52 protein-coding genes and 6 pseudogenes (1 of these 58 running past the window's edge) are annotated in these 55814 nt (G+C 69.6%); 30 read left to right on the plus strand and 28 right to left on the minus strand.

The genetic code is table 11. The features are described 5' to 3' along the window. The first annotated feature begins 1026 nt into the window (after positions 1–1026). Complete coding sequence (locus ACFYYH_RS14825; RefSeq protein WP_388550477.1) at positions 1027–1806, plus strand: SDR family NAD(P)-dependent oxidoreductase; 780 nt, start codon at positions 1027–1029, stop codon at positions 1804–1806. A 244-nt stretch (positions 1807–2050) separates the two neighbouring features. Here ACFYYH_RS14825 and ACFYYH_RS14830 read toward each other — a convergent pair whose 3' ends face one another. From ACFYYH_RS14830 to ACFYYH_RS14840, 3 genes are read right to left on the minus strand one after another with little or no spacing between them, the layout of a single operon-like run. Beyond that, the gene (locus tag ACFYYH_RS14830; RefSeq protein ID WP_388550480.1) at positions 2051–2362 is read right to left on the minus strand and encodes a hypothetical protein; all 312 of its coding nucleotides are present in this window, start codon (positions 2360–2362) and stop codon (positions 2051–2053) included. 6 nt (positions 2363–2368) lie between these two features. Then, the gene (locus tag ACFYYH_RS14835; protein ID WP_388550482.1) at positions 2369–2938 is read right to left on the minus strand and encodes a hypothetical protein; all 570 of its coding nucleotides are present in this window, start codon (positions 2936–2938) and stop codon (positions 2369–2371) included. Next, positions 2922–3473 (minus strand): RNA polymerase sigma factor, encoded by a 552-nt coding sequence (locus tag ACFYYH_RS14840; protein WP_388551176.1) that lies wholly within the window; start codon positions 3471–3473, stop codon positions 2922–2924. Before ACFYYH_RS14840 ends, ACFYYH_RS14835 begins: the two co-directional genes overlap by 17 nt. A gap of 610 nt (positions 3474–4083) precedes the next feature. Here ACFYYH_RS14840 and ACFYYH_RS14845 point away from each other — a divergent pair. Together ACFYYH_RS14845 and ACFYYH_RS14850 are read left to right on the plus strand one after the other, a co-directional pair. Further along, on the plus strand, positions 4084–5280 hold the full coding sequence (locus ACFYYH_RS14845) for a pentapeptide repeat-containing protein (RefSeq protein ID WP_388550484.1): 1197 nt from the start codon (positions 4084–4086) through the stop codon (positions 5278–5280). A 20-nt stretch (positions 5281–5300) separates the two neighbouring features. Further along, on the plus strand, positions 5301–5825 hold the full coding sequence (locus tag ACFYYH_RS14850) for a hypothetical protein (protein ID WP_388550486.1): 525 nt from the start codon (positions 5301–5303) through the stop codon (positions 5823–5825). Between the two features lie 138 nt (positions 5826–5963). Here the strand turns inward: ACFYYH_RS14850 and ACFYYH_RS14855 are convergent, their stop codons facing one another. The 3 genes from ACFYYH_RS14855 to ACFYYH_RS14865 are packed head-to-tail and all read right to left on the minus strand — an operon-like array spanning position 5964 to position 8060. Further along, positions 5964–7589, minus strand: coding sequence for a trypsin-like peptidase domain-containing protein (locus ACFYYH_RS14855; protein ID WP_388550489.1), 1626 nt, complete (start codon positions 7587–7589; stop codon positions 5964–5966). Further along, positions 7576–7809 carry a hypothetical protein gene (locus ACFYYH_RS14860; protein WP_388550492.1) on the minus strand — a complete coding sequence of 78 codons (234 nt, stop codon included), beginning with the start codon at positions 7807–7809 and terminating at the stop codon, positions 7576–7578. The genes ACFYYH_RS14855 and ACFYYH_RS14860 overlap by 14 nt, the downstream gene beginning before the upstream one ends. Then, positions 7806–8060, minus strand: a complete 255-nt coding sequence (locus tag ACFYYH_RS14865; RefSeq protein WP_388550495.1) for a CU044_2847 family protein — start codon at positions 8058–8060, stop codon at positions 7806–7808. The genes ACFYYH_RS14860 and ACFYYH_RS14865 overlap by 4 nt, the downstream gene beginning before the upstream one ends. 765 nt (positions 8061–8825) lie before the next feature. Between ACFYYH_RS14865 and ACFYYH_RS14870 the strand changes: the two genes are divergently transcribed. Together ACFYYH_RS14870 and ACFYYH_RS14875 are read left to right on the plus strand one after the other, a co-directional pair. Continuing rightward, on the plus strand, positions 8826–9383 hold the full coding sequence (locus tag ACFYYH_RS14870; protein ID WP_388550498.1) for a TetR/AcrR family transcriptional regulator: 558 nt from the start codon (positions 8826–8828) through the stop codon (positions 9381–9383). Between the two features lie 175 nt (positions 9384–9558). After that, the gene (locus tag ACFYYH_RS14875; protein WP_388550501.1) at positions 9559–9948 is read left to right on the plus strand and encodes a PPOX class F420-dependent oxidoreductase; all 390 of its coding nucleotides are present in this window, start codon (positions 9559–9561) and stop codon (positions 9946–9948) included. Here the strand turns inward: ACFYYH_RS14875 and ACFYYH_RS14880 are convergent. From ACFYYH_RS14880 to ACFYYH_RS14895, 4 genes are all read right to left on the minus strand, one after another. Next, positions 9935–10981 (minus strand): LacI family DNA-binding transcriptional regulator, encoded by a 1047-nt coding sequence (locus ACFYYH_RS14880; RefSeq protein ID WP_388550503.1) that lies wholly within the window; start codon positions 10979–10981, stop codon positions 9935–9937. The two genes, ACFYYH_RS14875 and ACFYYH_RS14880, sit on opposite strands and share 14 nt — an antisense overlap. 26 nt (positions 10982–11007) lie before the next feature. Further along, the gene (locus ACFYYH_RS14885; protein ID WP_388550506.1) at positions 11008–11991 is read right to left on the minus strand and encodes an ROK family protein; all 984 of its coding nucleotides are present in this window, start codon (positions 11989–11991) and stop codon (positions 11008–11010) included. After that, complete coding sequence (locus tag ACFYYH_RS14890) at positions 11988–13682, minus strand: class I mannose-6-phosphate isomerase (protein ID WP_388550508.1); 1695 nt, start codon at positions 13680–13682, stop codon at positions 11988–11990. Before ACFYYH_RS14890 ends, ACFYYH_RS14885 begins: the two co-directional genes overlap by 4 nt. A 403-nt stretch (positions 13683–14085) precedes the next feature. Beyond that, positions 14086–15648 (minus strand): GMC family oxidoreductase, encoded by a 1563-nt coding sequence (locus tag ACFYYH_RS14895; RefSeq protein ID WP_388550511.1) that lies wholly within the window; start codon positions 15646–15648, stop codon positions 14086–14088. A gap of 517 nt (positions 15649–16165) precedes the next feature. Here ACFYYH_RS14895 and ACFYYH_RS14900 point away from each other — a divergent pair. The 5 genes from ACFYYH_RS14900 (at position 16166) to ACFYYH_RS14920 (ending at position 20803) form a co-directional block, all read left to right on the plus strand. Beyond that, complete coding sequence (locus tag ACFYYH_RS14900) at positions 16166–16549, plus strand: hypothetical protein (RefSeq protein WP_388550514.1); 384 nt, start codon at positions 16166–16168, stop codon at positions 16547–16549. A 136-nt stretch (positions 16550–16685) separates the two neighbouring features. Continuing rightward, positions 16686–17492, plus strand: coding sequence for a catechol 1,2-dioxygenase (locus tag ACFYYH_RS14905; RefSeq protein ID WP_388550517.1), 807 nt, complete (start codon positions 16686–16688; stop codon positions 17490–17492). Positions 17493–17731: 239 nt separating this feature from the next. Further along, positions 17732–18127, plus strand: a complete 396-nt coding sequence (locus ACFYYH_RS14910) for a cupin domain-containing protein (protein WP_388550520.1) — start codon at positions 17732–17734, stop codon at positions 18125–18127. Between the two features lie 359 nt (positions 18128–18486). Continuing rightward, the gene (locus tag ACFYYH_RS14915) at positions 18487–19530 is read left to right on the plus strand and encodes a zinc-binding dehydrogenase (protein WP_388550523.1); all 1044 of its coding nucleotides are present in this window, start codon (positions 18487–18489) and stop codon (positions 19528–19530) included. Between the two features lie 310 nt (positions 19531–19840). After that, positions 19841–20803, plus strand: a complete 963-nt coding sequence (locus ACFYYH_RS14920; protein WP_388550525.1) for an alpha/beta hydrolase — start codon at positions 19841–19843, stop codon at positions 20801–20803. Positions 20804–21403: 600 nt separating this feature from the next. Here ACFYYH_RS14920 and ACFYYH_RS14925 read toward each other — a convergent pair. From ACFYYH_RS14925 to ACFYYH_RS14940, 4 genes and pseudogenes are all read right to left on the minus strand, one after another. Beyond that, positions 21404–21508 carry a hypothetical protein gene (locus tag ACFYYH_RS14925; protein WP_388550527.1) on the minus strand — a complete coding sequence of 35 codons (105 nt, stop codon included), beginning with the start codon at positions 21506–21508 and terminating at the stop codon, positions 21404–21406. 72 nt (positions 21509–21580) lie between these two features. Then, positions 21581–21688, minus strand: a pseudogene (locus ACFYYH_RS14930) (hypothetical protein); the annotation flags it as partial. Positions 21689–21693: 5 nt separating this feature from the next. Beyond that, positions 21694–23031: pseudogene (locus ACFYYH_RS14935) on the minus strand (WD40 repeat domain-containing protein); the annotation flags it as partial. Between the two features lie 58 nt (positions 23032–23089). Continuing rightward, a pseudogene (locus tag ACFYYH_RS14940) lies at positions 23090–24058 on the minus strand (helix-turn-helix domain-containing protein); the annotation flags it as partial. A gap of 370 nt (positions 24059–24428) precedes the next feature. Between ACFYYH_RS14940 and ACFYYH_RS14945 the strand changes: the two are divergent. After that, positions 24429–25103: a transposase gene (locus ACFYYH_RS14945; RefSeq protein WP_388551178.1), complete on the plus strand. Its 675-nt coding sequence runs from the start codon at positions 24429–24431 to the stop codon at positions 25101–25103. Between the two features lie 54 nt (positions 25104–25157). Next, positions 25158–25840, plus strand: a pseudogene (locus ACFYYH_RS14950) (transposase); the annotation flags it as partial. 54 nt (positions 25841–25894) lie between these two features. Here ACFYYH_RS14950 and ACFYYH_RS14955 read toward each other — a convergent pair. Next, positions 25895–26611 (minus strand): TetR/AcrR family transcriptional regulator, encoded by a 717-nt coding sequence (locus ACFYYH_RS14955; protein ID WP_388550530.1) that lies wholly within the window; start codon positions 26609–26611, stop codon positions 25895–25897. Here ACFYYH_RS14955 and ACFYYH_RS14960 point away from each other — a divergent pair. Next, complete coding sequence (locus ACFYYH_RS14960; RefSeq protein ID WP_388550532.1) at positions 26610–27449, plus strand: SDR family NAD(P)-dependent oxidoreductase; 840 nt, start codon at positions 26610–26612, stop codon at positions 27447–27449. The two genes, ACFYYH_RS14955 and ACFYYH_RS14960, sit on opposite strands and share 2 nt — an antisense overlap. Before the next feature lie 35 nt (positions 27450–27484). On the opposite strand, the gene ACFYYH_RS14965 is transcribed toward ACFYYH_RS14960, so the two are convergent. Continuing rightward, positions 27485–27640, minus strand: a complete 156-nt coding sequence (locus ACFYYH_RS14965) for a hypothetical protein (RefSeq protein WP_388550534.1) — start codon at positions 27638–27640, stop codon at positions 27485–27487. A gap of 191 nt (positions 27641–27831) precedes the next feature. Here ACFYYH_RS14965 and ACFYYH_RS14970 point away from each other — a divergent pair. Both ACFYYH_RS14970 and ACFYYH_RS14975 read left to right on the plus strand, forming a co-directional pair. Continuing rightward, positions 27832–28777, plus strand: a pseudogene (locus ACFYYH_RS14970) (IS701 family transposase). A gap of 174 nt (positions 28778–28951) precedes the next feature. Beyond that, the gene (locus ACFYYH_RS14975) at positions 28952–29398 is read left to right on the plus strand and encodes a hypothetical protein (protein WP_388551179.1); all 447 of its coding nucleotides are present in this window, start codon (positions 28952–28954) and stop codon (positions 29396–29398) included. 404 nt (positions 29399–29802) lie between these two features. On the opposite strand, the pseudogene ACFYYH_RS14980 reads toward ACFYYH_RS14975, so the two are convergent. From ACFYYH_RS14980 to ACFYYH_RS14990, 3 genes and pseudogenes are all read right to left on the minus strand, one after another. Next, positions 29803–30026: pseudogene (locus ACFYYH_RS14980) on the minus strand (hypothetical protein); the annotation flags it as partial. Between the two features lie 15 nt (positions 30027–30041). Beyond that, positions 30042–30770, minus strand: coding sequence for a hypothetical protein (locus ACFYYH_RS14985; RefSeq protein WP_388550537.1), 729 nt, complete (start codon positions 30768–30770; stop codon positions 30042–30044). 55 nt (positions 30771–30825) lie between these two features. Continuing rightward, entirely contained in the window at positions 30826–32013 is a 1188-nt protein-coding gene (locus tag ACFYYH_RS14990; protein WP_388550540.1) for a hypothetical protein, read from the minus strand. 218 nt (positions 32014–32231) lie between these two features. Between ACFYYH_RS14990 and ACFYYH_RS14995 the strand changes: the two genes are divergently transcribed. Further along, on the plus strand, positions 32232–32663 hold the full coding sequence (locus ACFYYH_RS14995; protein WP_388550543.1) for a DUF5959 family protein: 432 nt from the start codon (positions 32232–32234) through the stop codon (positions 32661–32663). Here the strand turns inward: ACFYYH_RS14995 and ACFYYH_RS15000 are convergent. Beyond that, positions 32652–33421, minus strand: a protein-coding gene (locus tag ACFYYH_RS15000) for an IS5 family transposase (protein ID WP_388551181.1) whose coding sequence is annotated in 2 segments (ribosomal slippage) — positions 32652–33137 and positions 33140–33421 — 768 coding nt in all. Because the reading frame shifts where the segments join, the coding sequence is not laid out codon by codon here. The genes ACFYYH_RS14995 and ACFYYH_RS15000 overlap by 12 nt on opposite strands. A gap of 247 nt (positions 33422–33668) precedes the next feature. Here ACFYYH_RS15000 and ACFYYH_RS15005 point away from each other — a divergent pair. Further along, a complete protein-coding gene (locus ACFYYH_RS15005; protein ID WP_388550546.1) occupies positions 33669–35069 on the plus strand; it encodes an MFS transporter in 1401 nt (466 codons plus the stop codon). Between the two features lie 30 nt (positions 35070–35099). Here ACFYYH_RS15005 and ACFYYH_RS15010 read toward each other — a convergent pair whose 3' ends face one another. The 4 genes from ACFYYH_RS15010 to lnt form a co-directional block, all read right to left on the minus strand. Further along, positions 35100–37172, minus strand: a complete 2073-nt coding sequence (locus ACFYYH_RS15010; protein WP_388550548.1) for a helix-turn-helix domain-containing protein — start codon at positions 37170–37172, stop codon at positions 35100–35102. Positions 37173–37258: 86 nt separating this feature from the next. Next, positions 37259–38194 carry a 3-hydroxybutyrate dehydrogenase gene (locus tag ACFYYH_RS15015; RefSeq protein ID WP_388550551.1) on the minus strand — a complete coding sequence of 312 codons (936 nt, stop codon included), beginning with the start codon at positions 38192–38194 and terminating at the stop codon, positions 37259–37261. A gap of 55 nt (positions 38195–38249) precedes the next feature. After that, positions 38250–38729, minus strand: a complete 480-nt coding sequence (locus tag ACFYYH_RS15020) for an NUDIX domain-containing protein (protein ID WP_388550554.1) — start codon at positions 38727–38729, stop codon at positions 38250–38252. A 94-nt stretch (positions 38730–38823) separates the two neighbouring features. After that, positions 38824–40428, minus strand: coding sequence for an apolipoprotein N-acyltransferase (gene lnt, locus ACFYYH_RS15025; protein ID WP_388550557.1), 1605 nt, complete (start codon positions 40426–40428; stop codon positions 38824–38826). Between the two features lie 575 nt (positions 40429–41003). Between lnt and ACFYYH_RS15030 the strand changes: the two genes are divergently transcribed. Beyond that, on the plus strand, positions 41004–42089 hold the full coding sequence (locus tag ACFYYH_RS15030; RefSeq protein ID WP_388550560.1) for an O-antigen ligase family protein: 1086 nt from the start codon (positions 41004–41006) through the stop codon (positions 42087–42089). A 166-nt stretch (positions 42090–42255) separates the two neighbouring features. On the opposite strand, the gene ACFYYH_RS15035 is transcribed toward ACFYYH_RS15030, so the two are convergent. Together ACFYYH_RS15035 and ACFYYH_RS15040 are read right to left on the minus strand one after the other, a co-directional pair. Next, on the minus strand, positions 42256–42816 hold the full coding sequence (locus ACFYYH_RS15035; RefSeq protein WP_388550563.1) for a hypothetical protein: 561 nt from the start codon (positions 42814–42816) through the stop codon (positions 42256–42258). Between the two features lie 207 nt (positions 42817–43023). Then, the gene (locus ACFYYH_RS15040; protein WP_388550565.1) at positions 43024–44106 is read right to left on the minus strand and encodes a glutamate racemase; all 1083 of its coding nucleotides are present in this window, start codon (positions 44104–44106) and stop codon (positions 43024–43026) included. Here ACFYYH_RS15040 and ACFYYH_RS15045 point away from each other — a divergent pair. Next, positions 44066–45256 carry a glycosyltransferase gene (locus ACFYYH_RS15045; protein WP_388550568.1) on the plus strand — a complete coding sequence of 397 codons (1191 nt, stop codon included), beginning with the start codon at positions 44066–44068 and terminating at the stop codon, positions 45254–45256. The genes ACFYYH_RS15040 and ACFYYH_RS15045 overlap by 41 nt on opposite strands. A 145-nt stretch (positions 45257–45401) precedes the next feature. On the opposite strand, the gene ACFYYH_RS15050 is transcribed toward ACFYYH_RS15045, so the two are convergent. Both ACFYYH_RS15050 and ACFYYH_RS15055 read right to left on the minus strand, forming a co-directional pair. Then, complete coding sequence (locus ACFYYH_RS15050) at positions 45402–46709, minus strand: TerD family protein (RefSeq protein WP_388550571.1); 1308 nt, start codon at positions 46707–46709, stop codon at positions 45402–45404. Between the two features lie 145 nt (positions 46710–46854). Then, positions 46855–47556 carry a TetR/AcrR family transcriptional regulator gene (locus ACFYYH_RS15055; protein WP_388550574.1) on the minus strand — a complete coding sequence of 234 codons (702 nt, stop codon included), beginning with the start codon at positions 47554–47556 and terminating at the stop codon, positions 46855–46857. Between the two features lie 65 nt (positions 47557–47621). Here ACFYYH_RS15055 and ACFYYH_RS15060 point away from each other — a divergent pair, with 65 nt between their 5' ends. From ACFYYH_RS15060 to ACFYYH_RS15110, 11 genes are all read left to right on the plus strand, one after another. Continuing rightward, positions 47622–48521, plus strand: coding sequence for an aldo/keto reductase (locus ACFYYH_RS15060; RefSeq protein WP_388550576.1), 900 nt, complete (start codon positions 47622–47624; stop codon positions 48519–48521). A 103-nt stretch (positions 48522–48624) separates the two neighbouring features. Continuing rightward, a protein-coding gene (locus tag ACFYYH_RS15065; RefSeq protein WP_388550579.1) for an IS5 family transposase occupies positions 48625–49514 on the plus strand; the annotation gives its coding sequence in 2 pieces (ribosomal slippage) (positions 48625–48973 and positions 48973–49514; 891 coding nt in all). A gap of 172 nt (positions 49515–49686) precedes the next feature. Continuing rightward, positions 49687–50286 carry a hypothetical protein gene (locus tag ACFYYH_RS15070; RefSeq protein ID WP_388550582.1) on the plus strand — a complete coding sequence of 200 codons (600 nt, stop codon included), beginning with the start codon at positions 49687–49689 and terminating at the stop codon, positions 50284–50286. Further along, a complete protein-coding gene (locus ACFYYH_RS15075) occupies positions 50283–50489 on the plus strand; it encodes a hypothetical protein (RefSeq protein WP_388550585.1) in 207 nt (68 codons plus the stop codon). Before ACFYYH_RS15070 ends, ACFYYH_RS15075 begins: the two co-directional genes overlap by 4 nt. After that, entirely contained in the window at positions 50486–50680 is a 195-nt protein-coding gene (locus tag ACFYYH_RS15080; protein WP_388550588.1) for a hypothetical protein, read from the plus strand. Before ACFYYH_RS15075 ends, ACFYYH_RS15080 begins: the two co-directional genes overlap by 4 nt. A gap of 152 nt (positions 50681–50832) precedes the next feature. Next, complete coding sequence (locus tag ACFYYH_RS15085; RefSeq protein ID WP_388550591.1) at positions 50833–51585, plus strand: WhiB family transcriptional regulator; 753 nt, start codon at positions 50833–50835, stop codon at positions 51583–51585. Between the two features lie 225 nt (positions 51586–51810). Beyond that, positions 51811–51933, plus strand: a complete 123-nt coding sequence (locus ACFYYH_RS15090; RefSeq protein WP_388550594.1) for a hypothetical protein — start codon at positions 51811–51813, stop codon at positions 51931–51933. Positions 51934–52309: 376 nt separating this feature from the next. Then, positions 52310–52486 carry a hypothetical protein gene (locus ACFYYH_RS15095; RefSeq protein WP_388550596.1) on the plus strand — a complete coding sequence of 59 codons (177 nt, stop codon included), beginning with the start codon at positions 52310–52312 and terminating at the stop codon, positions 52484–52486. A gap of 68 nt (positions 52487–52554) precedes the next feature. Further along, on the plus strand, positions 52555–54561 hold the full coding sequence (locus ACFYYH_RS15100) for a recombinase family protein (RefSeq protein ID WP_388550599.1): 2007 nt from the start codon (positions 52555–52557) through the stop codon (positions 54559–54561). Continuing rightward, on the plus strand, positions 54558–55019 hold the full coding sequence (locus tag ACFYYH_RS15105) for a DUF6643 family protein (protein ID WP_388550602.1): 462 nt from the start codon (positions 54558–54560) through the stop codon (positions 55017–55019). Before ACFYYH_RS15100 ends, ACFYYH_RS15105 begins: the two co-directional genes overlap by 4 nt. 142 nt (positions 55020–55161) lie before the next feature. Further along, a protein-coding gene (locus ACFYYH_RS15110) for an MOSC domain-containing protein (RefSeq protein ID WP_388550605.1) crosses the window boundary here: on the plus strand, positions 55162–55814 show its 5' portion. Its footprint extends 298 nt past the window's final position; only the first 653 of its 951 coding nucleotides appear in the window; the start codon lies at positions 55162–55164; its stop codon lies off the right edge, out of view.

The raw sequence follows: 55814 nt of genomic DNA on the forward strand, positions 1-55814 counted from the left end.
CCCGATACGACAAGCGCGGCTACATCTTCCTCGGCACCGCAACAGCGGCAGCCCTCACCATCTGGCTCCGAACATGATCGGCCGGACAAGTCCTAAGCGCCGGCGGAGGGCCAGGCCGACCCCGCTGGCCGGAACGGTCAAGGTGCCAGGCGGCTGACCGGCTCGCAGTGCTGAACGAGCTCGGCGTGGTGATGACATCCACATCGCGACGGCCCCGCACCCGAACGACCAGGTGCGGGGCCGTCGGTATTGCTTGACCCCGACCACCGCGCTGCTGCTCTACGCCGCCGCCCTCACCGTATCTGCGGGGTTCACGGTACGGCCGTCACGGGAGCGTCGCTGCGGCCGTCCTGATGGTGCACGGCGCAGACGCGTTCGGGGTGGCGGAGGACTTCGAGTTCGTGTGCTGGCGGTGCTGAGGACGGACTCCATCCAGGGCCGCCCAAGAGGTTCCGGACGACGGCGCATTCGGCACCAGCCGTCCTCGCCCGGCGCGAAGACCGGCATCCCTGTGTATCCCGAACGCCTCAGCCGTACCTCCCAGTCACCGATGATCAACGAAAGTGATCTCCTGGCCGGATCCTTCAAGCCCCGAGAGCGGTTCGCTCGCAATGAGCTGGATCGACCGTCGGCTCCGGCCGGCCCGATGGTTCGCGCCGCGCTCCGTCGGTTCGCCCGTCATGCGATCCTCGGTCCACGCGTCACCCCAGCACCAATTGCATTAATTATGGACAATCAAGCATTATCGCTATTAATCTATGTTCTGTGATGTTTCCTGTAGTGAGCAGTCGGAAGCTGCCCGCGGCGACCTTATAACCGGTGAATCGGCGACAGCGCGAAAACACGTGGCACCGGCCGCGATTTTGGCGCTGGCGCTGGATGGAGTGACCGAAGGCCGGCCGTGGGTTAGCTGTTGTTGGACATGAGCGCTTCTCCTACGTCGCGAATGTCCTGCCGCGGTCTCGGCCGACGGGTTGTTGGCGCTCCTGCCCGGTGCTCACCATCCGACCGACCATGGAAGTGAATGTGTCCGCACGTTTCGCAGAGAAGGTCATCCTGATCACCGGAGCCACCTCCGGTGTGGGCCGTGCGAGTGCCGAGCGAATTGCGAGCGAAGGCGCAAAGGTGATCCTGGCGGCCCGCGGCCAGGAGGCCGGCCACGCACTGGAGGCGGAGATCCGCACCGCCGGAGGCGAGGCCACCTTCGTAGCCGCCGACGTGAGAATGGAATCCGAGGCGGCGAAACTGGTCCGGCAGGCGGTGAGCCGCTACGGCAGACTCGACGGCGCATTCAATAACGTCGGAGCCCCCACTACCATGGGCCCCATCACCGACATAGACAGCAAGGCGTGGCATGCCGAACTGGAACTCAACCTCAGCAGCGTCTTTTATGCCCTGAAGTACCAGATTCCCGCGATCCGCGAATACGGTGGCGGGGCGATCCTGAACAACGCTTCAACCTGCGCCGTCGGCGCGTACCCCCACACGGCCGCCTACGACGCCGCCAAACACGCGGTTCTTGGGCTCACTCGGTCCGCGGCGCTGGACATGGCCGAGGCTGGCATACGGGTCAACGCGCTGCTCACCGGCGGCGTCGACACCCCCTTGACACGGCGGCTGGCGACGATGCACCCGACCCTGACACCAGAGGAGTCCTGGCACGAGCAAGTGGCGTACCAGCCGGTCGGGCGAATGGGCCGGCCGGAAGAGATCGCCGCGTTCGCGGCGTTCCTGCTGAGCGATGAAACCATGTTCATCACCGGAGCCGCACTCGCGATCGACGGTGGTATGACCGCCCGCCTGTAGCGCACGCCTCCGCCGACGTCCAGGCTTGATCCAAGCTTCGACGAAGCGCTGGCGCTTCCCGGAGGGTCCGGTTACTCGGCGAGCCACGCGTGAGGCCAGCGCATCCACATGCCAGCGGCGGTCTCGTCGTCGCTTTCGGCAGGTGGAGACCAGACGATGTCCTCGTTTGTGCGTACGGCCGTACGGCGTTCCGCGCGACCGGTCCGGCGTTGACATGGGGCATGCTGGGCTTCCCGGAAGTCTTCTATCTGTGCTTCGGCTGCCGGTGTGCCTTGGTGATCACAGGGACGGAGCCCCGGGAGCGCGCAGGCAGGGTGCCATGGGGACCGCCGGCCAGTCTCCTGCGGGTGCTGGCGGTCAGGGTGCGGATGTGGTCGGTGAAGTCGGGGCCGGGCAGGGGCAGGTCGAGGTCCGCGTCGACGTAGCCGACCGCGGCCGGAACATATTCGAGGACAGCGTCTACCGCGGCGGGCACGTACGTGCCCGCCGCAGACATCTCGGCTTTGAGAGCGCCCAGAATGCGCAGTGTGGTGGGCAGGAGGATGGCGTCCGTCATTGATGCCTAGTGCAGAAGGGTGCTCACGACGTCGGGCAGGTCAGCGGTGGGGGGCGGTGGCGGCTGACCCGTCTGACTGTCCGGCTGCTCCTCAGCCCGGGTGCCGGAAGGCGGCTGCGGCGCGGTCTGGACGTGGCGAGTCTGGGTGTGCCACCAGCGGGCTTCTCCTCGTTCACCGAGCGAGAGGTGGTGGAGATAGAGGCAGTAGGAGGCGGCGGGATCGCCCGCGCCGGCGGCGTACTGCCACCAGAATCGGGCGGATTCCTCGGAGTCCTTCAGCTGCAGGATGCAGCCCAGGACGCGGGCTCCGGGCGGTTCGGGCAGGGCTTTGGTGATGAACGCGCCGAGGGAGTCCATGGCCGTTCGGGCGACGACGGTCTCGGACAGCGTGCGCAGGTCCCGTGCCGCTTCCGCCTCGTCGGGCGGGGACTCCCCCGGAGCTGTGGGCGCTGGCTCGTCGAGTGCCGCGCTCATCCGGGCGATCAGCCGCTGTTCGGCCGTCTCGGTCTCCTGCGGAGTGTAGGGATCCGAGTGGAGCAGGGCCCGGGCCAGGAGTTCATCAACGGGTGAGGTCATCGGCGCGTCCTTCCATGGTGCGGTCCGGCCCGACGATCTCGCGCAGACGACGCCGGGCGTGACGGGCGGTCGAGCGGACGGTCGGTGCTGTGATGCCGAGCGCGGCGCCGACTTCCTCCGGAGTCAGACCGTGGAGGTAGACCATCACCATGACGTCCATCTGCCGGTCGGTGAGCGTGCGCAGGGCCCGGAAGAGAGCCAGGGACTCGGTGATCTGGCCGATCGGGTCGACGGCGTGGCGCAGTGCGGCGGTGTCGAAGGCGGCCTCGTCCAGCAGGGGCCGGCGGTTGCGGGCCTTGGCGTGGTCGGAGATCTTGTTGCGGAGGATTCCCCAGGCGTAGGCGGCTGGGTTCTCGCTGCCCAGGACCTGGTCCCATTTGGTCCAGAGCTGCAGAAGGTGTCGTCGGCGACATCTTCCGCGTCGTCCCGGTTGCGCAGGAAGGTCTCCGCGTACTTGATGTATCGGGGACGGTGCATCTGGTGGAAAGCCGAGAGGTCCAGGGGCAGTCGTCGGGTCATCGGGGTGACACCGTATGTGTGAGGGGTGGGGTCCGTGGTCACCGGCCGCTCCTCCCGTCGCGGGGGCGGCTCAGTTCTGTCACCCCGGCGCGGACTCCGGCGGCCGCGAGTCGGCGTAGCAGGACGACGGCATCCCGGCCGAACACGCGGATCGCTAGGGCGATCAAGAACACGTCCCCGGCAAGTTCGATGGTCAAAGCGGTTGCATCCCCTCCGGGTTATACACGGCGGGTCTGTCCCCAGCAGACCCGGGAGTGCGCTGTGATGCGCCTCCACTACCTATGACTGCCGCCAACCTCTGCGCACGCAGCGCAACGTCGTGGTCACGGATCTGCGTTCCCGATTGCTCACGCAGCCCTCCCGCCTTCTCCGTTCGCCTGTCTCCACCTGCACGGAGGTAGGTAAGTTGATGGCTCCAACATGTTTATGAGCGAACGCAGCAAACGACTCATCCGCCCACTTGTGGTGCGGCTCACACCTGCGCGGTACGGGACAGGCCGTCGGACTTCACGGAAAACTCCACCAGCGCACGATGGTCTCCGGACGCCCCTCAGCCACTGGGCACTTTCCCGGCACCCTGGAACAAGACCGGCAACTATCCAGCTGCGCTCAGTCGTCCATCGGGTATGGCACACCCCCGCACCCCACCACATTTCCCGGCTCCGGATGAATGGCCGCACTGCGGCCACGGCACCATCCCGGAGGACCTGGTCGGCTGCCGCGGCATCCATGTCCCCGGCCATACGTCATGCCTTGCCCATCTGGCCGACACCGACCGTGACACCTACCTGGCCGGCCTGACCCCCGGCACGGACATCGACCACCGCGGCACCCCCTTCACCGCACTCCTTCTCAATACCTTGCTCGACGCCCTGCGCGACCCCGCCACCGGACACCCCCGCCTCGGTACCGCCAGGTTCCATTCGGCAACCTTCCAGGGCAACGCCGGGTTCGGCTCGGCGACCTTCCAAGGTATCGCGGGGTTTCACTCGGCAACCTTCCAGGGCCTCGGGGGGTTCTACTCGGTGAACTTCGAGAACCACGCAAATTTCGCCTCGGCGACTTTCGAAAGCGTCACGAGCTTCGGGTCGGCAGCCTTCGAGGGCGAGGCCTGGTTCTACTCGGCGACCTTCAAGGACGACACCGGGTTCGGTTTGGCGACCTTCCGGGGCGAGGCCGGATTTAACTGGGCGAGCTTTCAACACAATGTCGGATTCGAGTCGGTGACCTTCGAGTGCGACGCCTCGTTCGAGCAGGCGGTTTTCGAGCGGGCGGCGAGGCTTGGGCCACTGGTGTGCGCCGGGTGGGTAGGGCTGTCCGGTGTGGTATTCGGTGGCCCAGTGACCCTCTCGTTCGCCGCGCGCGGCGTGGAGTGCCGGCGAACCCGCTGGTCGGCAACGGCCGAGCTGCGTCTGCGCTACGCCACGGTGGACTTCTCCCACGCGGTCTTCGAATACCCCCTCAGGATCGCTGCGGAAGCCGACGCCTTCGTTCTCCCCAACGGACAGCAGACAGAGGAGCGAGCTTTTGTCGGCACGCCCGACGCTGCGGTGCGATTAACCTCGCTGCGCGGGGTGGATGCGGCCCATCTGGTCCTTGCCGACGTCGACCTGTCGGGCTGTCTGCTCACCGGAACCGTGCACCTGGACCAGCTACGGCTGGAGGGCGCCTGTTCCTTCGACAACGTCCCGCCCGGCACGTACTGGCGGCACTGGCGCCCGGTTCGGTTCACCCAGCGCCGCACTCTCGCCGAAGAACACCACTGGCGCGCCAGGCAGCGGTCCCGGGCTGGAACGTGGCCGTGTTCGGCGCCGGACGGATAGGGCCGGCGCAGCTGGCGCCGGTGTACCGGGCTCTGCGAAAGGCGTTCGAAGACAGTAAGGACGAGCCGGGGGCGGCGGATTTCTACTACGGCGAGATGGAGATGCGCCGCCGCGGCCGCGCCGGCACCACCCGCGCGGAACGCGGACTGCTGCACGGCTACTGGCTGCTGTCCGGCTACGGCCTGCGCGCCTCCCGGGCCCTGGGCTGGCTCGCCTCCACCATGCTCATCACCGTCGTGCTGCTCATGGGCGTCGGGCTCCCGAAGGACAATCCGAAGCAGGAGGCGACCGGAACCGTGCCGCCCGGCGGAGGCAAGGTCACCTTCGAGATCGACAAGGCTGATCCCCAGAACCCCACAGGGCCGAAATTCACGGGCAAGCGCTTCGAGAAGTCGTTGAACGTCACCCTCAACTCGGTGGTCTTCCACTCCAGCGGACAGGACTTGACCACCGTCGGCACCAATGTCGAAATGACCTCCCGCCTTACCGAGCCCGTCCTCCTGGGCCTGGCGGTCCTGGCCGTCCGTAACCGCGTCAAACGCTGAGCCAGTGGGCAGCGGTCGGGTCCGTCATACGTCCTTCAGACACCGATCCGGACAGCTGGTACTGCGGCGATCCGGGGAACATGAGACAGGAGAACCACGACGAGTCGCGCGGCCATGAGGAACCCCGGTGCGGTGCGGTCAGGCGCGGAACTCGGCGCCCTCGCGCAGACAGTCGCCGAGCCACTGCCATTCGCGCAGCAGGGCCTCGTGCGCGATCCGCAGCAACTCGCCAGACTCCTCCGCGTTCCGCGGGCGGGTCCACACGAGCAGCTTCTCGCGCACCATGCGCCGCGCCAGCCGTGTCTGGCCCTCGTCGAGTTCGGCGGCCGGTATGTCGTCGGGCACGAACCTGCCGACCCCGTCCGGGCGGGCCAGCCGCTGGAACAGCCGCCGTGCCGCGTGCTCGTCGGCTGCGCCGTCCGCGACAGCCCGGTCCAAAGTGGCCTGCGCGTGCCCCGCCAGAGCCCCGGACAGCCCGCCCAGTTCCTCGTACGCGGCCGTGGTGAGACGTCCACCTGTACGGTGCCGCCACAGCTCGGCGAGGGTGAACTCCAGCAGCGGCAGGCAGTTCGCCTCCCCGTGCGCCTCCTGGGCCTCGTGCGCGTCCCGCAGCAGCAGTTGCAGGAGCCCCGGCTGGAGCGTGACCCCGGGAATGGTCCGCAGAGGTTCCGAGACGACCCGGGCCAGCGCCGCCTCGGAGAGCGGGTCGGCGTACACGAGCGCGGCCTGCCGTTCGGCGGCGGGCAGCGCGGGGGCCAGCACGTCGAGCGTGGCGTGCCGGGCCGACAGCACCGCCCGTAGCCCGCGGCCCGGCACGGTGTCGGCGACATCGGTGAGTTCGCGCAGCCACGTCACGACCTGCCGGGCCGCCCGGGGCGCCGCCGCGTACTCCTCGAACTGGTCGAGCAGCAGCACGCACAGCCGGTCCCCGGCCGCGGCGCGCAGCCGCTCCCGCAGCCGCGGCAGCAGCCCCGCGCGCAGCAGCGACGACTTCCCCGTGCCCGACTGACCGGTCAGCAGAGTCAGCGGACGGACCCGGACGGCCTCCGTGAGGTCCTCCGTCTCCTTTTCCCGGCCGTGGAAGAGGTGCGAGTCCTCCTCCTCGAAACGCAGCAGGCCCTTGAAGGGGCCCGAGCCGTCGGCGGCTTCCTGGAGGGCGAGGCGCCGTTCGGGGACGAGATACGCCGTCCCCTCCAGGCCCGCGCGCCCGCGCGTCGCGAGCATGCCGACCACCGCGCGTGCCTGGACGTCCCAGACCGGACTGCCGCTGAAACCGCCGGCGAGCGGCACGCTGCCCTGCCCGGCATCGAGCTGGAAGCGGCCCCTTCCCTCGCCGCCGCGTAGGACTCCATGGGCGTTCACGCCGGTGCGGGTGGTCTCCGGGAAACCGTAGACGCGGGCCTCGATCCCCCAGGGCGGCACATCGAGGCCGGCCAGCGGCAGGGGCGTGGTGCCCGGCACCTCATCGGCGAGGCGCAAAACCAGGACGTCGTCCGCCGGGCGCCACTTGGCGACGGTGGTCGCGACCGGCGCCGACGGGTCCGCGAGCAGCGGGAAGTCCGCCCGCAACGGCACATCCGGAGCCGCCGAGTCCGCCTGCGGCTGTCCGACCAGCAGGTGGGCACAAGTGCAGACGAGGTCGGGAGCGAGCAGGAAGCCGGCGCCGCGAGGCTCGCCGTCCGGGCCGAGGATCCGGGCGAGCCCCCACTCAAAAACCGCGCCGGAGGAGGAAGAGAGCGGCGGCGTTATGTCAGAGGCCGCCATCGCGCCCGCCCGTGCCGGCAGCGGTGATGTCCGGCGGGCCGGTGTCCTGCGCGTCGGTGTCCGGCGCGCCAAGGTCCTCGGCGCGGACGGCGGCCCCGTCCGCCAGCTCCGTGTCACGGCCCCGTCCGCCCGGCTGCCGCTCCCACTCCAGCAGGACCTTGAAATGCCCCTCGGAGGCGGCACGCGCCAGGACGACGCCCGCCTCCGCACTCAGCTTCACCCGAACTCCAGGGACACCCGGTCAGGGGCCTGAGGCATCGCGCGCAGCGAGTCCAGTACGTCCTGTGCGGCAGGCCGGACCCGGTCCACCGCCTGCCGCAGGGTGTCGGCGGTGTCCACCGTGCGGGCCGCCCGCTGCCGGGCGATCGGCTCGTACGGGTCACCGTCGTACGGCGCTGACGAGGACGCGTCGTCGACCTCCGCCCGCACCACCGTGCCGTCACTCGTCTGGAACTCGGTCGTGTCCGTCATCGCGTCCGCCGGCCCGTCGCGTCCGTCACACCACTGCGCCACATGGGGGAACGAGCTTAGGAAATGCGCGCACGACAGGCAACGGCTTCAACAGCCAAAGGGAGCAAGCGAGTTACGGCCTCCGCCGGATGGTCTGCCGTACAGGGCACCAGCATTCCTGACCGCCGTCGTCGCCGCCGCCGCCGACACGGCACCGAAGTGGTCCGCCAGTCCGCACCACCCAGCACGCGACAGGGAACCGATCTCCCTGACCGTCCCAGAGATCCGCCATCTGCTCACCGTCATCCTCGGCTCACCGACCATGACCGCGGCCAGGCTGCTGCGCTGGTCAATCTGGCGCAGAGCCACCCGGCACAGCCCGACACAGCCACTATCGACGACGATCACCAACGATCCTGCTGGATCGGTCACGAAACCGCACTGGAGTACTAGGACACCTCTTCGGCGTCGCCGGAAGCACACTCACGCGGGCCGTCCAAGAGGTGCGGCCCCTCCTGGCCGTGCACGCGATCCCGCCCTCAACCGCCAGATTCCGCACCCCGACGGACGTGGCCGCCCACCTCGACACATACGGCAGCCAGGCCCCGAGGAAGACCAAACCCGCATGTTGATTCTCTGCGAGCCCTGAGGCACCGAGATCCGGGCGGCAGCCCGACCTTCGAAGCCTCCGAGCCCCGCCCGGTTCTCCGCACGCCGCCGGTAACAGTACGCGTGAAATCGTTCGGCACGGACACTTTCGTACTGAACGCTTAGTATGCTAGGTCCATGACTCCTCACCAGCGCCGCGACATGCGGGCGGACATCCTCGACGAAGCACGGAAGCTGTTCGGGACCAAGGGCTACACCGTGACCTCGATCGCCGACCTGGCCGAGGCCCTCGGCGTCACCAAGGGCGCGCTCTACTACCACTTCAAGTCCAAGGAGGCGATCCTTTCCGCCCTGGTCGCCGAGCCGGCCGCCGAGATCGCGGTCATCGCGAAGGACGCGGCGGGCCGGCCGGCGCGGGAGTTGCTCGGCGCGCTGATCGACCTACAGGCCCAGCATCCGGCCGCGTACATGGCACTGCAGTCCGGGGACGTCTCCGTCCTGCAGGAGCACTCCCAGCGCCACGACTTCGCTGGGAAGACGGAACTGATCATCATGGCGATCGCCGGCCCGCACCCCTCGCCCATCCGCCTCATCCGCGCCCGCATGGCCGTCGCCGCGGTCAAGGAGGGCGCCATGGCCGCGCTCGTGGCAGGCCACGGCAAGCTGACCGACCCGACGCGGCTGGCCCTGCTGGAGGCCGCGATGGCCACGCTCGACGCGGGCGGCGAGTCCTGAGGTTCGCAGTGGCGAGCATACTAAACGACTGGTATGTTTAGTGCTCGACGACCGGCCCGCATCCCCGCGCCCGGCTTCCCCGACATTCCTGGGACCACGGTGAACAGAACGACTTCCGAACTCACCCCGAAGACCGCCCCCGGCACATCCCTTCCATCGCGCGGGGCGTGACGTCGTGACCACCGATCCAGCGGCACTCGAACGGCTCGCATCGGGCAAGTACCTGCTGGTCACCACCTTCCGTGGGGACGGCAGGCAAGTACCGACGCCGGTGTGGGTGATCCGCGACGGCGACGCCCTCGGCATTTGGACGGTCGCCGACTCCGGCAAGGCCAAGCGGATTCGCAAACGGTCCGACGTCCTGGTCGGCGCGTGCGACATACGCGGCAACCCCTCGGGCGAGCAGCTCCCGGGCCGGGCCGTCTTCCTCGACGCCCCGCAGACCAAGCGCTATCGCGGTCTCGTGGGACGCAAGTACGGCCTGCCCGGGCGGCTCACCGTGCTCGGCAGCCGACTGCGGCGCGGGAGCGACGGGAGTGTCGGCATCCGGATCACTCTCGACTGAGGGGCTCCGGTGAGCCGTAGTGCACGAGTGTGGTCGGCACGACGGTGCGCCGGTACGGAAAGCCGCCACCGGTACGTGGCGCTCCCTCGGCCATACGTGTGATGAGCAACCGGCCCGCCTCACGGCCCAGTTCGTCGCTGTCGTACGCGACCACGGTCAACGGCAGGCCGAGTGTGTCCGCTAGTTCGAAATCGTCGAAGCCGGCCAGCGTGGTGGTGGTTTCGGCACGGCGGACGGCGCGGAAGGCCCCGATGGTGTTGCGGTTGTTGGAACAGAACAAGGCGGTGGGGGGTTCCGGCAGGCCGAGCAGTTCCGCGGCGGCGCTCGCCGCCTCGCCGGTCTGCTGCTGTCCCTGCCTCACGTAGGCGGGGTCGGTGGGCAGGCCCGCGGCGGCCAGGGCGTCGGAGAAGCCGCGCAACCGCTCGGTGCTGGTATAGACGGCGCGCGGCGAACCGAGGAATCCGATCCTGCGGTGTCCGGCGCCGAGCAGCCCCTCGGTGGCCGCGCGAGCGCCGCCGTAGTCGTCGACCAGTACAGAATCCGCAGCGAATCCCTCGGGCGGACGGCTGGCGACCACGACGGGCACACCCTTGGCCGCGGCCGCGGCCAAGTGCCGCTGGTCCGCGCCGGCGGGCACGGCGATGATGCCGTCGACCCTCCGGCCCACCAGGTCCTCGACGAGGGCGCGCTCGGTGTCCAGGTCCTGGCCGGTGTTGCCGATGACGGCCTTCAGGCCGTGCCGGACGACAACGGAGTCGACACCCAGCGCCAGTCGTGAGTAGAAGGGGTTGGCCAGGTTGGTGACCACCAGGCCCACCAGGCCGGTACCGCTTCCCAGACGCAGGCTGCGGGCCGTCTCGTTACGGCGATAACCCAGTTCCGCGACCGCCGCACGCACGCGAGCGGCGGTCGCGGGAAGCACCTTCGGATCGTCACGCAGAACGCGGGAGACGGTCATGGCGCTGACCTTCGCCTTCTCGGCCACGTCACGCACCGTCGGCTGGGCGTCCTTCGACCCGGGTGTGTCCGGCATGCCCGCCGTGCTCCCTTCGTCCGTTCTCACGCGGTGGCAGCCGCGCGTGCCGCGCCGATCAGTGCCGCGTCCTCGGCGGAGCCAGTGGGCTTCACCGCACGAGTATGCCGTGCGGTGCCGACCGGGACGCGGCCCGGACCGGTGGTGGTCCCCGCAGGACTCCGAGGGGTGTCAGTGCGCCGCGAGCCGTCGCCCGGGTCCGCATTGCCCGGGTTCACTTCGTCCGGCACCCAGCCGCCCGAGGCGAGTCCGCCGCGCAGCGCGGAGCCGACGAGATCCCAGGAGCGCGCCATGGAACCTCCGACGACCAAGGCGGTCGCGCCGAAGTCCACCAGACGCGGGCCGAGCGCGTTACCCAGCACGGTCATGGCGTCGGCCAGCACCCGGCAGGCCCGCTCCTCCCCCGCCTTGGCACGCTCGGCGATGTCGCGGACGTCGGCCGCTGGATCGCCGTACCGGGCGAGGATCGCACGGCGCGAAACGGTGTCCTCCAACGGCCTGCCGCCGACCTCGGTCAAGTCCATGCGCCCCTCGGGCGGCACCCCGGGGCCGTCCTCGCGGATCAGGCCCTCGGCAAGGAACGCCGAGCCGACGCCCGTACCGAGCGTGATGCCGACAGCACGAACGTGACCGCGGGCCGCCCCCGCGAACCACTCACCGGCCAGGAAAGCCTGTGCGTCGTTGAGGAACACGACATCGCCGCGACGCTGCCACAGCCCGCCGAGGAGTGCCGCGCCCACATCGACCCCGTACAGGGCCTCGAACTTCCCGACACCGGCGAAGAGCGCGACCCCCTTCGCGTAGTCGAACGGCCCTGGCACCGCCACGCCCCACCGTGCCCCGGCAGGCACCGGCAGCCCGGCGGCGCAGCGGCGTACGTCACCCACGATGTCGCCGGCGGCGCCGTGCGGGTCGAGCGGCTTCCTGGTCCGTTGGACGACCCGTCCCCCTGGCAGGTCGACGAGGGCGGCGGTGACGTGGGTGCCGCCGATCTCCAGGACGGGGATCAACGGACGAGCGCCTTCACGACCCGTACCGGCCCACCGCCGACGGCGCGCAGGGTGTAGCGGCCGACCGCGGCCGGTACGGTCAGCGTTTCCGCGTAGGCCAGTTCGTGCTCGTCCCCGGCCTCCGTGCGCACGACGACGCCCTCGCCCTCCACTACGTTCAGTAGGTGGAAGCGGTCGTGCGTGTGGTCGTCCGCCTCGGCGTCGGCGTCGATCACGCATCTCCTGACCTCGTAGAACATCTCGTCCAGCGCGCCGATGACCTCTTCCCGCCAGCCGGCGCCCGCGCGCAGGGTGCGCGGCTCCTGCACCAGGTCGCGGGCGACGCTCCCGCCGCGCCGCCCGTTCTCCAGGTTGGCGAATCCGTGTTCGTACGGCAGGGGGCGCGGGGTGCCGTCGGCGGCGGGCCGGAGCCAGTCGTAGAACCTGAGGCTGTACAGGTACGGGGTGGCGCTGATCTCCAGCACCAGATTGCCGGCCCCGCTGGCGTGCGGGGTGCCCGCCGGGATCATGTACAACTGCCCCTGCTCGGAGGGGAAGGAGAGGACGTGGTCCTCGGGGTCCAGGGGCACTCCCCCGGCGATGGACTCCTGTACCTCCTTGCGGAAGACGTCGACGTCGGCGTCCTCACGCAGGCCGAGGAAGACCTTGGCACCGGGGCCGCCGAGGGTCAGGTAGTACGTCTCGTGCTGGGTGTACGGCCAGCCGAAGCGCTCGCGCATGTACGGCTCCTTCGGGTGGCAGTGCACCGAGAGGTTGCCTCCGCCGACGGTGTCGAGATAGTCGAAGCGGATCGGGAAGGAGGTGCCGAAGCGGGCCTGCACGTCGCCACCCATCACGCTCTCGGGTTCCAGCACGCACATCAGCTGGAACGGCACCTCGACCTGAGCCCCCGGCCCGGTGCCGATGAGGATGCCGGCCTCGGGCGCGATCAGTTCGTAGCCGAGCGCGGTGTTCTCCGCGTCGGGGTTGAACCCGAGCTCACGCTGGGCCCAATGGCCGCCCCAGGGCGTGGAGTTGAAGTACGGGCGAGTGCGGACGGGTCTGCGTGCCAACATCGCGTAGGTGGCACGCAGACCCTCGCCGTCGATCGACACCGGGCGGTCGGGCTCCTGCATGTCGAGCCAGGCGTCGAGGCCGTGCGCCAACGCGTCGCGGTGGCGGTCGAGCATCGGCCAGTCGACGTAGAACAGCCGCCTGAAGTCGGGCTTCCCGTCCGGTAGTCCGAGGTTCGCCCCGCGCGTGCCTGCGGCCACGTCTGCCTCCGCGTACCGCTTGGGCACGTCGGCGTACCACAGCAGGTCGTGCTCCACGAGCGCTGCGCCGGGACCGTATACGACCAGAACCCCTTCCCGCGGGGGAGCCGGTCGCGGAAGGGCGTCGAAGAGGTCGTCGAGGGGGTTCTCGGCGAGCTTGCGGAAGTAGGGGTCGCCCGCGTCCTCCGGTCCCTCGGTACGGCGCTCGACGTGGGCCGGTGGCGCGTAATTGGTACGGACGTCGAGGAGGGCGACCGGGGTGCCGCGCGCCGTCAGCCCGCGTTCGAAGCCGTCGCGGAGTCGCTCCCAGTCGACGGACGGGGGCCCGTCGACGGCCACCACGGCGGGACCGGCCGGAAGGTGCCCGGACACCGCCCGCCAACCGGTGGTGAGCACGGCCTGGGGTACGGGGGTGTAGCGCGGGTCGAGACGGTACATGCGGTCTCCTTCTGGCGAGGTGAGGGGCGGCGCAGGGAAAGCCGCGCATGAGCTTTCGGCTGTGCGCATCCCGAAGGCGGATCCCGAGGAGTGTTATCGTTAACACGCCGCACGACGAGGTTGCCCGCCGAACACCGCCGATGTCAACCGAACGTCGCCGCGGCAGTCCGACGACAGGCCCTGGAGGACGGTCTCCGCCAGGCGTGCCCCCTCGTCGAGGTCGTCGCTCGTCGGGTTGAGGACGTGCTCGACATATGCCTCCGACCGGCCGAGGGCTCCGGTGGGCCGTAGCGCACGAGTGTCGGTACGGGACGCCGCGCCGGGCACGTCCCGATCCCCCGGCCGTACGCGCGAGGAACAACGGCTCGCCTCACCGCCGAGATCCAGCTCTGCGGGGCGCTGATCACCAGTCAAAGCCCTGCGGCCGGTTCCGATCCCGGTTCCGTAGGCGCGTATCGCCGTCGGGGGAGGTTCCGGCTATCAGATCTGCGGCCTTCTCGGCTATCGCGAGGACGGTCGCGTTGGTGTTGGCCTCGGGCAGTGTCGGCATGATCGAGGCATCGACCACCCGCAGGCCCTCGATCCCCTTCACGCGCAAGTACTCGTCGGTCACTGCCGCGGCGTCAGTGCCCATCCGGCACGTGCCCCCGGTGTGACAGTACGAGATGACCCCCTGGCGCAGGTAAGCATGCAGGTCGTCGTCGCTCCGCACCGCGGGACCGGGAAGCACCTCGTGGTCACGCCAGGACTCAAGGGCCTTCGAACTGCCTGCCTGGCGTGCCAGGCGCAGGCCGGCGATCATGCGGTCGACGTCCCGTCGGTCCGTAAGGAAGCCGGTATCGATGGCGGGCGCGACGTTCGGGTCTCCCGAGACGAGCGTGACGGAGCCACGGCTGTGTGGCGACAGCAGGCCGACACCCAGGGTGTAGCCGCTGGCCAGGCCGGGCGGTGCCAGCGGCACGTCCATAAAGAAGAGGTGCAGGTCCGGCCGGGTCACGTTCTCGCTGCTGCGTACGGCGGCGAAGACATCGATGTGGTTGCTGTCGCCGGGGGTCATGTCCGCCGCGTAGGTGACCACCCCCACGGGGTGGTCGGACAGATTGGCGCCGACCGCGGGCAGATCCCGGACGACCTCGATGCCGTGCTTGCGGAGCATGTCAGCAGGTCCCACCCCGGACAGGTGCAGAAGGTGCGGCGAGCCGACGGCTCCTGCGCTCAGTACCACCTCGCGGGTGGCTCGCGCCTCGAACTCGGCCCCGTCCCTGACGTAGCGGACCCCTGCGCACCGATCGCCTGAGAAGGTCAGCCCCACCACCAGGCCGTCGGTGGCCACGGTGAGGTTGGGGCGGCCGGTGGCAGGCGCCAGGTAGGCGTCGGCGGCGGACTGCCGGACCCCGTCGGCTGCGGTGAGTTCCGTCCAGGTGATGCCCTCGGGGTCCGCGCCGTTGATGTCGTTCGACACCGGGATGCCGAGGTCCTGGAATGCCTCGAAGGCCGCCCGGGACGCGGGGTGGGGGACGTTCACGGGCCTGGGGCGCACCGGCCCTCGGGTTCCCCGGTAGGCGGGGTCGAGCCCTTCGGTGTGCTCACTGCGCCGGTAGTACGGCAGGAGATCGGCGGATCCCCAGCCGCGGACGCCCCACGCGTCGATGGCCGCGGGATGGCCGCGTACGTGCATCATCGCGTTGATGGCACTGGAGCCGCCCAGCACCTTGCCGCGCGGGTAGACGATTTCCCTGTTGTCCAGCCCCGCCTGGGCGACGGTCTGGAAGCCCCAGTCCACCTCACCGCCCCACAGGCTGAACCATGCGCCCGGAACCGCCATCTCCGGCGGCCCCTCCGCCTGCCCTGCCTCGATCAGCAGCACCTGGACGTCCGGGTCCCGCGACAGACGCGCCGCCAGTACCGAACCAGCCGTACCGGCCCCCACCACCACGAAGTCGAAATCCTGCGCTACTTCAGTCATGGGTACATCCCTCAATCACTTGTCAGGTGTTCCTCTTGACGTTCCGTCACTTACGGATCGAACCGTCCCTTACAACTCGAACAACCACTTGCTGTGATTTAGCGGGGCATCCGACCGGAGGCGGAGAACCACAGCCACCCGAGGAAAGAGCACACCCTTCGCAGGAGCGGCATGGATCTCGAGCTCGAACCGGTCACCGCCAGCCTGGGTGGACCACCCCAGGCGTCGGCGCGATGCCCTCGGCCGCCTTCGGATCCTGCCATCGACAACTCCGACAAAACGACCTCACCAGCAACGTACCAGCCGTTCAGTAGGCACGCCAGCCCGGGCCGCCGGAATCCCTCGCCCGCCGCGAGCGCCGCACCGCGGACGTCCGCCCGCACGCCGCGACGCCGGCGAGGGGCCCCGGAAACTCACGTACCAATCGTTCAGTACGGCATTGACATACTGAACGATTGGTACGTACGTTGGTTGTGCGGTCCAGGGGATCGGCCCCTGCAAGCCGAGGAGGAACGAAATGACCCACGAGCGGACGTGGGACGTGGTGCGCCGCTACCACGAGGCGTGGACCACGACCAAGGACTTCGACGCGGCCTCGCGACTACTCGCGGAACGCCTTGAGACGGACCTTCCCGTCAACACGTACGTGGACAAGGAGGAGTTCGTGAAGGCGATCCGCGGCTTCGGCGAAAGTGTGTCGAGCGTCCAGCTCCTGTCGGCGTGCGCCGGCCCCGCTCCGGGTGAGGCGCTGATGATCTACGACTTGGTGCTCGACCCGATCGGGACCCTTCGGATCGCCGAGCAGTTCAAGGTCGCCCGGGGCCGGATCACCTTCATCCGTCAGGTCCACGACACGGCGACCATGCGGGCGGCGGGGTTCGCACCAGCCCTGTCGCTGTGACCAACCCCGCTGCCGGATAGCCGCGATGGCGGCGCCGACAAGGATCAACGGCGATCCGGTCGGCTTACGGCGGAATGCGCTGTCAGATCACCACCGAAGCCGACAAGCAATTTCAGAAGGAGATGAAGGCGGAACAATGACCGAATACAACGAGCGCGTTGCCGAGGTATCGGGCGAGCTTCTCCAGGCGATTCGCGGCGTCCTGCTCAAGAAGAAGGTCCAGTACGACGAGTACTCGGCTGCGGTTCTGTGGGTTCGTGATCTCGTAGACGCCCGCGAGGTGCCGATGTTCATCGACAACCACTTCGAGGCGACGGTCGAGCAGGCCACGTTCGACGGCTTGCCCGGCTCGCAGGGAACGGTCGAGGGCCCGTACTACGTCGAGAACGCGCCCCTGCTGACGGAGAAGCCCTACGTCATGCCGATGCGCGACGATGAGCCGGGCGAGACGATGGTACTCAGCGGCCAGGTCCTCGACCTCGACGGCAAGCCCCTTCCGGGCGCTCTCATCGACATGTGGCACGCCGGCAACGACGGCACCTACTCGAGCTTCGTCGGCGACGCTCCCCCGCTGAATCTCCGGTGCAAGATGATCACGGACGAGGAGGGGCGCTTCCAGGTCAGGACGATCAGGCCCCAGCCGTACCAAATTCCCACGGGCGGCCCCACAGGACGCTTCCTGACCATGATCGGCCGCCACGCGTGGAGGCCCGCACACTTCCACCTCAAGGTCTCGGCCGAGGGCCACGACCTGGTGACGACACAGCTCTACTTCCGCGGCGGGGACTGGCTCGAAGGCGACGGCGACGTATCGGGAGCCGTCAAGGAAAACCTGAAGATCGACGTGACCCGGAACGAGGACGAGGACGTGGCAGCGCTGTACTCGCTGAGCACCCCGTTCAACTCGTGCGAGTACACCTTCCACCTGCGTCCCGCAGCGTGACCACGTGGCACGAGAGGTGAAGGCCGAAACCGTCGCGGACGTCCAAGAGCGCCCGTTTCCGTCGCGGACGGGTGGACGGCCCGGCCCGGCGGACACCACGCGCGAAGCCTGCCTGGCGCTCCCGGACATTTACGGTCCCTCGCCCGTTCGCCATCGTGCCGCTTCACCCCCGCCGAACAGGAACGTGAAGTGTGGCGGACGACCGCCCACTCTCCGAACACCACCACAGGAGGACGAAAATGAACGTCATAAGAAACGGACTCGAAACGATGGCCGGCCCCCCCGAAGGGTTCACCGGGGACGTCTACATCGACGTGATCAGCAAGCCCCTGCCGCCTTCCCGGATCATGGGCGGAGTGGTCCACTTCACGCCCGGGGCCCACACGGCGTGGCACAGCCACCCTCTCGGCCAGACGATCTACGCCACCGAGGGAGTCGGCCTCGTCCAGCGCGAGGGAGGACCGGTCGAGGAGATCCGGCCGGGCGACCGCGTCTCCATCGAGCCGGGTGAGAATCACTGGCACGGCGCCGCCCCCGGGTGCTTCCACACCCAGATCGCCTACCAGGCCGCCGACGAGACCGGCAACCACACCACCTGGGGCTCCCACCTCGCCAAGGACGAGCACCCCGGGTAGATCCCACAGCGGCGCCCTTCCCGTCCTTCTGGCATGAAGATCATCGCGGTCGACCACAGGCCCCAGCCAAAAACCCACAGCCGACGCGCGGGGGCCGCCGAGCCAATCGTCCGGCGGCCCGCAACCGGCACCCAAGACGTCATCCCATCCGGATGACCGGGCGGTCCCCAGGACTCGCAGATCCCCGGCACTCGCGCTCACCCAGCGGCGCCGCTCCGCCCCGGCCGCCCCGGTCGGCGCCCAAGGTCGGTACGGAGCAGGGTTCACACCGTCCGCGGCTCACCCCCATCCCCACATCCAACGATCACCCGCTGACCACCACCACCCGAAAACTCCACCACCCCATTGGAGAGCACACCATGCGCGCAGCACTCATGTACGGCGCCGGTGATGTCCGTGTCGAGGATGTCGCCGATCCCGTCATCAAGCACCCCACCGACGCACTGGTCCGCGTCACCGCGGCCGCCGTCTGCGGGAGCGACCTGCACCTCTTCAACTCACTGAGCCCGACGGCCGGGCCCCTCCGGATGGGCCACGAGTTCGTCGGCGTCGTCGAGGACACCGGCTCCGAGGTCACCACCCTCAAGCGCGGCGACCTGGTCGTCTCCCCGTTCGCGATCTCCGACAACACCTGCGAGTTCTGCCGCGAGGGCCTGCACACCTCCTGCACCCACCCGGAGGCGAACTACTGGGACTTCAAACCCGACGAGGGCGCCCAGGCCGAGGCCATCCGCGTGACCCTGGCCGACGGCAGCCTCGTCAAGCTCCCCGTCGCCGCGGACTCGGCGCTCATCCCCTCCCTGCTGACCCTCGCGGACGTGTACTGCACCGGCCACAGCGCTGCCGTGCTGGGCGGCGTCAACGAGCACACCCGCGTCACCGTGATCGGCGACGGCGCCGCCGGCCTGATGGCCGTACTCTCCGCCAAGCTCCTGGGCGCCGAGCAGATCATCCTCATGGGACGCCACCCGGACCGCACCAACCTGGGCCGCGAGTTCGGCGCCACCGACATCGTCGCCGCCCGCGGCGCGGAAGGCATCGAAGCGGTCCGCGAACTCACCGGTGGACAGGGCACGCAGGTGGTCATCGAAGCCGTCGGCCACCTGCCCGCCTACGAACAGGCAGTCGGTGTCGTGCGCGCGGGTGGCATCATCAGCCGCATCGGCGTCCCGCAGTACGAAGAGGCACCGATTGGCATGGCCAGCCTCTTCATGCGCAACGTCCGCCTCACCGGAGGACTCGCCCCGGTCCGCGCCTACATCGAGGAACTCATGCCCGCCATCCTCAACGGCACCATCGAACCCGGAAAAATCTTCGACACCACCACGGACGTCGACGGCGTTCCCGCCGGATATCAGAGCATGGCCGACCGGCAGAGCCTCAAGGTCCTCGTCAAGCCCTGACCTCGGGACACAGATGGGGGCCAGGCAGGGCCACACCCCCCACCTGGGCGTGGCCCGCGGTGCCCGCCAGCGGTGCGAACAGACGCCCTTGTCGCCCGCCGATGTCCTGCAGGCCGGCCTCGAACCGCCGGTCGCAGTCCCCTTCGAGGGTGTCCTTGTCAGTGCCTGTTTTCGATCCTCGGCTGACCGTCTGCCCAGCTCGGGATTCGAACAGGGCCTTGGCGGCGAGGGCGGGCCAGTGGGTTCGGCGGTTCTCGTGCTGCGTAGAGTGGAGACGGCCGGACATACCGGTCATTTTGGAGGTGCATCGATGGATTACATTCTTGATCCTGAACTGGCTGCGATAGTGCCAATGATTCCTGCCATGGATTATTCCGATGTGCCGGGCATGCGTGCTCTGGTCAGGCAGTTCCTGGACGCGGCTCCGTCGTATGAGTCGGCGAGGGCGTTGAGCGTCGAGGACATCAGGATTCCGGGGTATGAGGGGGCGCCGGATGTCGAGGGGCGTGTGTATGTGCCGTCCGAACGGACTGACCTCGTCCCCTGTCTGATTTACCTGCATGGCGGTGCTTATGTCACGGGTGAAGTGGCCGGTATGGACAATCAGGCCCGCCTGATTGCTGACCGGGCTGGCATAGCCGTGGTGAGCGTGGGCTACCGGTTGGCTCCTGAAAACCCCTATCCGGCCGCCCTGGACGACAGTTACGCGGCCCTTGTCTGGGCAGCCGGTAAAGCCGGGCGCGGCCATGGCATCGACAATGCCCGAATCGGGGTTCTGGGAGAAAGTTCCGGGGGTGGGTTGGCAGCCGCTCTGGCCCTTGTCGCCCGAGACCGCGGAGGGCCCGCACTGGCTGCGCAGTTCCTTGACGCGCCTACCATTGACGACCGGCTGGACACTCATTCCATGCGGGACCTTCCCGTTACGCCGACCTGGAATGCCTCCAACTCGCCGTACAGCTGGAAGTACTACCTCGGTGATTTCGAGCCAGGTAGCCCACAGGTGCCGCTCTACGCGGCTCCGGCCCGCGCGGCATTCAAGGACCTGGTCGGCCTGCCCCCCACCTGGATGGCCGCCTACCAGGTCGATCCCACACGCGACGAGGGGCTGAACTACGCACACCTGCTGATTCAGGCAGGTGTACCGACAGAGCTGCACCACTACAGCGGAGCGTTCCACCTGGCCCATGCCATCCCCGGAACCGCTCTCGGGACCCGCATGATCACCGAGCGGATCGCCGCGATCCGGCGACTGCTCCATGCACCGTCCGCCTGACGACAAAGGAGTGCGCCCGGCCGGACGTTCCTCGCCCTCGTGCCTCAGGACGGCGACGCCCCCGCCGCTCGGCAAGCAGGGACACCTGCCGCAGCGTCCCCGGCAGCAAGGTCGAGGACCGCGCGGGCCAGCAGCGGCCCCAGCGGACGCATCACGCAGGCGGACCTCGTCCAAGTCGACGTCCAAGACCAGGTGCCGGGCTGCGCACGGTCGCCTCAAGATCGCGGCGCAGCAGGCCCGCCAGCGCACCCCACCCCCGCGTACCCAGCGGAACGGGCCACCACCGGCGGCGCCGTGGACGGTGCGTACCGCACCGTCCACACGTACGCCGCCTCCGCCACCAGAGGCAAGCCCCTCGACACCCTCGCAATCACTCTCGACCGCCGACCTGCCCGGCTGATCAACCTCTCCCCTCGGCTATCGCGAGGAAAGAGGTGTCGTCGTCCGGGAACGGCTTGCCCAAGGGACTTGACCGGAGCAAACACTCAAGATCACGAAGGCGGGGTTCACACCTCCTCCGGTGCAACCCTGGTGCGGTGTCAGCGGCCTTTGCGGTGCTTGTAGGTGAGGCACAGGGCCCCCATCGCGGCCTGGGCCCGTTCAGAGCAGCGCCCGAGGGCGGCTCGCGCCGTCGAACGGCCAGATCCGCAGCCCGCCGGAGCCGTCGACGCCGGCCACGCGGCGTCCGTCCGGGCTGAGGGCCACGCACCACACGCCTTTCGCACTGCCCGTCAGTACCACCGGCCGGTCCGCCCCCACGAGGTCCCAGATCCGCACCGTGCCGTCCTGGCTACCCGCCGCCCGTCCCGGCTGACGGTGAGGCCGAGCACCTCGCCCTTGTGTCCGCGCAGGACCCGTGCCGCACGGCCCGGGGCCCGGTCCCAGATCCGTATCGTGCCGTCCTTGCCGCCGGTAACCATGTGCCGGCCGTCCGCGCTGAACGCCACCGCCAACACGCCCCCTTGCCGCCCGCGCAGGACCTGCGACTTTCCCCGCCCAGCGGCGTCCCAGACGCGTACGGTGCCGTCGTCACCGGCGCTCGCGAGCCGCCGCCCGTCCGGGCTGAACACCACCTTCCGCACCGGGCCCCGGTGTCCGCGCAGTACCACGGGCCGTTGTCGGCCGGAGAGATCCCAGACCCGTACGGTGCTGTCGAGTCCCGCCGTGGCCAGCCGCCGCCCTTCCGGGGTGAAGGTGGGGCTCCACGCCTCGCCCCGGTGTCCACGCAGCACATGCGGGCGCGTCCCCGAAGACGCGGCCGTCCGACCACCCCCAGATCCGTACCGCGCCGTTCTCGCTGGTGCCGACCAGCCGGCTCCCGTCCGGGCTGATCGCCACTCCGAGCATCCGACCGTCCCGTCCCCGCACCACCGCGGCGGTCCGGTCGTCGGCCACGGCCTGCCGCAGTACCGCTTCGGCCTCCGCGGTCGGCGAGGTCGCGTACGCCCGCCGCGCGCCAGCAGCCACGCCCCGCGGGGATCGGTCCGCAGCGCCCTGCGGGCTTCGGCGGCGAGCTGCCGGGACTCGGCCCGGTCGCGCTCGACCGCCGTGCGGTCGCTCTGTACCAGCGCGGCCCCGCCCAGCGCTCCCACCACCGCCACGGCCGCCGCGAACATGGCCACGCCGACCCGCACCCGTCTGCGGCGGCCCCGCCGTTGGGACGCGCGGCGGGAGCGGCCTGCGTCCAGGAAGGCCCGCTCCACGTCGTTGAACCGCTCCAGACCTCGCCCGTCCCAGGCGAGCAGTCGGGTCCCCTGGAAGAGATCGCCGTCCTCGCGCCCGTGCTGCTCCCACTCGGCCGCGGCCTGGGTCAGTCGTCGATGGGCCCGCAGTAGCTCGCGGTCCTCCGCCAGCCAGGCGCGCAGCCGTGGCCAGCCCCGGATGAGCGCCTCGTGCGCGACCGTCACCGACTCCTCGTCGACGGTCACCAGGCGGGCCGCGATCAGCCGGTCCAGTACGACGGAGACCGCCTCCCGCTCCGGACCGCCCAGCAACTCCGCGCGTGGCGCCCGCCTGCGTGTGTCCTCCGTGCCCTCGCCCAACGCGGTGAGCCGGACGAACAGATGGCCGCAGAGTCTTCGCTGCGTCTCGTCCCGCGTGCCGTAGACCCGCTCGGCACTCTGCGCGATCGCTCTGCGGACCCCGCCCGGTAGCCGGCCGCCGTGAACGCTGTCCCCCGCCGGGTACGCCAGGTCTCCAGCAGCGCGTGCGACACCAGCGGCAGTCACCCGGCCGGCCGAGTGCGTCGTTCACCACGGCCTCGACCAGCTCGGGCTCGCCCCTGACCCCTTCGCGCTTCGCGGGCCCGACGACGACCTGGCGCAGATCGGCCTCGTCCAGGGGCCCGATCAGCACCCGCCGACCGTCGAGCGCCGCCACCAGGCCGACGTGTTCCGCACACCGGGCGTAGAAATCGGCCCGCGTCCCGATCACGACCCGGGCCCGGGGTTCTCCGGCGGCGGCCACGAGCAGGTCGACGAACCGTGTTCGTTCCCCCTCGTCGTGGCAGAGGGTGAAGGCCTCCTCGAACTGGTCGACGACGATCAGCAGGCGCGCCGTCTCCGGCAGACCGCTCAGCGTCTGACGGATGGTCAGGCGGATTCCCTCGGGTCCGGTGGTCAGCGCGTGAGCCAGTGACCCCGCCCCGATGTTGTTCAGGTTCGCCAGGTGTACGGCCAGTTCGTCCACCGGGCGCTCACTGGGGACCAGCAGTACGGTCGGCCAGTGTCGGCCGCCCTCGACACCTCCCGCCCGCACCGCGGGCAGCAGTCCCGCTCTGAGGACCGAGGACTTACCGGCCCCCGAGGCGCCGAACACCGCCAGAATCGGGCTCTCGGCCAGCCGGGTGCACAACTCCCCCACCAACCGCTCGCGCCCGAAGAACCGCTCGGCGCCTGCCGGTTCGAAGGTGGCCAGCCCCAGATAGGGCGCGTCCGCCACCGCCACCACAGGTTCGACGGACTCGCCGGCCGCCAGCTCGGCGGCCAACAGCCGCCAGCGCTTCTCCCACGCCGCCCGGTCCCCTCCGGGGGCTTTCACGTACGCCAACGTGGCGCCCAGGCTGGGCACTTCGCGCCCACCGGCCGCCTCGGACAGAGCCGTCACCGAGAAATGCGCGTGTCTGGACAACTCCCGGTAACTCAAGCCCCCCGCGGCTCCCCGTAACTGCCGCAACTCCCAGGCGAACCGCTCAAGCGGCCCCGCCTCCGGATCCAGCCGACGCTCCGGACGCCCCACGGTCCCCCCATGGTTCACTGCCTGTTCTCTATCCGCTCGCGTGGTCGGCTGGGTTCGAACAGAGTCCTAGATCGGGTGAGTTGGTTGATGACGGGGCATGGAAGAGGGGCCTCTTGGTAGCTCGCGGTTGTCGAGTCCAGCGAGAGTCAAGAGGCCCCGTTGTCGAAGTGTCGCGTGGTCGCGGTTGCCGGGTCCAGTTCGTCCACTCCTGCGTGTGACTGCCTCGCCCACAGGTTCGGGAACGCGTGCGATCAGCCGGATCGCCGGCCTCGATACAGCTCTGACATGAGCGATGCCGAGTGGGTTGTGGTGAAGGTTCTGCTGCCGGTTCGGGGCTGGTTGGCGGGCCTCGGCGGCCGGCCGGAGGGCTACTGCCATCGCATCACGAATCGGCTGGCCTGGCAGTGGCCGGGGAGACCCTGGACGCCCTGGAACAGGCCCTGACCGAGGAAAAAGGGGCTCCGCTTCCCCAGCAGCCGCCCGTGCTGCGGGTGATGAGGCGACGGCCTGTGCGGACGCGAGTGGTACGGACGCGCCGGACCCGGACCGGGCCGCAGCGCGACGGCGTCGCAGGGCCAGGGCGGATGCCGCCGGGCTCGGCCGGTCCCGGGGCGGGCTGAGCAGCAAGATCCATGCCGCGGTCGACGCCACGGGGCTTCCCCTGTCGTTCGTGCTCACCCCCGGCCAGGCCGCGGACTGCCCTCAGTTCCAGACCGTGCTGGACAAGATCCGCCTCCCCGGGCCTGTCGGCCGCCCCCGCACCCGGTCGGACGCCGTGGCCGCGGACAGGGTCTACTCCTCCAGAGCCAACCGGGTCTACTTACGCTGGCGCCACATCAGCGCAGTGATCCCCGAGAAGACCGACCAGCAGCCAACCGCAAGAAGAAGGGCCCGGCCGGAGGACGGCCGGTCACCTACGATCCCGAACCCTACAAACAGCGCAACACCGTCGAACGCTGCTTCCAGAAGATCAAGACCTGGCGCGGCCCGGCCACCCGCTACGACAAAGCTCCCGACAGCTACAAGGCCGGACTCCACCTCCGCGGATCGATCATGTGGCTGAAGCTCCTCACCTCAACCACATGATCTGAACCTCAAACAGCCCCTAGCTCGTCGGCTCGTAAGGCGTCGGGGCGGGGGTGCACTCACCGGTGGCCGGCCCTGGGCTCTGCCTCTGGAGGTCCGCATACTGCTGGTGGCCGCGTACTGGCGGACGAACCTCACAATGCGGCAGCTCGGTCCGCTGTTCGGGATCTCCAAGTCAGCTGCCGACCGGGGGATCGATCACATCGCTCCGGTTGTGGCGCCTGCCCCTGCGCGGGGCCGCCACCCCGTCGACACGGTCCTGATCGTGGACGGCACTCTGGTCCCCACCCGCGACAGGAGCGTGGCCGCCTCCAGCAAGAACTAGCGCTGTTCCACCAATCACCAGATCGTCATCGACGCCAACACCCGGCTGGTCGTGACCGCCGGACGGCCACTGTCCGGCAACCGACACGACGCACGTGCCTACCGGGAGTCCGGCGTCGACCGCCCGGTGAACAACGCCCCGGCCCTCGGCGATGGCGGCTATCGCGGTACCCCTGCACTCATCCCGCACCGGCCACGTAAAGACAGACCCTCACGTCTGAACAGCAAGCCGAGAATGCCGTCCACCGACGGGCCAGGGCCCGCGTCGAGCACGCCTTCTCCCGGACGAAGACCTACAAGATCCTCCGCGACTGCCGCTTACGCGGAGATGGCGTTCACCAAGCCATCCTCGGTGTGGCCCGACTGCACAACCTCGCCCTCGCCGGGTAGCCGCGCAGCAGGCAAGCGCCCGACGCTGCCCAACACCCAGTTAGGGGACATCATTTAGCGCCCAGTGGAGCTGGGGTCACGGTGCCGTGTCTGCTCGGTTGCGTAGGTTCGGATGTGGGCCAGGACGGCGTCGAGACCGGTGCGCAGGGGGGTGGTGTCGCGACGGGTCTGAGTGAGGAGGAGTCCGCCCTGTAACGCGGCGAGCAGGGCGAGAGCGAGGGCGTCGGTGTCGGTGTCGGGGCGCAGGTCGCCTCGGGTGCGCATGCGGGCCAGGCCGTCGCGGATCGGAGCCTCCCAGCGTTCGAAGCTGTCGACGAGGTCCGCTCGTGCGCGGGGGTCGTTGTCGGCCAGTTCGGCGGCGATCGATCCGATGGGGCAGCCGCCGACGCAGTTGCGCTGCTCTTGCAGGTCGATGAGCAGGTTACGCCAGCGATCGAGCGCGTCAAAGCTGTCGAGTTCGTCGAGGACGGGTCGCTGCGCGGCCAGGATGCCGTCGGTCTGGTGGGCGATCACGGCCCGGATCAGGTCGTCCTTGTCGGTGAAGTAGTGGTACAGCTGCGACGCGCTGACACCCGCTCGACGCTGGACGTCCTCGATGCCGGTGCGGGCCACGCCGTGGGCGAACACCAGCTCGGCGGCGGCGGTGACGATGCGAGCGCGGGTTGCCAGACCCTTCGTCGTGAATTTCCGCACTGCCCGGGGCGTGGCCTCGACGACCGCGCCGGTCCGATCCGTGCGGTCTGTCCGGCTTTCGGGTGTTGACTGGTCCATGGGTTCAGCATACTCGATTTTGGAGTTGACGCTCCAAAAATATCAGAGCATGGTCTGGAGTATTCGCTCCACTAATCGAGAGGTTCCCATGACCACCGCTCTGACCGGTTCCACCGCCCTGATCACCGGCGCCACCAGCGGCATCGGCAAAGCCACCGCTGACCGTCTGGCCACCCTGGGGGCGCACGTCATCGTGTCCGGCCGGGACAAGACGCGCGGCGAGGCCGTCGTCGCCGGCATCCGCGCCGCTGGCGGGACGGCGGACTTCGTCGCGGCCGATCTGGGCGACGCGCGCAGCGTGCGGGAGCTTGCCTCCCGCGCCGCCCAGGCGGGCGGCGGCCACGTCGACATCCTCGTCAACTGCGGCGGCGTCTCCCCCTTCGGCCTCACCGCCGACACCCCGGCCGATCAGATCGACGAGGTCTTCGCCGTCAACGTCAAGGCGCCCTATCTGCTGGTGGCCGCACTGGCTCCGGCGATGGCCGGACGCGGCCACGGAGCGATCGTCAACGTCACGACCATGGTGTCGGAGTTCGGCATGAACGGGATGGGGCTGTACGGCTCCAGCAAGGCCGCTCTCATGCTGTTGACCAAGTCCTGGGCTGCTGAGTTCGGCCCCGCCGGTGTCCGTGTGAACGCCGTCAGCCCCGGCCCCACCCGCACCGAAGGCACCATTCCCATGGGCGACGCGCTGGATCAGCTTGCGAAGGGCGCGCCGGCCGGGCGCGTCGGGAAGCCCGAAGAGATCGCCGCCTCCATCGCCTACCTCGCCACCGAGGAGGCCAGCTTCATCCATGGTGTGCTGCTGCCGGTCGACGGCGGCCGCCTCGCGGTCTGACATCTCGCCCGCGAAGCAGCAAGCGCGAAGCTCGGTCACGTGAACCGGCCGACTCCGCTGCGCCCGGACACAGACCCGGGCGGAGCGGAGTCGAGCGAGACCGCGAAGCCCACGCCCGGGGTCGACGGCAGCACCATCCGCTCCGTCCGCCAGGTCACCACCGACGCGGTGCCCCGGCGCACAATCCGCACCAGGCCGTTGCTCTCGTCATCATCGATCTCAGTAGCTGTTTCTGATCCTCGGTTCTGGGTAGATTCGCGACCTAGTACTCCAGCGGTAGTTCGCTAACGTTGCTGGTCAGGGGCCGTTTCTCGACTGTAGCTGACTGATGGCTCATCAGGTGACGGCAGTTCGTGACCGGTCGTGCGGCGTGTTCGTCGTCATGGTTGTGGAAGAGACAGAACTGGCAGCGGGGTGGGCGGCCGAGCTGGAAGAGCTGCTGTTGCGGGTGGGGCAGCGGTTCAGCCGGGCGGACCTTCGTCGGCGGATGCGGGCCTATGTGCGTGGTCTGCTGGGTTCGGTGGGCCGCAAAAACGGCTGGCAACTCGCGGAATTCGCAGGTCACAGCACACCGGACGGGCTTCAGAACCTGCTGAACCGTGCACGCTGGGACGCGGATGGACTCCGCGACGACCTGCAGAAGTACGTCGCCGAGAAGCTCGTCGACGAGGACGGCACCCTGATCGTCGACGACACCGGGTTCATCAAGAAGGGCATCACCTCTGCCGGTGTCCAGCGCCAGTACTCGGGCACCGCGGGCCGGACGGAGAATTGCCAGATCGGCGTGTTCGCCGCCTACGCCTCGGACAAGGGGAGGGCGCTGGTGGACCGGGAACTGTATCTTCCCAAGTCCTGGACGGGTGACCCGGACCGCTGCCGGGCTGCGAAAATCCCCGAAGAGCGGACCTTCGCGACCAAGGGTGAACTGGCCCGGGAGCTGGTGCGGCGGGCTCTGGCCTCCGCCTTGCCCATCGCTTGGGTCACCGCCGATTCCGCCTACGGCCTACGCCCCGGACGGCACCACCGTCGAGGACCTGGTCCGCATCGCCGGATCACGGTGGGCGATCGAGGAGTGCTTCCAGGCCGCGAAGAACGAATGCGGCCTGGACCAGTACGAAGTCCGCCGCTACGTCGGCTGGTACCGGCACATCACCCTGGTCATGCTCGCGCACGCCTTCCTCGCCGCCATGGCGGCCGCCGAGATCGAAAGGGGGGCCGAAGAAACGATGAACCCACCCTCGCGCCCCTCACCCTGGCAGAAATCCGGAGACTCCTGGAAGCTCTCCATCCCAGCCCAGCGCGCCACGGGCATCCCGCCCGCACACTGAGCTGGTCCCGCTACAGACGACGCCACCAAGCCACTGCGAAACGCTGCCACTACACACGCCGCACGACCGGTCACGAGCGCCGTCACCTGATGAGCCGTCAGTCAGCCACAGTCGAGAAACGGCCCCTAACCAGCGACGATAGCGAACTACCGCTGGAGTACTAGGGCGGCAAGGCTGGCCGCGCGGTGGCCTGCCCACTTCGTGGTGTTCGACCTGCTGCATTTTGGGGCCGAGGGAGACCTGGCGGGTCGGCCCTATGCCGCGCGACGTGCTGCGCTGGCTTCGCTGTTCTCCGAGTATGAGCTTCGCACCCCGTGGGTGCTGTGCCCCTCAACCACGGATTCGGCCGTCGGCGACGGCTGGTTGTCGTGGTCGGCCGTGAGGATGGAGGGCCTGGTCTTCAAGCGCCTGGACCAGAAGTACGCCCCCCGGCCGCCGCGGGCTGGAGGAAGTACCGGGCACGGGGGTCGACCGAGGCGGTGGTCGGTGCAGTCGGCGGTTCGGTCGCGTCGCCGACGACGGTGCTCTTGGGGCGTTTGGACGCGCGTGGTGCTCCGCAGTACCCCGGTCGTACCTTGGTGCTGCCCCGCGAGGCGGCCCGAGCGCTCGGTGCTCAGTTGACCACGCCGTCGGGCGGGCATCCTGGACGGGATGGACGTTCTCGGCAGGGCGGGACACCAGGGAGGTGCTGCGGCTGGAGCTCGTGGAGCCGGTGCTGGTCGGGGAGGTGGCTGCGGACGTGTCGCTGGATGCGGCGGGCCGGTGGCGGCACCCGGTGCGGTGACTGTGGGTGCGGGCTGATGCGGCGCCGACTGATGTGCCGGTTTTCGGTTCGGGCAACGAGCCGGCCGCGGGCTGAGCACATCCTCGAAGGTGGTGCGCCCGGCCGTCCGGGGGGCGGAACGGCCGGGCGCTGCCGGGCGGCACTGCCGCCGGTCCCCGAGGGGACATTGGCACCCTTGGGGGCAATAGTTCGCGTGCCCGCGACCGGTGCGCCCACACCCGACGCACCGGCCCTTTTGAAATCAGGGCGTGGGGGATAGCACGGGGTCTTGCCGGGCGGGCCTGCTTTCCGGGGTGTGGTCGGCGAGGGCGGCCACGTGGCGTTCGGCGACCAGGGCGGCGGCGCAGCCGGTGCCGGCGGCGGTGATGGCCTGGCGGTAGGTGTGGTCGACGACGTCGCCGGCGGGGCGAACACCCCGGGAATGCTCGTGCGGGTGATCGGAGCCTGGCCTCGGATGCAGCCTTCCGCGTACCGGCCGCATCAGCGCGCCGCTTGAGCGGACGGGGTCGCGACGGTGCTGCGTGTAGTGAAGTTGATCATTCCGGCGCGTGGTGCTCCTTCCGCTCCCAGGTCGTGGTCCAGGGCCTCGCCCAGCCTGTTGCCACAGACGTCTTCGAGACGTTCGGAGACTAGGAGGCGGTGCTCCCCGGCGCGCCACGGGTGACTCGGGACGAGCCGTGCTGCGGTTCCGTCCGGTGCGAGTGACACACGCGTCCGAACGACATCTCCCGAAGGGGCCAGGACTGCGATCTCGTCCTGGCAGAGGGCGGCGTCCATCACCCTGTCGAAGTGCACGACGACGGGATCAAGGCTCCCCGCTGCCGGGGGGACGAGACGCCAGCGGGTCTCGTCGACCGCCTCCAGCACTGGATCGCTGACCCGGAAGGTATGGCGCGCTGTCTGCCCAAGCGCCGTGACGACGAGGCTGTACGTCCGCCCGGCGACCAGCGCCGCCTCGTGTGACGGGTCTGCCCCCAGACCGCGTTTGATCCTTCCTGGCTCCATCAGGACGGTCAGGCGGCGCCCGTCGACGGACCAGAGCTCAGAGGACAGGACGAGGAAAGGCTCACGCACCGCCTGTTCCTCCTCATCCACCAGCCAGAGGCGGTCACGATCGAAGTGCGCCTCTCCCGGCCTGGGAAAATGTAGGTAGAAACGCAGGGTGTTGGCGGGCAGGACCTCGGCTTGGGGAGAGATGCGGATCGGCACCTCTGGGGAAGTCGGGGTCGGCATCTCTGGCGCACTCAACGTTGAAGCCTGCCGTTCACGCCGTCACCTTGTGCGGGCTCTCGACGCCCGGGAAATCCATCTCCACCCAGATCTTGTCCAGCCGCCCGGGGAGCGGGGCGACCATCAGGGTCTCCAGCGTCAGATCGCCGGTATCCGCGTAGCGGGTCAGCGAGACGAAGAAGCGGTCGCTGAACAGGTCCGCCCGCAGCGACGATCCGACGAACAGCACCTGCTTGCCGACCGGCCCGGCCGGCATGAAGGGGGACTGGTCCAGCATCGGGCCCTGGGTCGGCCGGTTCTCGGGGGTGAAACCTCCGGCAGAGCGGATCCCCGAGAGCGGGACCACGACGGGGCCGCGGCTGAGATTGGTGATGAACAGCTTCTCCTCGTCCCCCTCGCGGTAGGCGACCATGCTGATGGGCTGGCCGTTGCCCATGTCGCCGATCGTCTTGCCCCTCACCGTCGCTCCGTGCTTGAGCTCCGCGACCGGGATGGTGACCAGCGGGCTGCAAGCGTAGGCGGCGATGAGGGTGTCCTCGCCGTCAATGGTGGCGAACTGCATGGCCCGGATCGGCGCACGCGTTTCATACATGCCGTGCGCGAGGTGGTAGATCTCCACTTGGGTCTCGCTGGCATCCCCGGTGAACGGGTAGGGGATACGCCGCAGCGTGGAGGAGAACTCCTGGTTCGAGACGCCGGCGACAAACACCTCTCCGGCGTGGAACTTCAGGTCCACGATCGTCATGGACCGCAGCGGCGTTCGCGCCTTCTCGTCGAAGTAGGACGCCGGTGGCATGGGGAAAGTACCGGCCCGGGACTTGAAGGTCTTGCCCTCGTCGGGAACGTCGGACAGCTGGTGCACCGTCACGTTCGACGAGGAGAGGTCGAACGGGCGGACCTCGCCGGCCAGCGAGACGCTCACGACCGCGGGCTCCAGGCGATCGCCGTTACGCACCCCGACTGACAGGTACGGCTCGCGCGTCACTGGATGGACGGCCATCCCGTTCATCACCAGGCTCTTCGCCGTTACGTCCAGCGCCGCGGCGATCTTCTCGTCGATCGACTCGAAGAGGAAGGGATCGAGCGAGGCCGGAGCCTGGCTCCGGTCCGTCTCGAAGGCGAAGACGGCCCCCAACTTACTGTCGCCCACGAAGAGAACCCCGTCGGAGCTGAAGGTCAAAGCTCCCGCCGACTGCGGGGTGACTTGGTCAATCGTGTTCACGATGGTCTCCTGCGCCGCTCTCAGCGGCGTACCGCCCACACTTTTTGTAGGGATCACTCTATTCTATGCCTCAAAATTGGAGTGTCAACTACAAAACCCGACCGGCCCGCGGAGGCACTTCGCACCTACGCCGCCTTAGAACTCCTAACGAAATGGAGTGGCGGACGTACTCGTGACAGGGCGACGATCGCTCGGTACTCGCCGATGAAGGGGCAGCTATGGGCGACATCGTTCCGAGGGAGCTCATCTCCCTCGCCGATGATGAGGGGAACAGCGTCACCGTCAACGTTCTGGGTCGTGATCCCAGGTGGAGTGCCGGGCTCGACGCCGAAATCGTGGTCAGGACGCCCTTCGTGTCCGGCCGTATCGATTTGGTGCTGTCCATCTCGAAACTGGAGAGCTGGGCGGACGCGCTGAACAGGCTCGACGCCGGCGAGGACGTCGCCTGGATGGAGTGGGACAGGGGGCCTTCCATCTGGATCCAGCTCAGTGGCGAGCGTGACTGTCCGGAAGTAGTGGTGGAGGACGAGTCGGGATCCATGGTCACCGTGAGAGTGCCGCTCGTCCCGCCGGACGACTGGATTGCGGCTCACCAGCAGCGTTTGCATCGAGTGATGGCGCACTGGGTTCCGATGCTGTCAGCGGGCTGAAAGCAGCCGCCGCCAGCAGATGAGTGCGCATCCGAGAACGAGGAAGGCTTCGTGGATGTCGTCGCGGATCTCCCAGCGGATCCGCAGACGGCGGAACCAATGCAGGTGTGCAAAGGCCCGCTCGACGACCCAGCGTTGAGTGCCGAGGCCGGAGCCGTGCTCGGTGCCCCGGCGGGCGATCACCGGTTTCACACCGAGGCTCCAGACGAGGCGGCGGTACTTGTCGTGGTCGTAGCCGCGGTCACCCAGCACCACGTCAGGCCGACGCCGAGGACGGCCTTGTTTGCCCCGCACCGGCATCACGGCCTGCAGCAGCGGGATCAGCTGGGTGACGTCGTTGCGGTTGCCGCCGGCCAGTGTGACCGCGAGCGGGATGCCGGTGGCATCGGTGATCAAGTGGTGTTCGCTTCCCGCCCTGCCCCGGTCAACGGGGCTTCGTCCTGTCTTGGGTCCCCCTTTAATGCCCGGATATGGGAGCCGTCGACCGCCGCCCGGGAGAAGTCCAGGGCGTTCGCACCGCGCAGTTTCGCAAGGAGAACCTCGTGCAGCCGGGGCCACACCCCGGCCTCGGTCCACTCCGCCAGCCGGCGCCAGCACGTCATACCCGAGCCGAAGCCGAGTTCCTGCGGCAGATGTTCCCAGGCGATCCCCGTATGCGACACGAACAGGATGCCCTGCAACACCAGCCGGTCCGGATGCCGCTTGCGTCCTGGATGCCGGACCCGACGCTCCACCTTCGGCAGGAGCGGCCCGATCATCGCCCACAGCTCGTCATCGACACGCCACGGCTTCAGCCGAGCCACCGCACACCCCCGGATCAACAGTCCCGGAGTGATCCAACCACCCCAAAGATCATTTGCTTAGGAGTTCTAATAGCTGGCATGGGGCGTACGCGCACACCTCGGGGTTGAACTATGGTGTCCCACCACATGGGCCCTTGACCTGGGCATTCCTACGGTGTGGCGACACAGCAACCGTCCCCGGACCCGCTCGGAAGTGGTGACCATGGCTGCCTCGGCATCCGCTCCCCCAACGCCCAGTTCGCTCAAGCGCATCGTCGCCGCGAGCCTTATCGGGACCACCATCGAGTGGTACGACTTCTTCCTGTACGGCTCCGCCGCCGCTCTGGTGTTCAATAAGCTGTTCTTTCCCGACTCCGATCCGCTGGTCGGGACGCTGCTGTCCTTCCTCACCTATGCGGTGGGGTTCGCCGCGCGGCCCATCGGGGCGCTGGTCTTCGGGCATTTCGGGGATCGGGTCGGGCGTAAGAAGCTGCTCGTGCTGAGTCTGCTGATGATGGGTGGCGCGACCTTCGCCATCGGGCTGATGCCCACGCACGCCACCATCGGTACGGCCGCTCCCGTGCTGCTGACCGTGCTGCGGCTCATCCAGGGCTTCGCGCTCGGGGGTGAGTGGGGCGGGGCCGTGCTGCTGGTGTCGGAGCACGGGGACGCCGAGCGGCGGGGGTTCTGGGCCTCGTGGCCGCAGACCGGGGCGCCGGCCGGGCAGTTGCTCGCGACCGGGGTGCTCTCCGCGCTCACCGCGCTGCTCTCGGACGCCGCCTTCACCTCATGGGGCTGGCGCATACCGTTCCTGCTCTCCGGTGTGCTGGTGCTGGTCGGTCTGTGGATCCGGCTCTCCGTCGACGAATCCCCCGTCTTCAAGGCGGCGTTGGCACAGGCCGAACAGCGGAAGTCCGCGGAGGCCGCGACGGAGAAGACGCCGATCGTCTCGGTTCTGCGCCACCACTGGCGGGATGTGCTGGTGGCGATGGGCGCGCGGATGGCGGAGAACATCAGCTACTACGTGATCACCGCGTTCATCCTGGTGTACGCGACGACCGCCGCCGAGGTGAGCAAGCAGACCGCGCTCAACGCCGTACTCATCGGCTCCGCCGTGCATTTCGCGGTGATCCCGGTGTGGGGCGCGCTGTCGGACCGTATCGGCCGCCGGCCCGTGTATCTGATCGGCGCGGTCGGCGTCGGGGCCTGGATGTTCCCCTTCTTCACGCTGATCGACACCGCGAGCTTCGGAAACATGCTGCTGGCCGTCACGGTCGGGCTGGTGCTGCACGGGGCGATGTACGCGCCGCAGGCGGCCTTCTTCTCCGAGATGTTCGCGACCCGGATGCGGTACTCGGGGGCGTCGATCGGTGCTCAGTTCGCCTCGGTGGCGGCCGGCGCGCCCGCGCCGCTCATCGCGACGGCGCTGCTCGCCGACTACGACAGCTCGACGCCGATCGCCCTCTATGTCATCGCCTCCGCGCTGATCACCGTTGTGGCGATCGTCTGCGCACGGGAGACCCGGCAGCGTGACCTCGCGGATGTCGGCGCCGAGCCGGACTCCGGCAAGGTACCGACGCCGCGCCAGGCCGACCCCGCTCCCGTGCGTACCCCGCGCGCCTGACACCGCGGCGCGGAGGCACGCACAGGCGGGTCATGGCCGCCGCCGGGGGGGGGGGGGGGCCCGGGGCCCCGCCCGGGGCCGCCCGGGGGGGCCCCGCCGCCCGGCCCCCCGGGGGGGCGGGGGGGCCCCCCGCGGGGCCCCCCCCGGGGGGGGGGCGCCGGGCCGCGGGGGGGGCGGCCGGCGGGGGGGGGGGGGGCCCCCCCGGGCCCCCCCCCCCCCCGCGGCGGCCATCGCGTGCAGCCGCAGCGCGAGCTGGATCTCCAGGGCCCGCGCCGGTGACTGCCAGTCGGGACCGAGCAGCCTGCCGACCCGTTCGAGCCGCTGGGCCACGGTGTTGACATGGACGTGCAGCGCGTCCTTCGTACGGGCCGGGCTCATACCGCACGCGAAGTACGCCCCGAGGGTACGGACCAGGTCCGTACTCCGGCGCTGGTCGTAGTCCACGACCTCACCGATGGTGCGGTGGACGAAGCCCTCGATGTCACGGGTGTCGGCGAGCAGCAGTCCGAGGAAGCCCAGATCCTGGGCCGCCGCGCCGTCCCCGGAGCGGCCGAGCAGCCGCAGCGCGTCCAGACAGCGCCTCGCCTCCGCGTATGCCTCGGCTATCGCGCCCGGCCGTCCGGCCGGCGACTCGACGACGGCGGACGCACCGATGGTGACGGGCTCCCGCAGCGTCCCGCCGAGCTGTCCTGCCGTACGGCGGGCCAGGCCGGCGGCCGTGTCGCCGGGGGCGAGCGGCAGCAGCAGGACCGTGCCTCCGTCGCGGGTGGCGGCCAGTCCCTGTCCGGTGGCGGCGAGATGCGACGCGGCGGACCACAGCCGGCGCCGGTCGGCCGTCTCCCGTTCCGTGGTGCCGGAGGCGGGGGCGCCGTCGATCCTGGCGGCCAGCACCACATGCGGGGCGTCGAGGTCCGCGCCAAGCCGGGCGGCCCGTTCGCGCAGCAGCCGTGGATCACGGTCGGGGGCGTCGAGGAGATCGTCCAGCAGCTCGCCCCGCACGCGGTGTTCGGCCTCGCCCGCCGAGCGGCGGGCGAGCAGCAGCAGTGAGGTGACCATGGCGGCCCGCTCCAGGGTGCGCTGGTCGACGGGGTCGAGCCCGGGATGGCCGCGCAGGACGAGCGCGCCGAGCAGCTCGCCGCCCGCCGAGACGGCGGCGCCCCAGACCTTGTCGTGGCACTTGGCACGCCCGTCCGTGCCGGTCAGCTCCAGGGCGGTCACGAAGGCGGAGCCGGGGCCCGCGAACTCGACCGTGCCGTCCAGCACTTCGGAGAGCGCGTTCGCCACGTCGTGGACCCCGCCACCGCGCAGGACGAGTTCGGTGAGCCGGTCGTGCACGTCGGAGGCGCGCTCGATGACCGCGCTGTGCTCCTTGATGATCTCGTTGGCCTTCTCCAGCTCCGCGAGCGCGGAACGGGTCTCCCCCAGCAGGTTCGCCGTGTCGATGGCCACCGCGGCATGCGCGGCGAACGAGCCCAGCAGGGCGATCTGTTCCCGCTCGAAGACCCGGGCATGGCGGTCGGCCGCGAAGAGCACACCGATGACCTGACTGCCGAGCATCAGCGGGACACCGAGAATGGCGACCAGCCCCTCGTCGCGCACCCCGGAGTCGATGGTTCTGGTGTGCTGGAAGCGGGGATCGTCGAAATAGCTGTCGGTGACATAGGGGCGCGCGGTCTGGGCGACGAGCCCGCCGAGCCCCTCCCCCATCCCGAGTCTGAGCTGCTGGAAGCGGGCCGAGACCGAGCCGTCCGTGACCCGCATGTACGTGTCGCCCGCGGCCGGGTCGTTGAGACAGAGATACGCGACCTCCGTGCCCAGCAGCGAACGGGCACGCTGCACGATCGCCCGGAGCACGGCGTCGAGATCGCGCAGCCCGGCCAGGTCGTGGGCGGTCTCGAAGAGCGCCGACAGCTCGGCCTCCCGGCGCCGCCGCTCCGCCAGCTCGGCCCGCACCCGCAGGGCGAGCCGCTTGGCGTGCTCCAGCGCGGCGAGCGTCTCCGCCCCCGCGCCGTCGGCACGGGCGAGCAGCGCCGGCCGGTCGTATGCCTCCGCCGCGGCGCCGCGTGCGAGGAGTTCCAGGTAGGAAGCCTGATCGTGGGACATGGACACAGGATTACCCGTCGTACGGCCGGCCGCGCCAGCCCTGTGGACAACGCGAGCGATGGGGAAAGAACGGCCGCCCGGAAGAGTCAGTGCGCTGTCCAGCCGCCGTCGAGGGCGAGCGACGTACCGGTGATGAAGGACGCCTGCGGGGTGCAGAGATAGGCGACCGCCTCGGCGACCTCGTCCGGTTCGAGCAGGCGCTTCAGCGCGGAGTCCTGGAGCAGGACATCGGCCAGCACCCGCTCCTCGGGAATGTGATGGGTCTCGGCCTGGTCGGCGATCTGTTTCTCGACCAGTGGTGTGCGCACATATCCGGGGTTGACGCAGTTGGAGGTGACACCATGCGAGGCCCCCTCCAGCGCTGCGGTCTTGGAGAGACCTTCCAAACCGTGTTTGGCGGCCACATAGGCCGATTTGAAGGGCGACGCGCGCAACCCATGTACGGACGACACATTGACGATACGACCCCATCCCTCGCCATACATGTGCGGCAGAGCGCCCCTGATCAGCCGGAAGGGCGCCTCCAGCATGACCGTGAGAACGGTGTGGAACACATCGGGCGGGAAGTCTTCGATGGGGCGGACCAGTTGCAGCCCGGCGTTGTTGACGAGAACGTCCGTGCCGGCCGCGGCCCGCTCCGCCGCGTCGAGGTCGGTGAGATCGAGGACCCACGGTTCAACGGCGCCCACCAGCCCCTTGGCGTCCTCGGCCAGGCTGTCGAGCCCTTCCCCGTCCCGGTCCACGGCTCTGATCCGGGCCCCCGCCGCCGCCAGCCGCAGTGCGCACGCCCGGCCGATACCGCTCGCGGCGCCGGTGACCAGTGCGACACGGCCGCCGAGGTCGAGCGCGACGGGAGCGGACGGGGCGGCGGCGGGAACGCCGTCGAGCGCGGACGCGGCGGTGTGAGCGGTGTGAGCGGTGTGAGCGGTGTGAGCGCTGCCGGAGGGGAAAGCGGGGCCGGGGCCGACGACGCTCTCGGTGCCGGACCGGGAGACGGGACCTGGTGTGGTGGGCGCGGTCATATTCCGCACCCTAAGCAGCGCTCAGGTCCCGACCGATGTGGTCAGCACCCACACTTCACTGGGGAGGCATAGGTTCGAACCATGTGGGTGTATCGGTGAGCGCCTGCTTGATCCTCAGGAGCGCGAACTCCCCCAGCTCCGGCAGTCCGTCCAGCGGGAACCACGCCACGTCCAGGGACTCGTCGTCGTTGACCCGCGCCTCGCCGCCGGTCGCACGGCAGCGGAAGGTGATGTCCATGTACTGGCACGTGTCGCCGTTGGGGTAGACGATCGGTTCGAGCGCCTGGACGAGCACGACCCGCTCCGCCACACACCGCACGGCGGTCTCCTCGTACACCTCGCGCACCGCCGCGACCGCGGGCTGCTCCCCCGGGTCCGGGATCCCGCCGACGACCGACCAGCGCCCGGTGTCGACGCGGCGGCCCAGCAGTACGCGCCCGTCGTCGTCGAAGACGATCGCACTGACGCCGGGCAGCAGAAGGAGCTGGTGGCCCGCGGTGGCACGGATCTGTCGGATGAAGTCTGGGGTTGCCATGCGCCGACCATAGCCGCCCGACGGGGAAGCCCGGCGCGGCCGACCGGCCGCCGGGATCGCGGGCGGGGCCCCGACCTGCCTCGGCAGGGCACCTTCAATCCGCGGTCGTGGTCCTCCTGTTGCGTACGGAACGGGCCGTCGCCCAGCCGAGACCGCCCACCGCGACCGCCACCAGCAGGCCCTCGGGCAGCGTGCCGAGGCGGGTGGCGGGGGTCAGGGAGGAGCGGAGCGGGACCTTGGCGACCAGCGCGTCCGGCGTGAACATCCCGGACTTCCGGATGATCCTGCCGTCCGGCTGGATGATCGCGCTGACCCCGCTGGTGACAGGGACGACCACGGTCCTGCTGTGCTCCACGGCCCGCACGCGCGACATCGCCAGTTGCTGGTAGGTCATCTCGCTGCGGCCGAAAGTGGCGTTGTTGCTGGGGACGGAGATGAGCTGGGCGCCGTGGCTGACGGTGTCCCGCACCGCCCAGTCGAACGCCGCCTCGTAGCAGGTGGCGAGCCCGACATCGGTGCCCGCGAGATCGAAGACACCCGGCTCGCCGCCCCGGCCGAAGTCCCGGCGCACCATGTCCGCGTAGCCGGGGCTGATCATCCGTACGAGGGAACGCAGCGGGAGGTACTCACCGAAGGGCTGGATCTGCCGCTTGTCATAGGTGACGGTCGGACCGCGCTCCGGGTCCCAGAGGATCTGGGTGTTGCGCAGCGGTCCGGTGTCCGGGGTGACGACGGCGCCCACGGAGATCGGTACGCCGATCGCCCTGGCGGCCTGGTCGATCACGTCCCGGGCGTCGGCGTTGCGGTAGGGGTCGATGTCGGAGGAGTTCTCCGGCCACAGGACGAAGTCGGGCCGGGGCTCCTTGCCCGCCTTCACATCCGCGGCGAGCTGAAGCGTCCTGCGGACATGGTTGTCGAGGACCGCGCGGCGCTGGGCGTTGAATTCGAGGCCCGCCCTGGGCACATTGCCCTGGACCGCGGCGACGGTCGCGGTGCCGTCCTCGGCCGAGTCGTCCACCAGGGGCAGGGCGGCGAGTGCCGCCGTGACGGGGGCGAGGACGGCGAGCGCGGCGACGGCCGCGGCGCGGCGCGGAACCGTTCCGGTCCTGCGGTACGCGAGGACCTGGCGTACCGCCTCGTACAGACCGAAGCCGCACAGGGCGACGGCGAAGCCGAGCACCGGGGTGCCGCCCACGGCGGCGAGCGGCAGGAAGACGCTGTCCGCCTGGCCGAAGGCGATCTTGCCCCAGGGGAATCCGCCGAACGGCACCCGCGCGCGGACCGCCTCGCCGAGGATCCACACCGCCGCGGCCCACACCGGCCACCCGGGCAGCCGTGACACGGCGGCGATCCCGACGCCGGTGAGAGCGATGAAGAGCGCTTCGAGCGCGACCAGCGCGAGCCATGGTCCCGGTCCGACCTCCTCTCCCGTCCAGACCAGGAGCGGCAGCAGGAAGCCCAGGCCGGCCAGATAGCCGAGGCCGAGAGCCGCGCGCGGCCTGCGGCCGTACAGGCTCCAGGCGAGCAGGGCGAAGCCGGGCAGTACCAGCCACCACAGGGTGCGGGGCGGGAAGCTCGCGAACAGCAGGACGCCGGACAGCGCCGCCGCGCCCGGCCGGATGAACCGTCGCAGCAGGCCACGGCCGCGGGGGGCCGAGGCGGGCGGAGTGGGCTCGACGGTGGTGATGGTGGCGCTCACCCGGCGGAGTCTACGGTGGGCCGCTGTGAGAAGGGGAGCGCGGCCCGCCACGTACGGGAACGGTCTCCGACGCGCAGGAAAGCGCGTACCCGGCACGCACGGGAGCGGCGCGTACGGGCCCGGCACCCCACGGGAGCAGCGCGTACGGGCCCGGCGCGGGAGCTGCGTGTACGGGAGCGGCAGGTGAGGGCCCGGCGTGTGACGGCCCGGCGCGTACGTGCGCGACACATACGCGACACCTACCGGAGCGAGCGCGGGGTGACGAGCAGTGTCCGACGGCCGAACCGTGCCCGGCGGGGGGCTCCGCACGCGTACGTCCGGCGCGGCGCGCATGGTCGGGTCCGGGCAGGGAAGCGGTCGGGAACGAGCCGGGACATGCCGGGAACGCCTCGGGACCGGCGCGCTGTGAGCGCGTGACGGGGCGCGCACCCCCGCGTACGCCGCCCCATAAAGCGGCGTACCTTCGCAATCCCTCCACACATCGCCATCCCTGCCGTTACCGTGTCGCCAGCCCTTGTAACATGGCCGGATCCGGCGGTTGTGGACGGGGCCCGTCAGAGGTCGGGGGCGTCGGAATGGCCGCACCAGCGGAACCGCCGGTGGAACGATCAGTCGTACCGGAACGCGCGGGCGCGCCCGATGCCATCGGCGCCGTGGTCCTCGGCGGCTGCGCGGTATGGGCGCTGATCAGCGCGGCAGGAACGGACGGCAGGCCCGAAGGGGTTCTGCTGGCGGTGCTCGCCGTGGCGGCGGGCTACGCCAGCGGGCGGATCAGCGGATCCCTGGCGCCGGTCGCGACGGCTTCCGTGATGGCGGTCGCCGCGCTCGCGGCGGCGATCGCATCAAGCCAGGAGGGATTCGGTACGGCCGTAACAGTGGGCACTCCCCCGGGTGACACGGGCGCGGTGGCCGCACTGCTCGTACTGGCGGCGGGGGCGACCTGCTGCGCCGCGAACGCGGTCGGCCGTTCATCCGTTCGGATCGCCCTCCGGCTGCTGGCGGTGACGATCGCGGGCGCCGCGCTGCTGTTCGGTTCCGTCGCCGGGTTCGTCGCGGTGCTCGGAGTGCTGCTGTGTACGCCGGCGGCGGCCAGGACACGGCACCGGACGGCCGGTCTCGCCGGGCTCGCCCTGGTCACGGCGCTGGTCGTGGGCGCTTCCTGGGCGGTGGCGGAGCAGGCGCTCCCCGAGGGTCTCTCGGCCTCGCTGGAGGGGCAGCTCACCCAGCACCGGGTGGCGCTGTGGCAGGACGCGGCCGAACTGGCGAAGGAGCACCCCCTGCTGGGCTCGGGGCCCGACCGTTTCGGTGATCTCAGTCCGACGGTGACCCGGTCGCTGGACAGCGACGGCACTCCGCACTCGGCGGCGCTCCAGCAGGCCTCGGAGCAGGGGGTGGTGGGGCTTCTGCTGCTGGGCGCCGTGTTCGGCTGGCTGCTGTACGGACTGGCGCGCTCGGCGTGCTCCACCCCGGTGGTCCTCACGGCCGGGGCCGCGCTGACGGCCCTGGCGGCGGTCGCAAGCGTGGGCAACGCGCTGAGCTTCACCCCGGTGACCGCGGGCGCGGGCCTGCTCGCGGGGCTGGCCACGGCGAGACCGGACGCCGGGCGCATGGGTCCCGTGCCTGTGTCCTCCCTCACATCGGCACCGGCCGAAGAGACCTGACGCCAGGGCTACGACACCACCTGACAAAGCACTACTGGCCGCCGGGCCGCCACGAATCCTGGCGCGTCGGCCCCGAAGGGCGGCCCGGCAATGGCCCCGGTAACGGACCGACAAGGGATACGGAGCGGGCGGGGGCGGGGGCGGCGGACGCGTCGGGCGCCGTCGGTCAGATGCCCGCCGCGTTGGACCTGGGCGCGAGCTGAAGGCGGCTGCGGATGAATCGCACCGCGGACTCGGCGTCGTCCACCGTCACGGTGAAGATCCGGCCGTCACCCAGCTTGAGCACCAGGGCCTCACCCCGGCGCACCACCACCGCCGTACCCATCTCGGGGCGCCAGCGGTACCCCCAGCCACCCCACTGGCGCGGGGTGACCCTCGGCGCGAAGTCGGCGTCCACGACATGGGCGAGCAGGATGCGGCGGCGCGGCAGACCCATATGACCGCAGCGCACCTCCAGGCAGTCCCCCTCGACCCTGACGGCGACATGGACGAACGCCAGGGTCCCGAAGAGGATCAGCAGTCCCGCCGTCACACAGCCGACGACCGACATCAGCAGGGCGGCGAATCCGGAGGACCAGGAGAATTCCACGGCCAGCACGATCCCCAGCGCGATACACGCGGCGCCGGCGGCGGCCAGCAGCCACTGCGCACGGTTGGTGGCGCGGCCTGTCCAGGTGTCGGGCAAGGGCTCATCGGCGTGGCCCTCATGCCGGGGGTGCTCCCTCATGTCTTGCAGAGTACCCAGGTTCCGATCCGTGGGAAGTCCCTCCGCCACCTGATGCGGCGTTACCCCGTACGCGCTCCGTACGGGTCCTCCACGTACTCCGGACGGGGCGCGTACACGGTGGGCGCGCGTCCGCTACGCGTCGCGCCGACGTCCAGCAGGCGCTCCGGACGTACTTCGGAGGCGCCACGGGGGCATGCTCCGTTCGGGTCAGCGCACCTGGCCGAGGGCGGCGAGCAGTCGGCCTTCCGCGTAGGCGAGCGCGGGTTCCGGGAGCACGGACTCGCGTCCGCTGAGCAGCACGGTGAGCCGTGCGCGCGAGGGGCGGCCCGGGGGAAGGCCCGGCGAAGTGCTCGCGCAACCGTCCAGGGGACCGCCCACAGGGCTTCCCGACGGATCTGTCGGATCCGACAGTTCCGATAGCTCCGACAGCTCCGTCGGAGTGACCGATCTCACCAGGACCCGGTCGTCGCCCTGGCCGTCACGGCCGTCACCCCCGTCCACCGCAGCGGTCCCGGTGCCGGTGCGGGAGCCGGTGCGAGCGCCGATCCTGCGCAGTGCCTGCGCGGCGACCGCGTCGGCCGAGCCGTACAGGACCACGTCCGGCAGACCGGGCCGCCGTAGAGCCGTACGAATACGCTCCGCCACCAGTTCGTAGTGGGTGCAGCCCAGGACGACGGCTCTCACCTCGCGCGGGGTGAGCGCGGCGGCCGCGGCCACCGCGCGGTCGATCGCGGCCTCGTCGGCATGGTCCACGGCGTCCGCCAGTCCGGGGCAGGGCACCTCGGTGACACCGACGGACGGCGCGAAGTCACGGATGAGGCCGTGCTGGTACGGGCTGCCCGTGGTGGCCGGGGTCGCCCAGATAGCGAGGGGCCCGCCACCAGCCGCGGCGGGTTTGATCGCCGGGACCGTGCCGATCACCGGCAGCCCCGGCTCCAGTTCGGCGCGGAGCGTGGGCAGGGCGTGCACGGACGCGGTGTTGCAGGCCACGATCAGCGCGTCGGGCCGGTGCTCCGCCGCGGCCCGCGCCACGAGGAGAGCGCGCGCGGTGACGTCCCGCGGAGTACGTGGTCCCCAGGGCATCCCGTCCGGGTCGGACGAGAGAACGAGATCGGCTTCGGGGCACAGCCTCCGTACCGCGCCGGCGGCCGCGAGCAACCCGATGCCTGAGTCCATGAGCGCGATCTTCACCCGGTCACCATAGTCGACAGCGTGTGCGGTCCCGGTGATGTGGGGCAGACTGCGGCGGATGAGCGCCGTTGCCTGGATCGCCGTGGGTTCGCTGGCCATATGGGGCTGGCTGTTGCTGGGTCAGGGGTTCTTCTGGCGTACGGACCAGCGGCTCCCCGAGCATGAGGAGTACCACATCGACGAGGCCCGTGCCTGCTGGCCGTCGGTCGCCGTCGTCGTACCCGCCAGGGACGAGGCGGCGGTGCTCCCCGAGAGTCTGCCGTCCCTGCTGGCGCAGGTGTATCCCGGCGAGGCCGAGATCTTCCTGATCGACGACGGCAGCGAGGACGGTACGGGCGCGCTCGCCCGTGAACTGTCCGAGCGGCTGGGCGGGCTGCCCCTGACGGTGGCCTCGCCCGGTGAGCCGGAGCCCGGCTGGACCGGAAAGCTGTGGGCGCTGCGCCACGGCATCGCGCTGGCGCGCGCCCACGATCCCGACTATCTGCTGCTGACGGACGCCGATATCGCCCATGAGCCGGACAGTCTGCGGGAACTGGTCGCCGCCGCCAGGGCACGGGACCTCGATCTGGTCTCGCAGATGGCGCGGCTCCGGGTGGCGAGTCTCTGGGAGAAGCTCGTCGTACCGGCCTTCGTGTACTTCTTCGCGCAGCTCTATCCGTTCCGCTGGGTCAACCGTCCCGGTGGCCGTACGGCGGCAGCGGCGGGCGGTTGTGTCCTCCTCCGTACGGAGGCCGCCGTCCGCGCGCGGGTGCCCGAGTCGATCCGCCAGGCCGTGATCGACGATGTGTCACTGGCACGGGCGGTGCGGCGCAGCGGGGGCCGGATCTGGCTCGGTCTCGCGGAACGGGTCGACAGCGTGCGTCCCTATCCACGGCTGGCCGATCTCTGGCGGATGGTCTCGCGCAGCGCCTACGCACAGCTCAGACACAATCCGCTGGTGCTGCTCGGGACGGTGGCGGGTCTCGCGTTGATCTATCTGACACCGCCGGTGGCGCTGGGCGCGGGTGTGCTGGGCGGGGACACGGCGGCGGGGTGGCTGGGTTTCGCCGCGTGGGCGGTGATGACGGCGACGTACATCCCGATGCTGCGCTACTACCGGCAGTCGCTCTGGCTGGCTCCGCTGCTGCCCTTCACGGCGTCGCTCTATCTGCTGATGACGGTCGACTCCGCCGTCCAGCACTACCGGGGCCGTGGCGCCGCCTGGAAGGGGCGTACGTACACCCGTCCCCGGGCCGCCCCGGACCGCTGACCGCTACCGCCGTCCCATCGGCTTTCGCCTCTTGCCCGCTCCTGCCTCTCTGTACCCCTCTGTTCTGTACCCCTCCGTCGCCAGTTCTGCCGTATCCCGTATCCCGTCACGCGTACGCCCCTGTCGGCACGGCGTCGTCCGCGGGTCACTTCCTGCCGGGCGTCCAGTTCATGCCCCAGCCATACGCGTAATCGATCGTCCGCTGCGGGCTGACGCCGCGTTCCGGTACGAGAAAGCGCGCTTCCCGCTGGACGACGAGGTCCGAGCCGGTATTGGTGATCAGCGCGAGTGAGCAGACCGTCGAGGGCACCGTGCATTCGCCGAGTGAGAAGTCGATCGGGGCGCCGTGCTGCGGCTGGAGAGTGACCGTCGCGTCAAGATCGGCGAAACTGCGGGCGCCTTCATAGATCGTCACGAAGATGACGATCCTGCGCAGTCGGTCCTTGTGGTCGAGGTTGATGGTGAGGTTCTCACCACTGGCACTCCCACCGGTGCGGTCGTCGCCGTCGAGATGGATGTACGGCGGCTGGTTGAGCGCGCCGAAGGCATTGCCGAGCGCCTGGACGACCCCTTTGCGGCCGTCGGTGAGTTCATAGAGTGCGCACAGGTCGAGATCGAGATCACCATGCATGGCGACGGCCCGGCCGAGTTTGGCGCCCCAGCCCTTGAACTGTTTGCGCACCTGCCAGTTGAGGTTCACGCGCATCATGCCGGAGCTGCCGCCCTGTTTGGCGAGGGAGACGCTCGGGGCCTCCTTGGTCAGCGTCACTTTGGTGAGCCGCACGGGAGCCGGGGCGGGAGCGGAGGTCGGGGCGGGAGCGGGCCCCGAACGCGGTGCCGACGCGGGGGCCGGGGGCGCCGTCCGGGCGGGAGCCGTGGGCACCGTGGCCGTCGTGGACGTGGAGGGCGCCGGGGCCACGGACTGCCGCGGTTCGTCGACCGAGATACCGAAGTCCGCTGCCAGGCCCGCGAGTCCGCTGTCGTATCCCTGGCCGACCGCGCGGAACTTCCAGTTGCCCTGGCGGCGGTACAGCTCGCCGAGGACGAACGCGGTCTCGACGGTCGCGTCCTGGCTGTCGTACCGCGCGATCTCGGTGCCCGCCGCCGCGTCCAGCACCCGTACGCACAGGCCGGGCACCTGGCCGAAGGTGCCGCCGTCGGCCGACGCGGCGAGGACGATCCGCTCGACCGCCGGCTCCACGCGCGCGAGATCGACCGTGAGGGTGTCCGTGACCCCGGCTCCCCCGCTCGACTTGCTCTCGTGGCGTACCGCGCCCGACGTGTGGACGGGCTGGTTGTAGAAGACGAAGTCCGCGTCGGAGCGGACCCTCCCCGAGACGAGCAGCAGCGCCGACGCGTCGACATCCGGTACGCCGGGCCCCGAACGCCACCCCAATTCGACTCGGACGGCAGGCGCCGGTACCGGCAGATTGGCTCCCTTAAGCATGGACATGCTCGCCCCCATCACGCGTCGCGGCGGCCGAAGATTTCGTGCCGCCAAACCTAATCGTAGGAGCGCCGTTCGGACCCCGCGAGACCCGCCGGTAACCCCCCGCTAGGCCGTGTCTGACAAATGGCCTTCGAGGTCCCGGCTCGTCCTAGTTTGCGAGATGCTGGAGCCAGGCCTGCAGGAGTGCGGTCTCGACGGGGCGGAGCGGGACGGTAGCTGGATCCGCCCCGTTGAGGGTGGCATCGAGCGCGAGGGCGCGAGCGGCGAGGGTGGAGTCTGGGGCTGGGCTCGTGTCGGTGGTCAGGGCGTCGATGAGTGCTTCCCGCATGCGTGGTGAGACCTCTGGGTCGCGTTCGCTCTCGGGGATGCCGATTAGGGAGAGCGTGACGCCGGTCACCGCTGCCAGCGTGAGGTGGGCGGCAAGGACGGGCGGTACCCGTAGGCGGCCGTCGGAGGCGGCGCGGCCGAGGAACGTCATAAGGAGTTCCTGAGCCTCCCGCGCGGCAGGTGGGCGGCGGCCGGGGCGGTCGGTGCCGTACATCAGCAGGTAGAGGGCGGGGTGCTTCAGGCCGAATTCGACATGCATGTCCCATCCGCGGCGCATGTCGTCGACCGGGTCGCCGCTCGACGACAAGGTGTGCTTCTGCGCCAAGTAAAGGTCGAAGGCGTGGATGGCCAGCGCTGAGAGGAGCCCGTCCTTGTCACCGAAGAGCTGGTACAAGGAGGCGGCGCGGATGCCTGCCGCCGCTGCGACGGCGCGGGTGGAGAGCGCCTGGGCACCCTCCCGTTCCAAGAGCTCGGCTGCCACTTCCAAGATCTGCCGGCGACTGCGGGTCTTCGCATCATCCACGGTTGCAATGCTACGGCATAAGGCGTATCACTGGTTCGCACAGCGATACGGAAAATACCGTTGCAGTGATACGGCAGGAGAGGTCGATGAATCGTGTGGGATACGGCGCCATGCAGCTCGCGGGCCCTAAGGTCTGGGGATTCCCGGACGACACGGAGAAGGCGCGGCGGGTGCTGCGCCTGGCCGTAGAACTGGGCGTGACCTTCTTCGACACCGCGAACGCCTACGGGCCGCGAACGGTGAACCAGCTGATCGGGCAGGCACTGGGACCGCTCCCCGAGGGCGTGATCGTGGGCAACAAGGTCGGCGCAGAGCGCGGCCCGGACAAGTCCTGGGTCGTCGACGGCCGCCCGGAGACGATCCGGCGGCAGATCCACGAGGCCCTTACCGACATGGGAACGGACAGGAGCGAGCTGACCTACCTCCGACTCGTCGGCGACACCCCCGGCGCGCACCAGGACGTACCGCTGGAGGAGTCCCTCGGCGCACTCGTCGAGCTGCGAGACCAGGGACTGATCCGACGCATCGGCCTGTCCGGCGCGTCCCCGCAGATGCTGGCCCGCGCCCAGCAGATGACCCCCATCGCGGCGGTGCAGAACCGCTTCAACCTTCTTGACCGCAGCGGCGTCCAGGTCCTCGCCGACTGCGAGGCCCAGGGCATCCTCTTCATCCCCTACTTCCCGCTGGCCGCTGGGCTGCTGAGCGACCACCAGGAGCTAACCGGCCCGGCAGAGCGCCTGGGTGCCACACCTGCCCAGATCGCACTGGCCTGGCTGCTGCGCCGTTCGCCCTCCATAGTCGTCATCCCCGGCACGAGCAGTACCGACCATCTCCGGTCCAACATCACAGCTTCCGAGGTTGCCGAACATTTGACCGACACCGAGGTCGCGCGCCTGACCGGACTCGTCGACGAGTCGCAAGCGACCCTCGGCCAGCCCGCGCCTCCCGCTCATAGCCACCGCTGAACAAAGGCCCAGGGATGTCTCTATCGGCCCTCGGCCGCATCTGACGAATGATCTTCGGGGCTCTGCGGCGGCGCCCATGTCGCCGTCCGGGATGATGCATGTCATGGCGGGTCGTGGAGAGTTGACGGATGCGGCGTGGGAGCGGATAGAGCCGCTGCTTCCTCGGGCTGATGGGTGCGGGCGGCCGTGGAGGGAGCATCGGCAGGTGGTCAACGGGGTGCTGTGGCGGCTGCGCACGGGTGCGCCGTGGCGGGATCTGCCCGAACGGTACGGCCCCTGGCAGACGGTCTACGAGCGCTTCGCCCGCTGGGAGGCGGACGGCACCTGGGCGACGCTGCTGGAGCACGTCCAGGCCCGCAACGACGCGGTGGGCGAGGTGGAATGGACCATCTTTGTGGACTCAACGATCAACCGCGCGCATCAGCACGCCGCCGGCGCCCGCAAAAAGGGGAAGCCGACGGGGACGAACTGGCGGATTCGGAACGCTCGGCGGCGCGGCAGGCCCTCGGCCGGTCACGGGGCGGTCTGACGACAAAAGTCCACCTGGCCGTCGACGGCCGCGGCCTCCCGCTCGCCCTGGTCCTCACGCCGGGCAACGTCAACGACGCCACCATGTTCGAAGCGGTGATGGACGCCGTCCGCATCCCACGGGCGGGCAGGGGCCGGCCCCGTACCCGCCCGGACAGAGTCCTGGACGACAAGGCGTACTCGTCCCGGGCCATTCGCGCGTGGTGCAGACGCCACGGCATCGCCGCCACCATCCCGGAACGTCGAGACCAGCAGGCCAACCGGCTCCGCCGAGGCTCCCGGGGAGGCCGTCCGCCCGTCTTCGACAAAGAGGCATACAAGCACCGCAACGTCGTGGAACGGTGCTTCAACCGGCTCAAACAGTTCCGTGCCGTCGCAACCCGCTACGACAAACTCGCCACCCGCTACCGGGCCGGACTCGAACTCGCCTCGCTCATCCTGTGGCTCCGCCAACCAGCATCGTGATCATTGTCAGACATGGCCTAGTCCCCCAGAGCTCCCGAAAGAACCCCCTTATCGGACTCCCCAACCGGCACATCGTGCCAGGTGTCATCCGTTTCCAAATGCTCCTAGCAGCCTGACCTGCACAAACACCTCGCCCCTGGCATCCGCTGGGGGCTTTGTCATGGGAGGACACATGTCCCAACCGGCCTGGAAGGCCGAACTGAGCCGCGACATAGAGGTGGCCATCGGCCTGCACATGGTCTGCGGCGGAGCCAAAGAAGTACATCGCCTTCGTGATCACGTCCTGAAGGACGTCATGCCCCACATCGAGGCCGCCTTCAAGCGCGGCGAGGACGCCGCGAAGCTCCGCGAGGGCTCGCGCTTGGTCCAGGAGAACGAGCGCCTTCGGCGCGAGCTGCGTCGTCGGGCCGACGAGGACTGTCCGTGCGTCCTCCGCTCGCCGGAGGACTACGACGGCCCCGCGCAGGACTGCCCGAAGCATGGGGATCCCGCGATTTTGGGGTACGACCCGTCTGCCCGGCGTGAGCGGTACATGGCGGCGATCAACGGCGCCAGCGGCTGGGTTCTGGACGGCGGGCGGCACATGGTCGACGCCGTGCTCGCCGTGGCGGACAGGGAGTTGAACGGCGTGCACAAGGCGCTGGACGAAGAGCGCGATGTGGCTGTTCGGGCGGAAGCCGAGAACGCCCGCCTGCGTGCCGAGTTGGAGCAGGCCCGCACCACCACCCTCACCCAGGCCGCCGACCGGATCGACCCGGAGGTGTCGACGTGAGCGCACACGAGGAGCTGCTCGAGATCGTCACCCGGGATCCGCAGTCCGCAGGCGGCGATGCGGTATGGGCGACGGACCTTGTGAACGCGTACCGCGCAGAGGTGCTGCGTGAGGCGGCTGCCGAGCTTGCCAAGTGGCTCGGCATGGAACAGGCCGTGGCCGAACTCAGCCGCATGGCCAACAGTCCTGGAAGTGAGACATGAGTACACACAAGAAGTCCCCTGGCCGCCTTCGTGGCGGCCTTTCGCATTTCTGGGGTCGCCTGCGCGACCGCTTCCATCTGGCGGCCTTCAACCGCACGAACGGCAAGCGTCTTGCCTGGGCCCTCGCGGAGGGCGCCATCGGCAGCGCTGTCGGGCTGCTCGTCGTGGCCCTGTATCTGGAATACCGGTGACTGAGGCATGCCTCAAGCGCGTACGCGTCCCGCTACGAAGCCAGGGCGGCCCTTCTGGCCCTGTGGAAGAAGCCCGGCCGGCGGGAGTTCTCGTCCTACCGGTGCGGGACATGCGGCGCATGGCATCTGACCAAGAAACGGAGGAGAGCGCCGTGACCCTGTACGACCCCGAGCGGCGCTGGATTGTCCGCGCGTCCTGCCGGACGGTGGACCCGGAACGGTTCTTCACTACCGGCCCCATGGCGGTGTCCAAGCCGCCCACCTTCGCCACGCAGCAGGCGTGGAACGAGGCGAAGAAGATCTGCTCCTTCTGCCCCGTCCTGGCCGAGTGCCGACGGGACACGCTGGGCGAGGAATACGGCGTCTGGGGCGGCCGGGACGAGCATCAGCGCTCACTGATACGTAACCGCCTGTCCAGGACGGCCCGCAAATGGCCCGAGGAACGCCGTCTGGCGTGGGGCAAGGCATTGCACGCTCTTCAGCAGCAGGGCGTGAACTGGACGCGCATACGCGCCATGACGGGCTTCGGCAGCGTGCTCGGTACCAAGCTGATCCACGAGCACCTGAAGGCAGGGAGGCCGCAGGCGCGGCCAAGCGCAGTGAGGTCGTGGACCTGCCGCTCCCCGAGCCGGCGCAGCCGGACTTTCCCGGTGTGCCGGGCCACCGGCACGCGTGGGTGCGCCACAACAATCTCGTCTCCGACGCTCACTACCGGGGCCAGACGGCCGACGGCCGCTGGATTTACGTCCAGGTCAAGACCGGGCGCGGCGAGTCACAGAAGTGCCCGCGCGGCGGGCCTGACTCAGGCCGATATCGCACACATGATCGGCGTCAAGTCGTCGTCAGCCATCGCCGTGAAGGCCGCCAAGGGCGCGAAGATCCTGGAGGGGCGGAAGAAGCCGTGACCAAGTACAACGTGGACCTGATGCTCGCCGTGCGCGAGCAGATCACCATGCACCCCGAGACCCACAATCAGGATGCATGGGCGAATCGTGAGCCCGAGTGCGGTACCACCTACTGCATTGCTGGCTGGGCGGCCGTCCTCTCGGGCGCTCAGCCCAAGTGGAGCGACTATCCCGCTGACACGGAGTTCGTCTTTGCGGACGACAGGATCAGGTGGATCCCTGATCTTGCTCAGGAGCGCCCTGGGGCTCTCGGACGTGGAGGCCGAGCGTCTCTTCTACGACCTCGGCAACGAGAATGCCCTCGCCAAGCTCGATGAGCTGATCGAGAAGGGCAAGAATCAGCCGTGATGCTCCATCCGGGCACGCCTGTGCTGCTCGCGCCCCGCAGTGGGCGCGGACTGCCGAGCTATGCCATGGTCGCTGTCGCGACCTCCCCCCACACCGTACGTGTCATGATCACCGCCAGCAGCGGTGGACGCGAGCGGGGCAGGATCTACAGCATGCCGCTGGCGCGGCTCACGCGCCGCCGTCGCGGCCTCCACCGCAAGCCCCGGGCAGGGAGAGCACGAGCAGCGCTCGCGGCATTGGCCAGCAACTCGCCTGGGACACGAAGAGCGGCAAGGGCGCCGGCCGCTTCTGCGGCCAGGGGTACGAGCGGCACTGCCCGCTCCACGATCCGGAGGCACAGATCCACCGTTGCCGCAGAGCAGCGTAGGGAGACGTCATGCAAGACGGCGTGAAGGCCGGCGAAGGGGCCGCCATATGGCTGCGGGAGCACTTCAAGGACGACCCGGAGCCCGAGATTAATATCGCATGGACGGCTGCCGCCGAACCTGACCGTTCATACGAACGGTTGCTGGAGATCCTGTTCTCGCCCTATAGGGGCGACAAGGCGGCATAATCCGCCATACAGGTGACCCCGGCGGCGTCCGACCGCCCCGGGGTCCGGCCAGTCACGAAGGGACTGACATGGGCAAGGCTCTCACGAGTGCGATTGCCGTTGCGCGCGGATCCACCGCACGCCGAACGATCCGGGCCGTCGACTACCTCCGTGTCTCCACGGAGGAACAGAAAAAGGGCTACGGCATCCAGGCCGCTGGGAAGAAGACGACCCGGCACATTGAACGGAAGGGCTGGGATCACGTCGGCACGTACGCCGACGAGGGTTTCAGTGGCTCCTTGGAGGCGAAGGACCGCCCGGACCTCAAGCGCCTGATGGCGGATGTGCGCAAGGACCCCCGTCCCTTTGACATGGTGGTGGTCTCCGAGGGCCGCGCCATCGGTCGCACCGGCAGGGCGTTCTGGCGCTGGGTCTGGGATCTGGAAGACCTTGGGGTGTACGTCGCCGTAGTCAGGAACGACTACGACAACTCGACTCAGACCGGCCGCAGCCGCATGCGCGACGACGCGGCGAAGGCCGAGGACGAGCGGGAGTCGATCCGCGACCGCACGCAAGGTGGTATTCAGGAGAAGGCGGAGGAGGGCGGGCATTTTGGCGGCGTCGCACCTTTCGGGTACTGGATTGCGGACAAGGGCAAACTTGGACTGAGCCGGCTCCTGGTCTGTGAGACAGCTCTGATCACTCTGTGGAAAGCCTGGGATCTGCTCGTCAAGGATCGCCTCAACTGCCGCCAGGCGGCGGCAGCGCTGAACGCTCTGGACATGCTCGCCCCGAGGGGCGGTCTGTGGTCTGGTGATGGCCTTCGTCAGGTGCTGAAGAGCACCGTGATCCAGAAGGGCGTCCGGGTCTACCGAAACACGGAGACATCGGGCGCACGCAGCACGCAGCGCGACGCTGAGGACAATCCCATCTATGGGGCCACGGTTGAGATCGAATTGGACCGCATCTTCACTCCGGAGCAGGTCCTTCAGCTCAATGTCGCGCTTGCTCGCGGAGCCCGCGGACCGCGCGAGCTGAACAGCGCGCATCCGCTGACGAAGCGAGTAACCGGCCTGTGCGGGAAGCACTACACCGGCAGCGACCGCAAGCAGCAGGAGAACCGGATCTATCGGTGCTCGGGGAAGAGTGAGAAGTTTCCTGGGGACAAGCGGTGCGACTGCGCGCAGATCGGCGCCGGCGCACTGGAGCAGCGAGTCTGGACAGAGGTCTGCGCGTTGCTCGCAGACCCTGGACGCCTGAGCGCCATGGCAGAAGACTGGGTTGGTCTTTCGAAGAGCAGCGGCGCAGACCATGCGGCTCGCGTGGAGGATCTGGAGCGGCAGATTGCCGGGCTCGACACCGCCATCACCGCGACCACAGTCGCAGTGGCCAAGGAGATGGGCTCCTCATCCGCCATCCGGGCCGCCACAGCGCAGTTGAAGGAGGAGCGGGCGGCCCTTGAGGGGCTTCTCACGGAGGCGAAAAGCTGGCGTGACGAGTCTCTGGCCGCCGGCCAGCGGGCCAGGGATCTCCAGTCCCTGGCCGACATGGCCCGAGAGCGGCTGCATGACATGCAGGCGCAGGAGCAGACCGAAGTGCTCGAACTGCTGGACATTCGAGTCACGATCCTTGGCCCGGTCCCTCCGCGTACAAGGAGGGATGATCAGGTTGTCGCATGGTTCCGCTCGCGCAAGCGGCCCGTACCTTTCCTGACGGACTCCGAATGGGCGCTGGTGGAATCCCTGCCCCTGGCGGGGCCCCGGCCCCGGAAGCAGGGGAAGGGCCCGCGGCTGATGCTGGAGGCCATCCTGCACAAGGCTCGTACCGCGTGTTCGTGGCGGGAGCTGCCCGAGCAATACGGTCCGTGGGAAACGGTTGTCGGAACGTGGCGCCGGTGGACTTCGTCCGGTCTGTGGGATCAGATCATGGAACATTTCGCCGATGTTCCGGGCGTATTGCTGCCCAAGGATCGAGTCACGCTGCCCCCGCTCCGCGTCGAGGGGAAGGTTGACCCGAGGCTTCTTATCCACACACAAGAAGCACTTCAAACGGGGCTCGCCAACCGGCACATCGTGGGCTTAACTTATGTTCTATGACCTCCCCCCGCGCCACCTACGGCGGCGGTTACTACACCGCGCCGTCGTTCCCGGACACCCCGATCTACGACTCCCTGGTCGCGGAGCGGGGCACGCCTCAGATCGCCCCGATCCGAGTGCCTTCCGCCTATGACTCGGGCAACAGCTATCTGCCGGCTCTGCCCTCCGCGCTGCCCGCCCTTCCCGCTGCTCCTTCCCAGCCCACGCCGTCCTACAACGGCTACCAGCAGCAGCCGACGCAGCAGCCCATGCCGTTGCAGCAGGCGCCCGCGCCGTACATACCGCAGCAGATGCCGCAGCGCGGCTACCCGGCCGCGCAGCCGCAGCCCCAGCCGCAGCGTCCGGTGCCCGGTACGGGGTACGAGGCGATGCGTCCCGCGGCTCCGCGCCCGGCGCCCGCGCCGCCCACGCAGTACGACGACCCGTACAACCGGCCGTACCAGCCCCGGGGGTACTGATCCACGCGGTATCGAAGCGGTATCGAACCGGTGGGGCGGTGACCCGCGAACGTACGAGTCCGGTTGGTCCGGCACGGTGACCCGGGGAGGGATCCAGGGGTACGGGCCCCGACAGGCGGGGTGCTGCTGACAGGATGGCTTCATGCCGAAGCCGGTCCATCAGTCGGTCCAGACGACTGTCCCGCCCGTTCTGCACGCCCTGCGGATCCATCCGGTCAAGTCGATGGGCGGCTGTACGCCCGAGCGCGCGCTCGTCGAGCCCTGGGGGCTCGCGGGGGACCGCCGCTGGACGCTGATCGACGGCACGGGGAAGGTGGTCACCCAGCGCCAGCGGCCGCGGCTTGCCCTGGCCCGCGCCGAGCCACGGCCGGACGGCGGAATCCGGCTGTACGCGCCCGGAGTTGAGCCGCTGACGGTACGGGCGCCATTACCGGTACGGGAGCCGGGGCCGGAGAGGGAGACGGCCGATGGGCCGCTGTCGGTCCTCGATCCGCCGACGGTCGCGGGGCCGGGGCCGGGGCCGGGCGGCACCGTCGTGGTGGACGTTTTCGGGACCAAGGTCGAAGCCGTGCCCGCGGGGAGCGAGGCGCACGACTGGGCGAGCACCTACCTCGGGGAGGAGGTCAGGCTCGTCCATCTCGACGCCCCCGACTCGCGCCGGCCCGTCGACCCGCTGTTCGCGCGGCCCGGGGAGACGGTCAGTTTCGCGGACGGCTTTCCCCTGCTGGTCACCACGCTCGCCTCGCTCGACGCCCTCAACTCCTTGATCGCGGACGGGGATCACGCGGACGAGGG

It is taken from the genome of Streptomyces sp. NPDC002018, assembly GCF_042890865.1.
Classification (GTDB): Bacteria; Actinomycetota; Actinomycetes; order Streptomycetales; family Streptomycetaceae; genus Streptomyces.

What these genes read in the sequence shown, in the direction of transcription:
- ACFYYH_RS14830 (WP_388550480.1), bottom strand. Translation starts at nt 2,362, where the DNA reads ATGACGGACGCCATCCTCCTGCCCACCACACTGCGCATTCTGGGCGCT.
- ACFYYH_RS14835 (WP_388550482.1), bottom strand. Translation starts at nt 2,938, where the DNA reads ATGACCTCACCCGTTGATGAACTCCTGGCCCGGGCCCTGCTCCACTCG.
- ACFYYH_RS14845 (WP_388550484.1), top strand. Translation starts at nt 4,084, where the DNA reads ATGGCACACCCCCGCACCCCACCACATTTCCCGGCTCCGGATGAATGG.
- ACFYYH_RS14855 (WP_388550489.1), bottom strand. Translation starts at nt 7,589, where the DNA reads ATGGCGGCCTCTGACATAACGCCGCCGCTCTCTTCCTCCTCCGGCGCG.
- ACFYYH_RS14865 (WP_388550495.1), bottom strand. Translation starts at nt 8,060, where the DNA reads ATGACGGACACGACCGAGTTCCAGACGAGTGACGGCACGGTGGTGCGG.
- ACFYYH_RS14870 (WP_388550498.1), top strand. Translation starts at nt 8,826, where the DNA reads ATGACTCCTCACCAGCGCCGCGACATGCGGGCGGACATCCTCGACGAA.
- ACFYYH_RS14880 (WP_388550503.1), bottom strand. Translation starts at nt 10,981, where the DNA reads ATGCCGGACACACCCGGGTCGAAGGACGCCCAGCCGACGGTGCGTGAC.
- ACFYYH_RS14890 (WP_388550508.1), bottom strand. Translation starts at nt 13,682, where the DNA reads ATGTACCGTCTCGACCCGCGCTACACCCCCGTACCCCAGGCCGTGCTC.
- ACFYYH_RS14895 (WP_388550511.1), bottom strand. Translation starts at nt 15,648, where the DNA reads ATGACTGAAGTAGCGCAGGATTTCGACTTCGTGGTGGTGGGGGCCGGT.
- ACFYYH_RS14900 (WP_388550514.1), top strand. Translation starts at nt 16,166, where the DNA reads ATGACCCACGAGCGGACGTGGGACGTGGTGCGCCGCTACCACGAGGCG.
- ACFYYH_RS14905 (WP_388550517.1), top strand. Translation starts at nt 16,686, where the DNA reads ATGACCGAATACAACGAGCGCGTTGCCGAGGTATCGGGCGAGCTTCTC.
- ACFYYH_RS14910 (WP_388550520.1), top strand. Translation starts at nt 17,732, where the DNA reads ATGAACGTCATAAGAAACGGACTCGAAACGATGGCCGGCCCCCCCGAA.
- ACFYYH_RS14915 (WP_388550523.1), top strand. Translation starts at nt 18,487, where the DNA reads ATGCGCGCAGCACTCATGTACGGCGCCGGTGATGTCCGTGTCGAGGAT.
- ACFYYH_RS14920 (WP_388550525.1), top strand. Translation starts at nt 19,841, where the DNA reads ATGGATTACATTCTTGATCCTGAACTGGCTGCGATAGTGCCAATGATT.
- ACFYYH_RS14960 (WP_388550532.1), top strand. Translation starts at nt 26,610, where the DNA reads ATGGGTTCAGCATACTCGATTTTGGAGTTGACGCTCCAAAAATATCAG.
- ACFYYH_RS14955 (WP_388550530.1), bottom strand. Translation starts at nt 26,611, where the DNA reads ATGGACCAGTCAACACCCGAAAGCCGGACAGACCGCACGGATCGGACC.
- ACFYYH_RS14995 (WP_388550543.1), top strand. Translation starts at nt 32,232, where the DNA reads ATGGGCGACATCGTTCCGAGGGAGCTCATCTCCCTCGCCGATGATGAG.
- ACFYYH_RS15005 (WP_388550546.1), top strand. Translation starts at nt 33,669, where the DNA reads ATGGCTGCCTCGGCATCCGCTCCCCCAACGCCCAGTTCGCTCAAGCGC.
- ACFYYH_RS15010 (WP_388550548.1), bottom strand. Translation starts at nt 37,172, where the DNA reads ATGTCCCACGATCAGGCTTCCTACCTGGAACTCCTCGCACGCGGCGCC.
- ACFYYH_RS15015 (WP_388550551.1), bottom strand. Translation starts at nt 38,194, where the DNA reads ATGACCGCGCCCACCACACCAGGTCCCGTCTCCCGGTCCGGCACCGAG.
- ACFYYH_RS15020 (WP_388550554.1), bottom strand. Translation starts at nt 38,729, where the DNA reads ATGGCAACCCCAGACTTCATCCGACAGATCCGTGCCACCGCGGGCCAC.
- ACFYYH_RS15030 (WP_388550560.1), top strand. Translation starts at nt 41,004, where the DNA reads ATGGCCGCACCAGCGGAACCGCCGGTGGAACGATCAGTCGTACCGGAA.
- ACFYYH_RS15035 (WP_388550563.1), bottom strand. Translation starts at nt 42,816, where the DNA reads ATGAGGGAGCACCCCCGGCATGAGGGCCACGCCGATGAGCCCTTGCCC.
- ACFYYH_RS15045 (WP_388550568.1), top strand. Translation starts at nt 44,066, where the DNA reads ATGAGCGCCGTTGCCTGGATCGCCGTGGGTTCGCTGGCCATATGGGGC.
- ACFYYH_RS15040 (WP_388550565.1), bottom strand. Translation starts at nt 44,106, where the DNA reads ATGGCCAGCGAACCCACGGCGATCCAGGCAACGGCGCTCATCCGCCGC.
- ACFYYH_RS15050 (WP_388550571.1), bottom strand. Translation starts at nt 46,709, where the DNA reads ATGTCCATGCTTAAGGGAGCCAATCTGCCGGTACCGGCGCCTGCCGTC.
- ACFYYH_RS15070 (WP_388550582.1), top strand. Translation starts at nt 49,687, where the DNA reads ATGTCCCAACCGGCCTGGAAGGCCGAACTGAGCCGCGACATAGAGGTG.
- ACFYYH_RS15080 (WP_388550588.1), top strand. Translation starts at nt 50,486, where the DNA reads ATGAGTACACACAAGAAGTCCCCTGGCCGCCTTCGTGGCGGCCTTTCG.
- ACFYYH_RS15095 (WP_388550596.1), top strand. Translation starts at nt 52,310, where the DNA reads ATGCAAGACGGCGTGAAGGCCGGCGAAGGGGCCGCCATATGGCTGCGG.
- ACFYYH_RS15100 (WP_388550599.1), top strand. Translation starts at nt 52,555, where the DNA reads ATGGGCAAGGCTCTCACGAGTGCGATTGCCGTTGCGCGCGGATCCACC.
- ACFYYH_RS15105 (WP_388550602.1), top strand. Translation starts at nt 54,558, where the DNA reads ATGACCTCCCCCCGCGCCACCTACGGCGGCGGTTACTACACCGCGCCG.